50 protein-coding genes and 1 tRNA gene (2 of these 51 only partly in view) are annotated in these 57,151 nt (G+C 65.4%); 36 read left to right on the plus strand and 15 right to left on the minus strand.

Going from position 1 to position 57,151, the window contains the following annotated elements:
* The 6 genes in view from hyfB to B0E49_RS01595 are tightly spaced (at most 13 nt apart) and all read left to right on the plus strand, a layout consistent with a single transcriptional unit that may run on beyond the window.
* Positions 1-1,684: the 3' portion of a hydrogenase 4 subunit B gene (gene hyfB / locus B0E49_RS01570; RefSeq protein ID WP_077560218.1), read on the plus strand. The gene continues 341 nt to the left of window position 1, outside the view; only the last 1,684 of its 2,025 coding nucleotides appear in the window; the start codon falls outside the window, past its left edge; it ends in the stop codon at positions 1,682-1,684.
* Positions 1,685-1,691: 7 nt separating this feature from the next.
* Positions 1,692-2,639, plus strand: coding sequence for a respiratory chain complex I subunit 1 family protein (locus B0E49_RS01575; RefSeq protein ID WP_077560219.1), 948 nt, complete (start codon positions 1,692-1,694; stop codon positions 2,637-2,639).
* A 1-nt stretch (position 2,640) separates the two neighbouring features.
* A complete protein-coding gene (locus tag B0E49_RS01580; protein ID WP_077560220.1) occupies positions 2,641-3,300 on the plus strand; it encodes a formate hydrogenlyase in 660 nt (219 codons plus the stop codon).
* 13 nt (positions 3,301-3,313) lie between these two features.
* The gene (locus B0E49_RS01585; RefSeq protein ID WP_077560586.1) at positions 3,314-4,771 is read left to right on the plus strand and encodes a hydrogenase 4 subunit F; all 1,458 of its coding nucleotides are present in this window, start codon (positions 3,314-3,316) and stop codon (positions 4,769-4,771) included.
* A 4-nt stretch (positions 4,772-4,775) separates the two neighbouring features.
* Positions 4,776-6,326, plus strand: coding sequence for a hydrogenase large subunit (locus B0E49_RS01590; protein WP_077560221.1), 1,551 nt, complete (start codon positions 4,776-4,778; stop codon positions 6,324-6,326).
* Positions 6,326-6,856 carry an NADH-quinone oxidoreductase subunit B family protein gene (locus tag B0E49_RS01595; protein ID WP_077560222.1) on the plus strand — a complete coding sequence of 177 codons (531 nt, stop codon included), beginning with the start codon at positions 6,326-6,328 and terminating at the stop codon, positions 6,854-6,856. The genes B0E49_RS01590 and B0E49_RS01595 overlap by 1 nt, the downstream gene beginning before the upstream one ends.
* On the opposite strand, the gene metG is transcribed toward B0E49_RS01595, so the two are convergent.
* Positions 6,853-8,934, minus strand: coding sequence for a methionine--tRNA ligase (gene metG / locus B0E49_RS01600; protein WP_077560223.1), 2,082 nt, complete (start codon positions 8,932-8,934; stop codon positions 6,853-6,855). The two genes, B0E49_RS01595 and metG, sit on opposite strands and share 4 nt — an antisense overlap.
* A gap of 244 nt (positions 8,935-9,178) precedes the next feature.
* On the opposite strand from metG, the gene lon reads away from it, so the two are divergent.
* The 3 genes from lon to apbC all read left to right on the plus strand — a co-directional run bounded on the left by lon (position 9,179) and on the right by apbC (position 12,970).
* On the plus strand, positions 9,179-11,554 hold the full coding sequence (gene lon / locus B0E49_RS01605; protein ID WP_077560224.1) for an endopeptidase La: 2,376 nt from the start codon (positions 9,179-9,181) through the stop codon (positions 11,552-11,554).
* Between the two features lie 10 nt (positions 11,555-11,564).
* A complete protein-coding gene (locus tag B0E49_RS01610; protein WP_077560225.1) occupies positions 11,565-11,756 on the plus strand; it encodes a DUF2188 domain-containing protein in 192 nt (63 codons plus the stop codon).
* A 122-nt stretch (positions 11,757-11,878) separates the two neighbouring features.
* Positions 11,879-12,970 (plus strand): iron-sulfur cluster carrier protein ApbC, encoded by a 1,092-nt coding sequence (gene apbC / locus B0E49_RS01615; protein ID WP_077560226.1) that lies wholly within the window; start codon positions 11,879-11,881, stop codon positions 12,968-12,970.
* A gap of 81 nt (positions 12,971-13,051) precedes the next feature.
* Here the strand turns inward: apbC and B0E49_RS01620 are convergent, their stop codons facing one another.
* Together B0E49_RS01620 and B0E49_RS01625 are read right to left on the minus strand one after the other, a co-directional pair.
* Positions 13,052-14,680, minus strand: a complete 1,629-nt coding sequence (locus B0E49_RS01620; RefSeq protein WP_077560227.1) for a benzoate-CoA ligase family protein — start codon at positions 14,678-14,680, stop codon at positions 13,052-13,054.
* Positions 14,681-14,713: 33 nt separating this feature from the next.
* On the minus strand, positions 14,714-16,276 hold the full coding sequence (locus B0E49_RS01625) for a 3,4-dehydroadipyl-CoA semialdehyde dehydrogenase (protein WP_077560587.1): 1,563 nt from the start codon (positions 16,274-16,276) through the stop codon (positions 14,714-14,716).
* Between the two features lie 198 nt (positions 16,277-16,474).
* Here B0E49_RS01625 and B0E49_RS01630 point away from each other — a divergent pair, with 198 nt between their 5' ends.
* The 18 genes from B0E49_RS01630 (at position 16,475) to B0E49_RS01715 (ending at position 40,323) form a co-directional block, all read left to right on the plus strand.
* Positions 16,475-17,398: a helix-turn-helix transcriptional regulator gene (locus B0E49_RS01630; protein ID WP_077560228.1), complete on the plus strand. Its 924-nt coding sequence runs from the start codon at positions 16,475-16,477 to the stop codon at positions 17,396-17,398.
* A gap of 148 nt (positions 17,399-17,546) precedes the next feature.
* Positions 17,547-19,205 (plus strand): 2,3-epoxybenzoyl-CoA dihydrolase, encoded by a 1,659-nt coding sequence (gene boxC, locus B0E49_RS01635; RefSeq protein ID WP_077560229.1) that lies wholly within the window; start codon positions 17,547-17,549, stop codon positions 19,203-19,205.
* A 70-nt stretch (positions 19,206-19,275) separates the two neighbouring features.
* Positions 19,276-20,703 (plus strand): benzoyl-CoA 2,3-epoxidase subunit BoxB, encoded by a 1,428-nt coding sequence (boxB, locus tag B0E49_RS01640; protein WP_077560230.1) that lies wholly within the window; start codon positions 19,276-19,278, stop codon positions 20,701-20,703.
* A gap of 10 nt (positions 20,704-20,713) precedes the next feature.
* A complete protein-coding gene (boxA, locus tag B0E49_RS01645) occupies positions 20,714-21,991 on the plus strand; it encodes a benzoyl-CoA 2,3-epoxidase subunit BoxA (RefSeq protein ID WP_077560231.1) in 1,278 nt (425 codons plus the stop codon).
* A gap of 162 nt (positions 21,992-22,153) precedes the next feature.
* Positions 22,154-23,878, plus strand: a complete 1,725-nt coding sequence (locus B0E49_RS01650; protein ID WP_077560232.1) for an NADH-ubiquinone oxidoreductase-F iron-sulfur binding region domain-containing protein — start codon at positions 22,154-22,156, stop codon at positions 23,876-23,878.
* The gene (gene fdhF / locus B0E49_RS01655; RefSeq protein WP_077560233.1) at positions 23,875-26,808 is read left to right on the plus strand and encodes a formate dehydrogenase subunit alpha; all 2,934 of its coding nucleotides are present in this window, start codon (positions 23,875-23,877) and stop codon (positions 26,806-26,808) included. The genes B0E49_RS01650 and fdhF overlap by 4 nt, the downstream gene beginning before the upstream one ends.
* Positions 26,809-26,947: 139 nt before the next feature.
* The gene (locus B0E49_RS01660) at positions 26,948-27,514 is read left to right on the plus strand and encodes a DUF3305 domain-containing protein (RefSeq protein WP_077560234.1); all 567 of its coding nucleotides are present in this window, start codon (positions 26,948-26,950) and stop codon (positions 27,512-27,514) included.
* A complete protein-coding gene (locus B0E49_RS01665) occupies positions 27,511-28,188 on the plus strand; it encodes a DUF3306 domain-containing protein (RefSeq protein WP_077560235.1) in 678 nt (225 codons plus the stop codon). Before B0E49_RS01660 ends, B0E49_RS01665 begins: the two co-directional genes overlap by 4 nt.
* Positions 28,115-30,211 carry a 4Fe-4S binding protein gene (locus B0E49_RS01670; RefSeq protein ID WP_174571049.1) on the plus strand — a complete coding sequence of 699 codons (2,097 nt, stop codon included), beginning with the start codon at positions 28,115-28,117 and terminating at the stop codon, positions 30,209-30,211. The genes B0E49_RS01665 and B0E49_RS01670 overlap by 74 nt, the downstream gene beginning before the upstream one ends.
* The gene (locus B0E49_RS01675) at positions 30,208-30,837 is read left to right on the plus strand and encodes a TorD/DmsD family molecular chaperone (RefSeq protein WP_077560237.1); all 630 of its coding nucleotides are present in this window, start codon (positions 30,208-30,210) and stop codon (positions 30,835-30,837) included. The genes B0E49_RS01670 and B0E49_RS01675 overlap by 4 nt, the downstream gene beginning before the upstream one ends.
* Before the next feature lie 182 nt (positions 30,838-31,019).
* Positions 31,020-31,229: a formate dehydrogenase gene (locus B0E49_RS01680; RefSeq protein ID WP_077560238.1), complete on the plus strand. Its 210-nt coding sequence runs from the start codon at positions 31,020-31,022 to the stop codon at positions 31,227-31,229.
* Between the two features lie 24 nt (positions 31,230-31,253).
* Positions 31,254-34,214 (plus strand): formate dehydrogenase subunit alpha, encoded by a 2,961-nt coding sequence (locus tag B0E49_RS01685; RefSeq protein WP_077560239.1) that lies wholly within the window; start codon positions 31,254-31,256, stop codon positions 34,212-34,214.
* A gap of 67 nt (positions 34,215-34,281) precedes the next feature.
* Positions 34,282-34,905, plus strand: coding sequence for a formate dehydrogenase FDH3 subunit beta (gene fdh3B, locus B0E49_RS01690; protein ID WP_077560240.1), 624 nt, complete (start codon positions 34,282-34,284; stop codon positions 34,903-34,905).
* Entirely contained in the window at positions 34,902-35,126 is a 225-nt protein-coding gene (locus tag B0E49_RS01695) for a hypothetical protein (protein ID WP_077560241.1), read from the plus strand. The genes fdh3B and B0E49_RS01695 overlap by 4 nt, the downstream gene beginning before the upstream one ends.
* A 12-nt stretch (positions 35,127-35,138) precedes the next feature.
* Positions 35,139-36,332: a formate dehydrogenase subunit gamma gene (locus B0E49_RS01700; protein ID WP_077560242.1), complete on the plus strand. Its 1,194-nt coding sequence runs from the start codon at positions 35,139-35,141 to the stop codon at positions 36,330-36,332.
* 15 nt (positions 36,333-36,347) lie between these two features.
* The gene (locus tag B0E49_RS01705; protein WP_077560243.1) at positions 36,348-36,743 is read left to right on the plus strand and encodes a hypothetical protein; all 396 of its coding nucleotides are present in this window, start codon (positions 36,348-36,350) and stop codon (positions 36,741-36,743) included.
* Positions 36,744-36,806: 63 nt separating this feature from the next.
* Complete coding sequence (locus B0E49_RS01710) at positions 36,807-37,757, plus strand: formate dehydrogenase accessory sulfurtransferase FdhD (RefSeq protein ID WP_077560244.1); 951 nt, start codon at positions 36,807-36,809, stop codon at positions 37,755-37,757.
* Positions 37,758-37,794: 37 nt separating this feature from the next.
* Positions 37,795-40,323 carry an ABC transporter permease gene (locus B0E49_RS01715; RefSeq protein ID WP_077560245.1) on the plus strand — a complete coding sequence of 843 codons (2,529 nt, stop codon included), beginning with the start codon at positions 37,795-37,797 and terminating at the stop codon, positions 40,321-40,323.
* Between the two features lies 1 nt (position 40,324).
* Here the strand turns inward: B0E49_RS01715 and B0E49_RS20985 are convergent, their stop codons facing one another.
* The 3 genes from B0E49_RS20985 to radC all read right to left on the minus strand — a co-directional run bounded on the left by B0E49_RS20985 (position 40,325) and on the right by radC (position 42,111).
* On the minus strand, positions 40,325-40,498 hold the full coding sequence (locus B0E49_RS20985) for a hypothetical protein (RefSeq protein ID WP_174571050.1): 174 nt from the start codon (positions 40,496-40,498) through the stop codon (positions 40,325-40,327).
* Between the two features lie 282 nt (positions 40,499-40,780).
* A complete protein-coding gene (locus tag B0E49_RS01720) occupies positions 40,781-41,398 on the minus strand; it encodes a Smr/MutS family protein (protein WP_353647335.1) in 618 nt (205 codons plus the stop codon).
* A gap of 29 nt (positions 41,399-41,427) precedes the next feature.
* The gene (gene radC, locus B0E49_RS01725) at positions 41,428-42,111 is read right to left on the minus strand and encodes a RadC family protein (protein ID WP_077560247.1); all 684 of its coding nucleotides are present in this window, start codon (positions 42,109-42,111) and stop codon (positions 41,428-41,430) included.
* A gap of 110 nt (positions 42,112-42,221) precedes the next feature.
* Here radC and B0E49_RS01730 point away from each other — a divergent pair, with 110 nt between their 5' ends.
* The 3 genes from B0E49_RS01730 to B0E49_RS01740 are packed head-to-tail and all read left to right on the plus strand — an operon-like array spanning position 42,222 to position 44,635.
* Positions 42,222-42,695, plus strand: coding sequence for an FKBP-type peptidyl-prolyl cis-trans isomerase (locus B0E49_RS01730; RefSeq protein WP_077560248.1), 474 nt, complete (start codon positions 42,222-42,224; stop codon positions 42,693-42,695).
* Positions 42,692-43,657, plus strand: coding sequence for a 4-hydroxy-3-methylbut-2-enyl diphosphate reductase (ispH, locus tag B0E49_RS01735; RefSeq protein WP_077560249.1), 966 nt, complete (start codon positions 42,692-42,694; stop codon positions 43,655-43,657). The genes B0E49_RS01730 and ispH overlap by 4 nt, the downstream gene beginning before the upstream one ends.
* A 39-nt stretch (positions 43,658-43,696) precedes the next feature.
* Positions 43,697-44,635: a threonine/serine dehydratase gene (locus B0E49_RS01740; protein ID WP_077560250.1), complete on the plus strand. Its 939-nt coding sequence runs from the start codon at positions 43,697-43,699 to the stop codon at positions 44,633-44,635.
* Positions 44,636-44,690: 55 nt separating this feature from the next.
* On the opposite strand, the gene B0E49_RS01745 is transcribed toward B0E49_RS01740, so the two are convergent.
* Positions 44,691-45,119, minus strand: coding sequence for a VOC family protein (locus tag B0E49_RS01745; RefSeq protein WP_286137735.1), 429 nt, complete (start codon positions 45,117-45,119; stop codon positions 44,691-44,693).
* 94 nt (positions 45,120-45,213) lie between these two features.
* On the opposite strand from B0E49_RS01745, the gene serS reads away from it, so the two are divergent.
* The 3 genes from serS (at position 45,214) to B0E49_RS01760 (ending at position 48,071) form a co-directional block, all read left to right on the plus strand.
* Positions 45,214-46,521 (plus strand): serine--tRNA ligase, encoded by a 1,308-nt coding sequence (gene serS / locus B0E49_RS01750; RefSeq protein ID WP_077560251.1) that lies wholly within the window; start codon positions 45,214-45,216, stop codon positions 46,519-46,521.
* Positions 46,522-46,542: 21 nt separating this feature from the next.
* A tRNA-Ser gene (locus B0E49_RS01755) sits at positions 46,543-46,633 on the plus strand.
* Between the two features lie 277 nt (positions 46,634-46,910).
* Positions 46,911-48,071: a GGDEF domain-containing protein gene (locus tag B0E49_RS01760; RefSeq protein WP_168174980.1), complete on the plus strand. Its 1,161-nt coding sequence runs from the start codon at positions 46,911-46,913 to the stop codon at positions 48,069-48,071.
* Positions 48,072-48,087: 16 nt separating this feature from the next.
* Here B0E49_RS01760 and B0E49_RS01765 read toward each other — a convergent pair whose 3' ends face one another.
* The gene (locus B0E49_RS01765) at positions 48,088-48,528 is read right to left on the minus strand and encodes a CopD family copper resistance protein (RefSeq protein WP_077560253.1); all 441 of its coding nucleotides are present in this window, start codon (positions 48,526-48,528) and stop codon (positions 48,088-48,090) included.
* Between the two features lie 26 nt (positions 48,529-48,554).
* Entirely contained in the window at positions 48,555-48,959 is a 405-nt protein-coding gene (locus tag B0E49_RS01770; RefSeq protein WP_077560254.1) for a group III truncated hemoglobin, read from the minus strand.
* A gap of 232 nt (positions 48,960-49,191) precedes the next feature.
* Here B0E49_RS01770 and B0E49_RS01775 point away from each other — a divergent pair, with 232 nt between their 5' ends.
* On the plus strand, positions 49,192-49,962 hold the full coding sequence (locus B0E49_RS01775; RefSeq protein WP_077560255.1) for a slipin family protein: 771 nt from the start codon (positions 49,192-49,194) through the stop codon (positions 49,960-49,962).
* A gap of 66 nt (positions 49,963-50,028) precedes the next feature.
* Positions 50,029-51,426: a sensor histidine kinase gene (locus tag B0E49_RS01780; RefSeq protein ID WP_077560256.1), complete on the plus strand. Its 1,398-nt coding sequence runs from the start codon at positions 50,029-50,031 to the stop codon at positions 51,424-51,426.
* Here the strand turns inward: B0E49_RS01780 and B0E49_RS01785 are convergent.
* From B0E49_RS01785 to B0E49_RS01810, 6 genes are read right to left on the minus strand one after another with little or no spacing between them, the layout of a single operon-like run.
* The gene (locus B0E49_RS01785; RefSeq protein ID WP_077560257.1) at positions 51,405-51,998 is read right to left on the minus strand and encodes a response regulator transcription factor; all 594 of its coding nucleotides are present in this window, start codon (positions 51,996-51,998) and stop codon (positions 51,405-51,407) included. The genes B0E49_RS01780 and B0E49_RS01785 overlap by 22 nt on opposite strands.
* 52 nt (positions 51,999-52,050) lie before the next feature.
* The gene (locus B0E49_RS01790) at positions 52,051-53,352 is read right to left on the minus strand and encodes a tryptophan--tRNA ligase (RefSeq protein ID WP_077560258.1); all 1,302 of its coding nucleotides are present in this window, start codon (positions 53,350-53,352) and stop codon (positions 52,051-52,053) included.
* Positions 53,353-53,373: 21 nt separating this feature from the next.
* A complete protein-coding gene (locus tag B0E49_RS01795) occupies positions 53,374-54,045 on the minus strand; it encodes a site-2 protease family protein (RefSeq protein ID WP_077560259.1) in 672 nt (223 codons plus the stop codon).
* Between the two features lie 12 nt (positions 54,046-54,057).
* On the minus strand, positions 54,058-54,717 hold the full coding sequence (locus B0E49_RS01800) for an L-threonylcarbamoyladenylate synthase (protein WP_077560260.1): 660 nt from the start codon (positions 54,715-54,717) through the stop codon (positions 54,058-54,060).
* A gap of 26 nt (positions 54,718-54,743) precedes the next feature.
* Positions 54,744-55,649, minus strand: a complete 906-nt coding sequence (locus tag B0E49_RS01805; protein WP_077560261.1) for a DMT family transporter — start codon at positions 55,647-55,649, stop codon at positions 54,744-54,746.
* Complete coding sequence (locus B0E49_RS01810; RefSeq protein WP_077560262.1) at positions 55,646-56,500, minus strand: 3',5'-nucleoside bisphosphate phosphatase; 855 nt, start codon at positions 56,498-56,500, stop codon at positions 55,646-55,648. The genes B0E49_RS01805 and B0E49_RS01810 overlap by 4 nt, the downstream gene beginning before the upstream one ends.
* Positions 56,501-56,570: 70 nt before the next feature.
* On the opposite strand from B0E49_RS01810, the gene B0E49_RS01815 reads away from it, so the two are divergent.
* Positions 56,571-57,151 carry the 5' portion of a CHAD domain-containing protein gene (locus B0E49_RS01815; RefSeq protein ID WP_077560263.1) on the plus strand. 433 nt of this gene lie beyond the right edge of the window, so 581 of the gene's 1,014 nt are visible here — the first part of the coding sequence; the start codon lies at positions 56,571-56,573; its stop codon lies off the right edge, out of view.

Consider the following 57,151-nt stretch of genomic DNA (forward strand, 5'->3'; position numbering starts at 1 on the left):
CGAGGGCACGCCGCCGGGCCTGCTGTGTCTGGAGTATCACGTCTTCCTGGCCAGCATGGCGGGGGTTGTGCTGGCCGACGACGCCTACTCGTTCATGGTGATGTGGGAGACCATGGCGCTATCGTCGTTCTTCCTGGTGACGGCAAACCACCGCATCGCGGAGGTGCGCAGCGCCGGCTACCTGTATGTCGTGATGGCGCATATCGGGGCGCTCGGGGTCTTGCTGTGCTTCGGTGTGCTGCAGGCCAACACCGGCGACTACACGTTCGGCAACATGCGGGCCCAGGCGCTGACGCCGTTCTGGGCATCGGTCGGTTTCCTGCTGGCGGTGTTCGGCTTCGGTGCCAAGGCCGGCATCGTGCCACTGCACGTCTGGTTGCCCGAGGCGCACCCGGCCGCGCCGTCTCCCGTCTCGGCAATGATGAGCGGTGTCATGCTGAACACCGCCATCTATGGCCTGTTGCGCGTGTCGCTGGATCTGCTGCACCTGCATTTGTGGTGGTGGGGCGGGCTGCTGCTGGCCATTGGCCTGGCCACCGCAATGGTCGGTGTGGTGTTTGCCGCCGTGCAGACCGACATGAAGCGACTGCTGGCCTATTCGTCGATCGAGAACATGGGGCTGGTGTTCGTCGGCATGGGCCTGACGCTTATTTTCTCGGGCTACGGCATGAAACCGATGGCCGCGCTGGCCCTGACGGCCACGCTCTATCATGTCGCCAGCCACGCCTGCTTCAAGAGCCTGCTCTTCCTCGGCACCGGCAGCGTGCTGCACGCAACCTCGGAGAGAAATCTTGGCAAGCTCGGGGGCCTGATCAGAACCATGCCCTGGGTCGGCTGGCTCATGCTGCTCGGCGTACTGGCCAGTGCCGGCCTGCCGCCGCTCGGCGGTTTCGTGTCGGAGTGGCTGCTGTTGCAGAGCTTCCTGTTCACGCCCGGGCTGCCGGTGCCGCTGCTGACGATGCTCATCCCGGTGGTGGCCGCGCTGATCGCCCTGGTGGCGGCACTGGCTGGCTATACGATGGTCAAGTTCTTCGGCGTGATCTTCCTCGGCCAGCCGCGCGAGGACAAACTCGCTCACGCCCGTGATGCCGACAGCTGGGAGCGCGCAGGCATGGTCTGGCTGGTGCTCGGCTGCGTGGCCCTTGGCCTCCTGCCAGTACAGTTCATTCAACTAATCGACCCGGTGACGCAGCAGCTCGTCGCGTCGGGTCTCGGTGCCAAGGCGGCAGCCAGCGGCTGGCTGCTGGCGCCGAACAGTCTGGCGCAGGCAAGCTACGGTCCGGTGATTTTTCTGCTCGGCATCCTGGCGAGCTTTGCGCTCGCTTTCCTGCTCGTGCGCATGTTCTATCACGGGCGACTGCGCCGCGGCCTGCCCTGGGCCTGCGGTTTCCCGTGGGCGACTGCGCGCATGCAGGACACGGCCGAGGGCTTCGGCCAGCCGATCCGCCAGATCTTCGATCCCTTCTTCCGGATGCGGCGTGAGCTGCCGACCGCCCTCGACGAGCAGCCGCGCTACCGCGTCACGATCGAGGACCATTTCTGGTACTGGCTCTACGTGCCGATTGTTGATCTGACCAACTACCTCGCACGCCTGTTCGCCACGATGCAGCAAGGCCGCATCTCCGTCTACCTGCTATACAGCTTCGTGACCCTGGTTGCCACGTTACTGTTGGTAATGCAATGAGGCCGGCGTGAGCTTCACCGGATTCCTGTCGCAATTGATCGAGATCGTGATAGCGGTTGCGCTGGCGCCGCTGCTGACCGGCTGGGTCAACCAGTGTCACGCCTGGCTGCAGAACAAGTCGGCGCCCGCGTTGTGGCAACCGTACCGGATGCTGCACAAATTGTTCAACAAGGAATCCATGGTGGCCGACCACGCGTCGCGGTTGTTTCGCGCCGCGCCTTACGTGATGTTCGGCTGTATGGTCCTGGCTTGCGCCATCATCCCCACGTTGTCCACTGACCTGCCTTTGGCGCCGGCAGCTGACGCAATTGCGCTGGTCGGGCTGTTCGCCCTGGCACGCGTGTTTATCTCGCTGGCTGCCATGGACATCGGCACCGTCTTCGGCAGCATGGGTGCGCGCCGCGAGATGCTGATTGGCTTCCTGGCAGAACCGGCACTGTTGATGGTGCTGTTTTCGGCCTCGCTGATCTCCCAGTCAACCTCCCTCACCACCATTGTCGAGACGCTGGTTCACCGCGAGCTCACCATCTATCCCGGGCTGGCCTTCGCGGGCGTCGCCTTTACGATGGTGTCGCTGGCGGAGAACGCTCGCGTGCCGGTCGACAACCCGGCCACCCATCTCGAGTTGACGATGATCCATGAGGCGCTGATCCTGGAGTACTCGGGTCGCCATCTGGCGCTGCTCGAGTGGGCCGCCAGCCTGAAGCTGTTCGCCTACTCGTGCATTGGCCTGGCATTGTTCTTCCCCTGGGGTATCGCTGGCGCCCAGGCGCCTGTGTCCATGCTGCTGGCACTGCCCGCGCTGGTGCTCAAGCTCGCCATCGGCGGCTTCCTGCTGGCTTTGCTGGAGACACTGAGCGCGAAGATGCGTATTTTCCGCGTGCCGGAATTCCTCGGCACCGCCTTCCTGCTGGCGGTGATCGGCATGCTGGTGGAACTACTCCTGAGCCATTGAGATGAGCGTCCTGCTGACCCAGTTTGTCAACCTGCTCGGCGCCGTGCTCTTGATGCTCGCGTTCGCGATGATCTCGCAGCGCCGCATCCTGTCGCTGATCAATCTGTTCACGATGCAGGGCGCCACGCTGGCGCTGGTCACCGCCGTGGTCGGCTATGCAACGCATCAGCCCCACCTGTATCTGTCGGCCGGCCTGACCTTGTTGCTCAAGGTGCTGTTGATCCCCTACCTGCTGCACCGGATCATTGACCGTCTCGACATCCGTTGGGACGTCGAGACGCTGATCAACATCCCGACGACCCTGCTGATTGGCATCGGGGTGGTGATTTTTGCCTTCAACCTCGCGCTGCCAATTTCGCAGCTGTCGTCGGCGCTGGCCAGCGGCACGCTGGGCATTGCGCTGGCTTGCGTGCTGCTGTCGTTTCTGATGATGATCACGCGGGCCAAAGCGGTGCCGCAGGTCATCGGCTTCCTGGCGATGGAGAACGGCCTGTTCTTTGCGGCCACCTCCGCCACCTACGGCATGCCCATGGTGGTCGAACTTGGCATCGCGCTGGACGTGCTGATCGGCGTAGTCATCCTGGGGGTGTTCATGTTCCAGATTCGCGAGCAGTTCGACAGCCTGGATATCCGGCATCTTGAAAAACTGAAGGAAGATTGAGTTGAACTTCGAGTTGAACGCGCTGGCCTTCCTGCTCGGCACTCCGCTCGCCGGTGGCCTGGTGCTGGCCCTGGTCGGCCATCGCGACAACGCACGCGACGTCAATGTTGCCTTCAGTCTGGGCACCTTCGTCGCAGCCTGCGTACTGACGGCACAGATCATCAAAGGGGGCTCGATGCTGGTGTGGAACCAGGAGTTCTACATTGACCCCCTGAACGTTTTCCTGGTGGCGCTGACGGCGTTCGTCGGCTTGACCACCTCGATATTCTCGCGGCCCTATATGCAGGTGGAGCGCGACCACGGCAAGATGACGCCGCCGCGCATGCGCCTGTACCACAGCATGTACCAGATGTTCAGCTTCACGATGCTGCTGGCACTGACGACCAACAACATGGGCATCATCTGGGTCGCGATGGAGGCCGCCACGCTGACCACGGTGTTGCTGGTCAGCGTGTACCGTACAGCGGCCAGCCTGGAGGCCGCGTGGAAATACTTCATCCTGTGCGGCGTGGGTATTGCCCAGGCGCTATTTGGCACGGTGCTGCTTTACATGGCGGCCGAAAAGGTCATCGGCCCCGAAGGAGGAGCGCTGTTGTGGACCAGCCTCGACGCGGTGAAGGGCCAACTCAACCCGAATATCATCACCCTGGCTTTTGCCTTCCTGTTCATCGGTTACGGCACCAAAGTCGGTCTGGTGCCGCTGCACAACTGGTTGCCCGACGCGCACGCCGAGGGGCCGACGCCGGTGTCCGCCGTGCTGTCCGGCCTGTTGCTCAATGTCGCGCTCTATGCGATCCTGCGCTGCAAGGTTCTGACCGATGGCGCGCTACACGACAATCATCTGACCGGCCGGTTGATGATGGGCTTCGGCCTGCTGTCGGTGGTGGCGGCGGTGTTCTTCCTGGTCCGGCAGAAGGACGTCAAGCGCATGTTCGCCTATTCGTCCATTGAGCACATGGGGTTGATGACCTTTGCCTTCGGCCTGGGCGGACCGATTGCCAACTTCGCCGGATTGCTGCACATGACGGTACATTCGCTGATCAAGTCCGCCATCTTTTTTGCCGTCGGACATGCGGCGCAGAAGGCGGGCACGCAGATCATGGAAAACATCCGCGGCCTGCTCAAGGTCAGCCCGACGGTCGGCTGGGGCTTGATGCTCGGCTCGCTGGCCATCCTGGGCATGCCGCCATTCGGTGTCTTCGCCAGCGAGTTCCTGATTGTCACGACCACGATGCGCGAGCAGCCCTGGGCAACACCGTTCCTGCTGATCGCGCTCGGTGTCGCGTTCGCATCGATTTTCAGTCGCGTCCAGCCGATGGTGTTCGGCGACACCAACGTCAAACCCCTGGCGCATCCGCCGGCGCTGGTTCCGGTGTTCGTGCACCTGGGGCTTGGACTGATGCTGGGCCTGTACATCCCGCCCTATCTGAACGCGTGGTATCGCCAGGCGGCGGCCATGCTGGGAAACTAGCCGTATGGCATTGTCGGACCTGCAACTCGATCTGCGGCGCCTGCAGGCACCGTTGCCGATCTGGCACGGGGTGGTAGATCACGCCGCCTGGAGCGACGTGGCGCGCAGCATCGCCGACGCGGGCGGGCGGCTGGTCTCGGTCTGGGGTGTTGACCGCCGCACGGCCGGGCAGGCCATGGTGGCCTGTGCAGCCTATGCCACGGCTGAGGGGCTGGTCTGGGTTGAATTGCCGCTGGACGATGCGGCACGGAGTTTTCCGGATCTGGCGGCCGCGTTCCCGTGTGCGGGGCGGATGCAGCGCGCCATGGCTGACTTGCTGGGCCTGCATGCCGAGGGTAGCCATGACACCCGCCCCTGGCTGGACCATGGCCTGTGGCCGCCTGCACCGTTGTCAACGCCACACGAGGCCCGGCCACTGACCATCGATGCAGGCGCGCTGCCCGCCGACTATCCCTTTGTGCGCGTCGAAGGCGATGGGGTGCACGAGATTGCCGTTGGGCCGGTGCATGCCGGCATCATCGAGCCCGGTCACTGGCGCTTTTCGGTGGTCGGCGAGAAGGTGCTCCGGCTGGAAGCGCACCTGGGCTATGCGCACAAGGGGATCGAACGGCGTTTCACCGATCTGGCGCCGCAGGATGCTTTTCGGCTCGCCGGTCGCGTGTCGGGTGACTCGACGGTGGCTTACGCCTGGGCCTACTGCATGGCGCTCGAATCCGCGTGGCGCTGCGAGATCCCGGCGCGGGCGACCTGGCTGCGTGCGCTGATGCTGGAGCGCGAGCGCGTGGCGAACCACCTTGGCGACCTGGGCGGGATCGCCAACGATGCGGCACTGGGTTTCGGTCTGTCCCAGTTCTCGCGCCTGCGCGAAGACTGGCATCGGCTGTCCCGAGAGGTCTTCGGACATCGCTTCATGATGGACGCGGTGGTGCCGGGTGGCACGGCCACCGATCCGGCGCCGCCGCAGCTGATTCGAATCGCGCAACAATGCGATGCGATCGAGCGTGAAGTGAAAACCTTGCGGATTGCATATGACGAACATGCCGGCCTGCAAGATCGTTTTCTTGCTGCCGGGACCGTCACGCCGCAACGCGCGGCACAGCTGGGTTTGATTGGCCTGGCTGGCCGCGCCAGTGCGCAGGCGTTTGACCTGCGCTGCGACCATGCCTGGGCCCCCTACGATGGTCTCAAGGTGGCCATGGCGGCGCAGCATCAGGGCGATGTCGCTGCCCGCGTCGCCGTGCGTTTTGATGAAACGCTGGAATCGCTGCGCCTGATTCGAAGCATCTGCACAGGATTGCCGCAGGGCGCCACGCGCGCCGAACTCTCGGCTACTGGCGTTCCCGCATTCGGCATGGGCTGGGTGGAAGGCTGGCGCGGCGAAGTCCTGGTGGCCCTGGAGGTCGGGGCCGACGAGCGCATCGTGCGTTGCCACTGCCATGACCCATCGTGGCAGAACTGGCCAGCGCTTGAGCATGCCATCATGGGCAATATCGTCGCAGACTTTCCGCTCATCAATAAATCCTTCAACCTGAGTTATTCCGGACACGATCTCTGATGCGGCACATCCTCAAACAAATTGTCCGCACCGGCATCGTCACCGAACCGGCGCCCGGCGTTGACGACAGCGATCACGTCATCATCGAGCGCATGCACCGGGACATCCTCGACATCCTCGGCCAGGCGCTGACCATCCGGGTGGTCGATGCCGGGTCCTGCAACGGCTGTGAGCTGGAGATCAACGCACTCCACAACCCCTACTACAACATCGAGGGGCTGGGCATCAAGCTCGTTGCCAGCCCGCGCCATGCCGACATGCTGCTGGTGACCGGGCCGGTATCGCGCCACATGGAAGAGGCGCTGCGGCGTACCTATGACGCCACGCCGGCCCCGAAGCTGGTGATCGCGGTCGGCGACTGTGGCTGCACCGGCGGTATCTTTGGCGAGAGCTATGCCAGCCGTGGCAGGGTGGCGAACGTGATTCCGGTCGATGGGGCGGTGCCCGGTTGCCCGCCGCCGCCCATCGAAATCCTGCGCGGCATTCTCAGCGTCGTGCGGCAACGGCAGTCCAGGGCCGGCAAGCGCTAGCGCACGCGCATGCCGGGCTCGGCGCCCGGCCAGGGGTGCAGCACGTAAATGCCGGGCTGGGCTTTCTCGTCGGCATGGCTGGCGGCCAGCACCATGCCTTCGCTGACGCCGAACTTCATCTTGCGCGGCGCCAGATTCGCCACCATGACGGTGAACTGGCCGATCAGGTCTTCGGGCTGGTAGGCGCTGGCGATGCCGCTGAAGACGTTGCGGGTCTTTCCTTCGCCGACATCGAGCGTCAATCGCAGCAGCTTGGTCGAACCCGGCACCGCTTCGCAGTGGACGATTTTGGCGATGCGCAGGTCAATCTTTGCGAAGTCATCGATGGCTATGGTGGGTGCGATGCTCTCGCCGCCGGGTGCTATTGATTCAGTAGCTGGCTGCGCAGGTTCCGCAAGGGCTGGCACTTCAAACAGTGCCTCAAGCTGTTTGATGTCGACGCGCTGCATCAGATGCTTGTAATCGCCAATTACATGGCCGGCGCCCAGGGACTGGCTCGCGTCGGCAAACGACAGCGGCGCGACGTGCAGGAAGGCCTCCACGCTCGTAGCCAGCGCGGGCAGCACCGGCTTGAGGTAAATCGTGAGCAGGCGAAAGGCCTCGATGCAGGTAGTGCACACGTCTTGCAGGCGCGCGTCCATGCCCTCCTGCCGGGCCAGTTCCCAGGGCTTGTTCGTGTCCACGTATTCATTCACGCGATCGGCCAGCAGCATGGTCTCGCGCAGCGCCCGGGCGTAGTCGCGGTTCTCGAACAGGCTGGCGATGGCCTCGCTCTGCTGGCGAAGAAGGTCGAGCAGGCCTTCTCCATCCGGCGCGATGGCGCCGAGCCTGCCGCCAAAGCGTTTGGCGATGAAGCCGGCCGCGCGGCTGGCGATGTTGATGTACTTGCCGACCAGGTCGCTGTTCACGCGCGCCATGAAGTCGTCGGCATTGAAATCGATATCCTCGTTGCGCCCGTTCAGCTTGGCCGCGAGGTAGTAGCGCAGCCATTCGGGGTTCATGGAGAGGCTCAGGTATTTCAGCGGGTCCAGCCCGGTGCCGCGGCTCTTGCTCATTTTCTCGCCGTTGTTCACGGTCAGAAAGCCGTGCACAAAGATGTTGTCGGGTGTCTTGCGCCCGCTGAAATGCAGCATGGCCGGCCAGAACAGGGTGTGGAAGGTGACGATGTCCTTGCCGATAAAGTGGTACTGCTCAAGCAGCGGGTCGGCCATGTAGTCGTCATAGCTCTGGCCGCGCTTGTCCAGCAGATTCTTCAGCGAGGCCAGGTAGCCGATCGGCGCGTCCAGCCAGACGTAGAAATACTTGCCCGGCGCATCGGGAATCGCTATGCCGAAGTAGGGTGCGTCTCTAGAGATGTCCCAGTCGCCCAGGCCTTCGCTGGTGCTGCCGTCGGGATTGGTGCGCACGCTGAACCATTCCTTGACCTTGTTCGCCACCTCGGGCTGCAGCTTGCCGTCCTGCGTCCACTGCTCCAGAAAGGCCACGCAGCGCGGGTCGGACAGCTGGAAGAAGAAGTGCTCGGAGCTTTTCAGCACCGGCTTGGCACCCGACAGCGCCGAATAGGGGTTGATCAGGTCGGTCGGCGCATACACCGCGCCGCACACCTCGCAGTTGTCGCCGTACTGGTCCTTGGCGTGGCAATTCGGGCACTCGCCCTTGATGAAGCGGTCCGGCAGGAACATGTTCTTCTCCGGGTCGAAGAACTGCTCGACGATTTTTGTGCTGATCAGTCCGGCCTTTTTGAGGTCAAGATAAATCTGCTGCGCCAGCGCGTGGTTTTCCGGCCCGTCGGTCGAATGCCAGTTGTCGAAGGCAATGTGAAAGCCGTCCAGGTAGGGTTTGCGGCCCGCGGCGATGTCGGCCACGAACTGCTGCGGTGTCTTGCCGGCCTTCTCGGCCGCAATCATGATGGGCGCGCCGTGGGCGTCGTCGGCCCCCACAAAATTCACCTCGGCGCCCTGCATTCGCTGGAAACGCACCCAGATGTCGGCCTGGATGTACTCCATGATGTGGCCAATGTGGAAATTGCCGTTGGCATACGGCAGGGCGGTGGTGACGAACAATCGGCGCTGGGACATTGTGTGGCTTTGGCGAGGCTAGCCCGCGATTTTAAGGCGCGCAGCGGGCCGCTTTCCGCCAGGTGCCGATCCCGTGCCTTCAGGCGCCGGCAGCGCCGGTTTTGCCCACGCTTGACCCATATCAACAAGGCCTTGACGGGCCCGTATCGGCAAACGGGCTGCAAATTTATACTGAAACGAGTTGGCGGCTCGCAGGGTGCAATGGTCAGGGCTCCGGGACGCTTGCATCACTTGGTGAACACTCATGGACATCGAAAACAAAGACGCCCCGCTGGCCGCACTTCCCGAAGGCGTGATTGCCTTGGTGCCGATGCGCAATGTCGTGCTGTTTCCGCACGCACTGGTGCCCATCAGCGTCGGCCGCCCCAAATCGGTCGCGGCGCTCCAGCACGCAAAAAACACTGGCGCCATGCTGGGCATCGTGTTGCAGCGCGATGAGCGGGTCGAAGAGCCGGGGCGCGAGGCCTTGTTCGATGTCGGGACCACGGCCAAGGTGGTGCAGTACGTGGATTCGGACGAGCAGCTGCGCCATGCGCTGTGCCAGGGCTTGGGGCGTTTTCGCATTGAGGCGCTGGTGCAGGGCTATCCGTTCCTGGCGGCCCGGGTGCAGTTCATCCAGGAGCCAGCCGAGGTTTCCACGCAGGCTGAGGCGCTGGGCCTGCAGTTGCGCGAGCGGGCGGCCGAGATCCTCTCGCTGTTGCCGGGGGCGCCGGCCGAGCTGGCGCAGACGCTGCAAGCGGTGAAGTCACCGTCACACCTGGCGGACGTCGTGGCGAGCCTGCTGGACAGCGAGACCAGCGACAAGCAGATGCTGCTGGAAATGACCAACCCGGAAGAGCGGCTGCAAAAGCTGCTGCAGATGCTGACACACCGCATCGAAGTGCTACGGCTGTCGCAGGAAATAGGCGCGCGCACCAAGGAGCAGATCGATGATACCCAGCGCAAGCACATCCTGCGCGCGCAACTCAAGGCCATCCAGAAGGAACTGGGCGAGGAAGAAGGCAACAGCGAGGACGCGGCGCAGCTCGGCGAGCTGATCGCGAAGGCGGGCATGCCGGCCGAGGTGGAAGCCCAGGCACGCAAGGAACTGGCACGCCTGCAACGCACGCCCGATGCGTCCGGTGAGTACTCGATGCTGCGCACCTATCTGGAGTGGATGACCGAGCTGCCGTGGGCCGCGCCGGCCGCCAGTCCGATCGATCTGGCCGAGGCACGCCGCATCCTAGAGGCCGACCACTATGGGCTCGAGCCCATCAAGCAGCGCATCGTGGAGTATTTGGCGGTGCAGAAACTCAATCCGCAGGGGCGCGCGCCGATCCTGTGCTTTGTCGGGCCGCCGGGCGTGGGCAAGACCTCGCTGGGGCAAAGCATTGCGCGGGCGCTGGGGCGGCCGTTTGTGCGCGTGTCGCTGGGCGGCGTGCATGACGAAGCCGAAATACGCGGTCACCGCCGCACCTACATCGGCGCCATGCCGGGCATGATCGTGCAAAGCCTGCGCAAGGCCGGCGCGCGTCACTGCGTGATGATGCTGGACGAGATCGACAAACTGTCGCCCAGTGCGCACGGCGACCCTTCGGCGGCCTTGCTGGAGGTGCTGGACCCGGAGCAGAACTCGACGTTCCGGGACAACTACCTGGGCGTGCCGTTTGACCTGAGCCGCGTGGTGTTCGTGGCGACGGCCAATGTGATGGACCATGTGCCCGCGCCGATGCGCGACCGCATGGAGGTGATCGAACTGCCGGGCTACACCCAGGAGGAAAAGCTGCAGATCGCCCAGCGCTACCTGGTGCGGCGCCAGCGCGAGGCCAACGGCCTGCAGGCCGACCAGTGTGAGCTGACCCCCGAGGCCTTGCGGACCGTGGTGGCCGACTACACGCGGGAGGCCGGTGTGCGCCAGCTCGAGCGCGAGATCGGCCGCGTCATGCGCCACGCTGCCGTGCAGATCGCGGATGGCTCGAAAACGCAGGTACGCGTCGATGCGGGCGATCTGGATGCGATTCTCGGGCCGGCGAAGTTCGAGCATGAAACCGCTCTGCGCAGCAGCGTGCCGGGCGTGGCCACCGGGTTGGCCTGGACGCCGGTGGGCGGCGACATCCTGTTCATCGAGGCGAGCCGCATGGCGGGCAGCGGCCGGCTGATCCTGACCGGCCAGCTCGGCGATGTGATGAAGGAAAGCGCCCAGGCCGCGCTGACGCTGGTGAAATCGCTGGCCAGCACCCTGCGCATTCCGGCGGAAAGGTTCGAAGGCATCGATATTCATGTGCATGTGCCGGCCGGTGCGATTCCGAAGGACGGGCCGAGCGCCGGGGTGGCCATGTTCATTGCGCTGGCCTCGCTGTTTACCGACCACGCGGTGCACCATGACATGGCGATGACCGGCGAGATCAGCCTGCGCGGCCTGGTGCTGCCGGTGGGCGGCATCAAGGAAAAGGTGTTGGCCGCCCAGCGTGCCGGCGTGCGCACCGTGCTGCTGCCGCGCCGCAACGAGAAGGATTTGCGCGACGTGCCCGAGTCCACGCGCCAGGCGCTGACCTTTGTCTGGCTGGATCATGTCGATGACGCCATTCGTGCGGCGCTGGGCGACAGCGCCCGGTCGGGCGATGGCTTCGTGCTGGTGTGAGAGCCGTGCCATGCCCTGGACGATGCAGCGCTATCCGGTGTCGATGCGGCACCTGCCGGAGCTCACGCGCCTCAAGGCGATAGAGATTGCCAATGCGCTGCTGGGCGAGGGCATGGAGGAAGGGCGGGCCATCCGTATTGCCATCGCGAAAGCCAAGGAATGGGCCCGGCGCCACCCTGACCCGCTTGCGGGCGCCGATTGATCGGCCAGGTGGCTTGATCAGTTGGCTTAAACTTCTTCTCAAACCCAGGCCCGCCCGGCCTGCAATGACGGCCCTGGGGGCGTCGACATCCCCCTCATAGATTCAATTTGGAGATTTCCCAGATGGCAATAGAACAACAGGCGATTTTGACTGCGCTGCAAGAGGTGCTCGACCCCAACACCGGCAAGGATTTCGTCAGTACCAAAGCGCTGAAAAATCTGCAGGTCAGCGGCGATGACGTGTCGTTCGACGTGGAACTGGGTTATCCGGCGAAGAGCCAGATTCCGGACATGCGCCGGGCCTTGATCGCCGCCGCCCGGGGCGTGGCCGGAGTGCAGAATGTCTCGGTCAACATGACGGTCAAGGTTGAGGCGCACGCGGTGCAGCGCGGCGTGCAACTGCTGCCCAACGTGAAGAACATCGTCGCGGTGGCGTCGGGCAAGGGCGGCGTGGGCAAGAGCACCACGGCTGTGAACCTGGCGCTGGCACTGGCGGCCGAAGGCGCCAGCGTGGGCCTGCTCGACGCCGACATCTACGGCCCCAGCATTCCGATGATGATGGGCATCGAAGGCCGCCCCGAGAGCGAGGACGGCAAAACCATGGAGCCGATGGAGAACTACGGCGTGCAGGTCATGTCGATCGGTTTCCTGGTGAACCAGGACGAGGCCATGATCTGGCGCGGCCCGATGGCCACGCAGGCGCTGGAGCAGCTGCTGCGCCAGACCAACTGGAAGGACCTGGACTACCTGATCGTCGATCTGCCGCCCGGCACCGGCGACATCCAGCTCACGCTGTCCCAGCGCGTGCCCATGACGGGCGCCGTGATCGTCACCACGCCGCAGGACATCGCGCTGCTCGATGCCAAAAAAGGCATCAAGATGTTCGAGAAGGTCGGCGTGCCGATCCTCGGCATCGTGGAAAACATGGCGGTGCATGTATGCAGCAACTGCGGCCATGTCGAGCACATCTTTGGCGAAGGCGGCGGCAAGAAGATGGCGGGCGACTACGGCATGGCCTACCTGGGCGCACTGCCGCTGGACATGCAGATCCGGCTGCAGGTGGATGGCGGCAAGCCCACCGTGGTGGCCGATCCCGAGGGCGAGGTGGCCGGCATCTACAAGGCCGTGGCGCGCCAGGTGGCGGTGTCGATCGCGGCCAAGAACAAGGACTTCGCGTCCAAGTTCCCGTCGATCAAGATTTCCAAGAATACTTGAGCGTTTTAGGGCTGTAGCCCTTGCTGGTATTTGGCATGTAGCTATCGTTTTGATAGTATATGCCGCGTCGGGACGCCTGCCTCAAGGGCGCTTTGACTCCTGCTCGCGCAGCTTGAAGCGCTGGATCTTGCCGGTGGCGGTCTTGGGCAGCTCGGCCACGAATTCGATGAAGCGCGGGTACTTGTAAGGCGCCAGCCGGTCCTTCACGAACGCCTTCAGCTCGGCCTCGTTGGCCTGGACGCCGTCTTTCAGCACCACGAAGGCCTTGGTCTTGGTCAGGCCGTCGGCGTCGTTCACGCCGATCACCGCCGCCTCCAGCACGGCCGGGTGCTGCACCAGCGTGGCCTCCACCTCGAACGGTGACACATAGATGCCGCTCACCTTGAGCATGTCGTCGCTGCGTCCCGAATAGGTGTAGCTGCCGTCGGCATTGCGCACGTACTTGTCGCCGCTCTTGGTCCAGCCGCCCTGGAAGGTCTCGCGCGTCTTGCTGCGGTTGCCCCAGTACATCATGGCGCTGGACGGGCCCTGGATGTACAGGTCGCCAGGGTCGCAGGAGCCATCTGCATGCAGTGGCACGGGAAGGCCGTCTTCGCCGCGCAGCTCGATCTGATAGCCCGGCACCGGCCAGCCGGTGCTGCCATAGCGCACCTTGCCGGGCCGGTTCGACAGGAAAATGTGCAGCATCTCGGTGGAGCCGATGCCGTCCACGATGTCGACACCGAAGTGACGCTGGAAGCGCTCGCCGATTTCGGCCGGCAGCGCCTCGCCGGCAGACGACACCAGGCGCAGCGCGACGTCGCCGCGCGCCGGCAGCTGCGGGCTGGCCAGCATGCCGGCAAAGCCGGTGGGGGCGCCGTAGAACACCGTCGGCTTGACGCCGCCCACCTGGCCCAGCCAGCGCCTGAAGGTGGCCTCGGGCGTCGGCCGCTCCGCCATCAGGATCGTGGTGGCTCCCACGCTCAGCGGAAAGGTCAGCGCGTTGCCCAGGCCGTAGGCAAAGAACAGCTTGGCGGCCGAGAAGCAGACGTCGGACTCGACGAGGCCCAGCACGGCCTTGCCGTACAGCTCGGCTGTCCAGTAGGCGTTGGCGTGTGAATGCACCGTGCCCTTGGGCCGGCCGGTGGAGCCGGACGAATAAAGCCAGAAGCCGGGGTCGTCCGGCCCGGTGGCAGCGGGCCTGGCCAGCGGCGAGGGGGCCTGCACAAAGGCCTCGAACTCCACCTCGGACGGGTGCAGCGGCGCGACCGGGCGCGACACGATCACCTTGTGCACCTCGTGGTCGGACCGGGTCATGGCCGACACGAGCGCCGGCAGCAGCGCGCCCGACACCAGCACGGCCTGGGCGCGTGAGTGCTCCAGCATGTAGGCGTAGTCGTCGGCCGTCAGCAGCGAGTTCACCGCCACCGGCACCATGCCGGCGTACAGCGCGCCGAGAAAGCTCACCGGCCAGTCATTGCAGTCGTGCATCAGCAGCAGCACGCGCTCCTCGCGCTTGATGCCGAGCGCGCGCAGGCCGGCGGCCACGCGGCGCACGCGGTCCTCCAGTTGGCCGAAACTGAGCGAGCCCAGGTCGTCGACGAAGGCCGGTTTCGTGGCGCGCCCGCTATTGCAGGTCAGCAGGTGCTGGGCGAGATTGAAGCGCTCGCCGGGGGGCGCAACGGCCGGTGCGCCGGCCGGGGTCTGGGGGCTGGAGGAGGATGTGCTCATGCTGGTTTCCGATGCATTTTTAGGGGAACAGGTTCATGCGGTGCCGAGCCGCTTCAGCGCGGCGATACTGGCCTGGACGGCGCTGCGGCGGTGGTAGAAATTGAGCGCGCGCAGGCCGCCCAGTTCTTCGCCGCCACCGGCCCGGCCCGGCCCGCCATGCAGCGACATCGGCATCACATTGCCGTGGCCCGAATGCAGTGCGGCCACATCCGGCGAGATGGCGTGCACCCGGCCATGCGACGAGGCCAGCTCCAGCGCCGCATCGGCGATGAAGGCCGGGTCGTCGCCATACACCGAGGTCACCAGCGAGCCCTGGCCGCGGCGGATCAGGCCCAGCGCCTCGTCCAGCGACGCATACGGCATCAGCGTGGCCACCGGGCCGAACACTTCGACCTCGTGCAACACGCGCGCCGCGTCAGGGTGGCGCGTGCCGAGCAAGGTCGGGCCGACGCAGGCGGCGATGGCCGGGTCGGCATCGACCAGCGTGTGGCTGGCGCCGTCGTGCAGCACCTCGGCCTCGGTGCGCAATTGCGCCAGGCCGGCCTGCACCGCGCCCAGTTGTTCGCGGCTGACCAGCGAGCCCATGCGCACGCTGGCATTGCGCGGGTTGCCGACCGTCACGCCGGCGAGCTTGGCGCTGATGGCCTGGGCCGCCGCATCGTACAGCGCGGCGGGCACGAAGATGCGGCGGATGGCGGTGCACTTCTGGCCGGCCTTGACCGTCATCTCGCGCACCACTTCGCTCACCAGCAGTTTGAAGACTTCCGAGTCGGCGGCCGTGCCGGGGGCCAGCAGGGCCGAGTTCAGGCTGTCGGCCTCGATGTTGACGCGCACCGACTGGGCGGCGACGGCGCGGTGGCTGCGAATGACATGGGCGGTCTCGGCCGAGCCCGTGAACGAGAGCACGTCGAACGGCTGCAGCGCATCCATCAGCCCGTTCGATGAGCCGCACACCACCGACAGTGCGCCGGCCGGCAGCACGCCGGCGTCGATCACGTCCTGCACCATGCGCTGGGTCAGCCAGGCGGTCGCGGTGGCGGGTTTGATGATGACCGGCACGCCCGACAGCAGCGCCGGCGCGGCCTTTTCCCACAGACCCCAGGACGGGAAATTGAAGGCGTTGATGAACAGCGCCACGCCATGCGTCGGCACCATGATGTGCTGCGACTGGAAGGTCGGGTCCTTGGCCATGCGCGCGGCCGGGCCGTCGAGCATGAAGCGCACGTCGCCGAGCGCCTCCCCCTGTTTGGCGTAGTAGCCCAGGGTAAAGAGGCCGCCGTCGATGTCCACGGCCGAGTCCTTGGCGGTGGTGCCCGAGTTGGCGGTGGCGATTTCGTAATACGCATCGCGGTGGGACTGCAGCACCTGGGCGGTGGCCGCCAGCATCGCGGCCCGCTCGGCGTAGGTCATGGCGCGCAGCGCGCGGCCGCCCTGCTCGCGCGCAAAGGCAAAACCTTCGATCAAGTCCAGGCCGCCGTTGCTGACGCGGGCCAGTTCGGTACCGAGCACCGGGTCGCGCAGCAGCGCACCGGGGCCGCTGCCGGTTTGCCAGCGTCCGGCAAGGTAGTTGGGGAGTAGGGGAGAGGAGGTGTTCATGATGGAGATCAAGCAGTCGTTGAAAGTTAGAAAGTCCGGCTTGCAAGCCCTGAACTTCCCTGTATAAATGAACTATTGTGCGTGCAACGATAATATGCATTATTATGCATGTCAAGTGCCAATTTGATTTTCCGAGGGTTTTCCCTGCAATGGTTCGTCATGGAGTTGTAGCTCATGGGCGCAGATTTGACAGATTTGATGAATGTTGAGGCGCTGCCGCTGGCGGCGCAGCTCGAGGCACCCGGGGAAGAGGTGCGCAGCCCTTTTCTGGTCGCGCTGGGCGAGCGCGTGCGCACCTTGCGCTCGCGCCGCGGCATGACGCGCAAGGCCGTGGCGCGCGCGGCGGACGTGTCGGAACGGCATCTGGCGAATCTCGAATACGGCACCGGCAACGCCTCCATTCTGGTGCTGCTGCAGGTGTCGCAGGCGCTGCAGTGCTCGCTGGCGGAAATGCTGGGCGACATCACGACGTCGTCGCCCGAATGGCTGCTGATTCGCGAGTTGCTGGAGCGCCGCAGCGAGGCCGACCTGCGGCGCGCCCGCATGATGCTGGGCGAATTATTGGGTGCCGGCGGCGACAACGAACCCGCCCGCAAGGCGCGTATTGCGTTGATCGGGCTGCGCGGCGCCGGCAAGTCCACCCTGGGCCGGCGGCTGGCCGACGACCTGGGCTACGCCTTCATCGAGCTGAGTCGCGAGATTGAAAAATTCGCGGGCTGCGGCATCAGCGAGATTCACAACCTTTATGGTGCCCACGCCTACCGCCGCTACGAGCGCAGGGCGCTGGAAGAGGCGATCCAGATCTATCCCGAAGTGGTGATTGCCACGCCCGGCGGCCTGGTGTCGGACGCAGCCAACTTCAACCTGATGCTCACGCACTGCTACACCGTTTGGCTGCAGGCCGCACCGGCCGACCATATGGCGCGCGTGGCGGCGCAAGGCGACCTGCGGCCCATGGCGGCAAGCAGGGAGGCGATGGAGGACCTCAAGCGGATTCTGGTGGGGCGCTCGGCCTTTTATTCCAAGGCCGATCTGACCTTCAACACCAGCCTGCGTCCGCTCGAGGAGAGTTTCGAGGCACTGCGCACGCAAGTGCGCAGCGGCTTGGCGCTGGCGCCATGACAGCCAGGGGGCGCATCACAGAAGAATAAATGTAACATGCATAAAAATGCATTTGACATTGAAATTTATATGAATTATTATTCATGTGTGCTGCACCTTGGTGCATTCATCTGAACGCCCTTCTTCAACGATTCCCGCAGGAGCAAACATGGCCGAAATGACGCCCGTGGTTTACCAGACCACCCCTTCCCAGTACAAACACCTGAAGCTGAGCTTCGAGGGCCAGGTGGCGACCCTGTCCATCGATATCGCGGAAGACGGCGGCATTCGCCCCGGCTACAAGCTCAAGCTCAATTCCTACGACCTGGGGGTGGACATCGAGCTGTACGACGCACTCAACCGCATCCGCTTCGAGCACCCCGAAGTGGGCGCGGTGGTCGTGACCAGCCTGAAGGACCGGATTTTCTGCTCGGGTGCCAACATCTTCATGCTGGGCCTGTCCAGCCATGCCTGGAAGGTCAACTTCTGCAAGTTCACCAACGAAACCCGCAACGGCATCGAAGACTCGAGCAAACATTCCGGACTGAAGTTTGTGGCCGCTCTCAACGGCGCCTGTGCCGGCGGCGGCTACGAGCTGGCGCTGGCCTGCGACGACATCGTGCTGGTGGACGACCGTTCCTCCACCGTGTCGCTGCCCGAAGTGCCGCTGCTGGGTGTGCTGCCCGGCACCGGCGGCCTGACGCGTGTGACCGACAAGCGCCACGTGCGCCACGACCTGGCCGATATTTTCTGCACCACCTCGGAAGGGGTGCGCGGCCAGAAAGCCATCGACTGGCGCCTGGTCGACGCGATTGCCAAGCCGCAGCAGTTTGCACAGGTGGTGAGCGAGCGCGCCGCCAGGCTGGCGGCCACGAGCGACCGCCCGGCCGGCGCCAAGGGCGTGGCGCTGACCCCGCTGGCGTGCAGCAAGACGGCCGATGCCCTGGCCTACAGTTTTGTCAGCGTGGACATAGCCCGCGCCAACCGCACCGCTACCTTCACCGTGAAGGCTCCGGCGGCGGCACAACCCACGGACATTGCCGGCATCGAAGCCCTCGGCGCCGCCTGGTGGCCGCTGCAAATGGCGCGCGAACTCGACGACGCCATCCTGCACATGCGCACCAACGAACTCGACATCGGCAGCTGGATTCTCAAGACCGCGGGCGATGCCAAAGCGGTGCTGGCCTGCGACGCGACGATGCTGGCGCACAAGGACCACTGGCTGGTGCGCGAAACGATTGGTCTGCTGCGCCGCACGCTGGCGCGCCTGGACGTGTCCTCGCGCAGCCTGTTTGCGCTGATCGAATCCGGCTCCTGCTTTGCCGGCACGCTGGCCGAGCTGGCCTTCTGCGCCGACCGCACCTACATGCTGACGCTGCCCGACGATGCCGACAAGGCGCCGGCGCTGGTGCTGAACGAATTCAACTTCGGCTTTTACCCCATGGTCAACGACCAGTCGCGCCTGGCGCGCCGCTTCTACGAAGAAACGGCGCCGATGGAAGCGGCACGCGGTGCGGCCGGCAAGGCGCTCGACGCCGATGCGGCGCAGGCGCTGGGCCTGGTGACCGCGGCGCTGGACGACATCGACTGGGCCGATGAGATCCGCATGGTGATCGAGTCGCGCGCCGCCATGTCGCCCGACGCCCTCACGGGCCTGGAGGCCAACCTGCGCTTTTGCCAGAAGGAAAACATGGCGACCCGCATTTTCGGGCGCCTGACGGCCTGGCAGAACTGGATCTTCAACCGCCCGAACGCGGTTGGCGAAAAGGGCGCGCTCAAGGTCTACGGCAAGGGCGAAAAGGCCGCCTTCGACCTGAACCGCGTCTGACGCCCCGCACGTCCCCATACGTTTTCGCAGAACCCACTTTCACCCACAGACCAACTCCCGGAGATCCGTCATGTCCACGATCAACTACAGCGAAAAAATCCCGAACAACGTCAACCTCGGCGAAGACCGCACCCTGCAGCGTGCGCTCGAGCAGTGGCAGCCCAACTTCATCCAGTGGTGGGACGACGTCGGTCCGGACGGCTCGACCAACTTCGACGTGTACCTGCGCACCGCGGTCAGCGTCGATCCCAACGGCTGGGCCCAGTTCGGCCACGTCAAGATGCGCGATTACCGCTGGGGCATCTTCCTGAACCCGGGCGACGCGGAGCGCAAGGTCCACTTTGGCGATCATGCCGGGGAGGCGGCCTGGCAGGACGTGCCCGGCGAGCACCGCGCCAACCTGCGCCGCATCATCGTGACGCAGGGCGACACCGAGCCGGCTTCGGTCGAGCAGCAGCGCCACCTGGGCCTGACCTGCCCGAGCCAGTATGACCTGCGCAACCTGTTCCAGGTGAATGTGGAAGAAGGCCGGCACCTGTGGGCCATGGTCTACCTGCTGCACAAGTACTTCGGCCGCGACGGCCGCGACGAGGCCGATGCGTTGCTGCAGCGCACCTCGGGTGACGCCAACAACCCGCGCATCCTGGGGGCCTTCAACGAGCAGACGCCCGACTGGCTGGCCTTCTTCATGTTCACCTACTTCACCGACCGCGACGGCAAGTTCCAGCTGTCGGCGCTGGCCGAGAGCGCCTTCGACCCGCTGGCGCGCACCACCAAGTTCATGCTTACCGAGGAGGCGCACCACATGTTCGTGGGCGAGAGCGGCGTCTCGCGCGTGGTGGCCCGCACCGCGCAGGTGATGAACGAGCTCAAGACCGACGATGCGGCCAAGATTCGCGCGGCCGGTGCCATCGACCTCGGAACGATCCAGCGCTACCTGAATTTCCACTACAGCGTGACCATCGACCTGTTCGGTGCCGACCAGTCCAGCAATGCCGCTACCTTCTACAGCTCGGGCCTGAAGGGCCGCTACGAGGAAGGCAAGCGCGGCGACGACCACGTGCTCAAGGGCCAGACCTACAAGGTGCTCGAAGTGCAGAACGGCCAGCTGGTCGAGAAGGACGTGCCGATGCTGAACGCGCTCAACGAAGTGCTGCGCGACGACTTCATCAAGGACTCGGTGGCCGGTGTCGGCCGCTGGAACAGGGTGCTGGAGAAAGCCGGCATCCCGACCCGGCTGGTGGTGCCGCACAAGGCCTTCAACCGCCAGATTGGCGCGCTCGCGGGCATCAAGATGTCGCCCGAAGGCCGCGTGGTGAGCGAGACGGAGTGGGCCGCGAAGAAGAATGAGTGGCTGCCCTCCGCCGACGACTTCGCGTTCGTGGCCTCGCTGATGGGCCGCGTGGTCGATCCCGGCAAGTTCGCGGGCTGGATCGCGCCGCCGGTGATGGGCATCAACCGCCAGCCGGTTGACTTCGAATACGTCCGCTTCGGCTGAAAGGTCTGTCATGGACATGGCCGTTGACGCGCGCGCGATCAGGCAACACCTGATCGACCCGGAAATCTGCATCCGCTGCAACACCTGCGAATCGGTGTGCCCAACGGGAGCGATCACGCATGATGACCGCAACTATGTCGTGAACGCCGATATCTGCAACCTGTGCATGGCATGCATCTCGCCGTGCCCGACCGGCTCGATCGACAACTGGCGCATCATGCCGCTGGCGCGCGCCTATTCGATCGAGGAGCAGCTGACCTGGGACGAGTTGCCGCCCGAGCTCACCCCCGAGCAGCTCGCCGCCGAGGGCGTGAGCGTGATCGACGAGGCGGCGCTGGAGGCGCCAGCAGCCCCGGCCCTGCCCGCGGCGGTTAGCGGCGAGGCGCCGTTCAACTCGGCCGCGTTCGGCGCCGCGGTGCCGCCCTGGTCGGCGGCGCACGCCTACACCAACCTGTACGGTCCCAAGCAGGCGACCACGGCCACGGTGGTCGGCAACTTCAACTGCACCGAGGCCGGCTTCGCCAACGAGACCCACCACGTGGTGCTCGACTTCGGGGCCATGCCGTTCCCGGTGCTGGAGGGCCAGTCGGTCGGCATCGTGCCGCCCGGGGTGGACGCCAGCGGCCGCGCGCACACGGCGCGCCAGTACTCGATCGCGAGCCCGCGCAATGGCGAGCGGCCCGGCTACAACAACATCTCGCTGACCGTCAAGCGCGTCACCGAAGACCACCAGGGCCGGCCGGTGCGCGGTGTCGCGTCCAATTACATCTGCGACCTCAAGGTCGGCGACCAAGTGCAGGTGATCGGCCCGTTCGGCACCTCGTTCCTGATGCCGAATCACCCGAAGTCGAATGTCGTGATGATCTGCACCGGCACCGGCAGCGCGCCAATGCGCGCGATGACCGAGTGGCGGCGCCGTTTGCGCAAGAGTGGCAAGTTCGAAGGTGGCAAGCTGATGCTGTTCTTCGGTGCGCGCACCCAGCAGGAGCTGCCTTACTTCGGCCCGCTGCAGAGTCTGCCCAAGGACTTTATCGACATCAACTTCGCGTTCTCGCGCGCGGCGGGGAGTCCCAAACGCTACGTGCAGGACCGCATGCGCGAACGCGCGCTGGACCTGGCCGCGCTGCTGCAGGACCCCAACACCTACCTCTATGTCTGCGGGCTCAAGAGCATGGAAGAGGGCGTGGTGCTGGCGCTGCGCGACGTAGCGCAGGAGGCCGGCCTGTCGTGGGAGACGTTGGGCGCAGCGCTCAAGCGTGAAGGACGCCTGCACCTCGAGACGTATTGAGCCACCACGCTGGCCGCTGCGGCCCGGCCCTGCACTGCGTTCGCGCGCCGCGGGCGTCGTGTAAAGCTCATCGAATTCTTCCCGGGCCGCCGGGTCTGCGCTGCGGCGCGCCCCGTAGCAAAATTGGGGATTCGTGGCACTGAAAGGGCAGGGAGAGCGTCAATGAATCATCAGGATGACAAGAGCGAGGTCGCGGTGCTGGCCTCCGCCGACGAGTTGCGCGCGAGCATCCGCCGTCGCGGCCAGCTCAAGGGCCGGCAGGCCGATGAGGCCGCCGTGGCCGAGGTGCGCGCCCTGATCGGGCCCGCGCCGCATTCGCGCGACCTGCTGATCGAGCACCTGCACCGCATCAACGACGCGTTCCGCGGCCTGCACGAGCGCCATCTGGTGGCGCTGGCGCGCGAGATGAACCTGCCGATGGCCGAGGTCTACGAGGTCGCCAGCTTCTACCACCACTTCGAGGTCCTGAAGGACGACGCGCAGCCGGCGCTGCTCACGGTGCGCGTCTGCGACAGCCTGAGCTGCCAGCTCGCCGGCGCCGCCAATCTGTTGGAAAAACTGCCGGCGCTCCTGGGTCCGGGCGTGCGCGTGATCCCCGCGCCGTGCATCGGCCGCTGCGAACAGGCGCCGGCCGTGGCCGTGGGGCAGCACGCGCTCGCCAGGGCCAGCGTCGAGACTGTGATTGAGGCATCAAATCAGGCGCTAGCCCATACCAGATATCCGCCATCAGCTATCGACTTTGTAGCATACGGCGACTACCGCGCGCAGGGCGGCTATAGTCTCGCCGCAGCGCTGGCCGGCGGCCAGCGGGACGCCGACGCGGTCATCACGGCGCTGGAAGACGCCGGCCTGCGCGGCCTGGGCGGCGCGGGATTTCCGGCCGGGCGCAAGTGGCGCATCGTGCGCGAGCAACCCGCGCCGCGCCTGATGGCTGTCAACATCGACGAGGGCGAGCCCGGCACCTTCAAGGACCGCGTCTACCTGGAGCGCGACCCGCACCGCTTCCTGGAAGGCCTGTTGATCGCGGCGCAGGTGGTCGGCATCGAGACCTGCTACGTCTACCTGCGCGACGAATACCACGATGCGCGCCGCATGCTGGCCGCCGAGATCGCCAAGCTGCAGGCGAATCCGCCCTGCGCGCTGCCGCGCATCGAACTGCGGCGCGGCGCCGGCGCCTACATCTGCGGCGAGGAGTCGGCCATGCTCGAGAGCATCGAGGGCAAACGCGGCGAGCCGCGCATGCGCCCGCCTCACATCGCGCAGGTCGGGCTGTTCGGCCGGCCCACGCTGGAGCACAACTTTGAGACCCTGTACTGGGTGCGCGACATTGTCGAAAAAGGGCCCCAGTGGTTCAGCGGCTTCGGGCGCCACGGCCGCAAGGGACTGCGCTCCTTCAGCGTGAGCGGACGTGTGAAGCAGCCCGGCGTCAAGCTGGCGCCGGCCGGCATCACGGTGCAGGAGCTGATCGACGAATACTGCGGCGGCATGGCGGACGGGCACCAGTTGTACGCCTACCTGCCTGGCGGCGCTTCGGGCGGCATCCTGCCGGCGCGGCTGAACCAGATTCCGCTGGACTTCGACACGCTGCAGCCCTACGACTGCTTCATCGGCTCGGCCGCCGTCATCATTTTGAGCCAGCACGACCGCGCGCGCGATGCCGCGCTCAGCATGATGCGATTTTTTGCCGACGAGAGCTGTGGCCAGTGCACGCCGTGCCGCGTCGGCACGGTCAAGGCCGCCCAGCTGATGCAGACCCCGGTGTGGGACACGAGCACGCTGGAAGACCTGAGCCAGGTCATGGTCGATGCCTCGATCTGCGGCCTGGGGCAGGCGGCGCCGAATCCGATTCGCTGCGTGCAGAAATATTTTCCCGAGGAGATCAAATGAGCACGCCCGCACTGGTGGCCATCCAGGACCGCCCATCCGCGCAGCCCACGATCGACTTTGTGCTCGACGGCCAGCCCGTCACCGCCTTCGAGGGCGAGTCCATCCTCCGGGCCGCCGAACGCCACGGCGTGGAGATCCCGCGTCTGTGCTATTCGGCCGGCCTGCGCGCCGACGGCAACTGCCGCGCCTGCGTGGTCGAGATCCAGGGCGAGCGCACGCTGGCCCCGAGCTGCTGCCGCAGCGTCGCCGCCGGAATGGAGGTCAAGGCCGTCAGCGAACGCGCCCTCAAGAGCCAGAAGATGGTGCTGGAGATGCTGCTGTCCGACATGCCGGAGCAGGGCTACAAGTGGAATGACAGCGTTCGCCCCGGGACGGTCGCAGGCGTCGAGCAGGCTTCAGCAGAACATGGCACGGTGGGCCAGCATGGCGAACTCAGCCAGTGGGCTGCGCAGATGAACGTGACGGTGCGCCCCGCTTTGAAGGCCCTGCGCCGCACGCAGCCCGCCGCCGATATGTCGCACCCCGCCATGGCCGTCAACCTCGATGCCTGCATCCAGTGCACGCGTTGCGTGCGCGCCTGCCGCGAGATCCAGGTCAACGACGTGATTGGCTACGCGCTGCGCGGCTCGCAGAGCCAGATTGTGTTCGATCTGGGCGACGCTATGGGCGACAGCACCTGTGTCGGGTGCGGCGAATGCGTGCAGGCCTGCCCGACCGGAGCCCTTAGCCCGAAGACGCAGATTGGCTCGCAGGCGGTGGACAAAAAGGTTGACTCGGTCTGCCCGTTCTGCGGCGTCGGCTGCCTGCTGACCTACAACGTCAAGGACAACACCATCGTCAGCGTGGACGGGCGCGATGGCCCGGCGAACCACGGCCGCCTGTGCGTCAAGGGCCGCTTTGGTTTTGACTACGCGCACCATGAGCAGCGCCTGACCACGCCGCTGATCCGCAAGCCCGGCGTGCCCAAGGACCCGGCCGCGCTGACCGGCCGCTCCGGCGACTGGCGCGCCGTATTCCGCGAAGCGAGCTGGGACGAAGCCCTGAGCCTGGCGGCCGGCAAGCTCAAGGACCTGCGCGACGGTCATGGCAAGAAGGCGCTGGCCGGCTTCGGCTCGGCCAAGGGCAGCAACGAGGAGGCCTACCTGTTCCAGAAGCTGGTGCGCACCGGCTTTGGCAGCAACAACGTGGACCACTGCACGCGCCTGTGCCACGCCTCCAGCGTCGCGGCCCTGCTCGAAGGAGTCGGTTCCGGCGCGGTCAGCAATCAGGTGAGCGATGTGGCCCATGCCGGGCTGATTCTGGTGATCGGCTCGAATCCGACGGCGAACCATCCGGTGGCGGCCACCTGGATGAAGAATGCGGCCAGGAACGGCACCAAAATCGTGCTGGCCGACCCGCGCGTCACCGACATTGGCAAGCATGCCTGGCGCACCCTGCAGTTCAAGGCCGATACCGACGTGGCGATGCTCAACGCGCTGATCCACACGGTGATCGAGGAGGGGCTGGTGGACGAGGAGTTCATCCGCACGCGCGCCAGCAATTTCGAGGCTTTGCGGGATAACGTCAAGGGCTACAGCCCGGAGGCGATGGCGCCGATCTGCGGCGTTCCCGCGCAGACCCTGCGCGAGGTCGCGCGCGAATATGCGAGGCCGAGCGGCGCCAGGAAGGGCGCCATGATCCTGTGGGGCATGGGCATCAGCCAGCACGTGCACGGCACCGACAACGCGCGCTGCCTGATCGCCCTGGCCAGCGTCACCGGCCAGATCGGCAAGCCCGGCACGGGCCTGCATCCGCTGCGCGGCCAGAACAACGTGCAGGGCGCCAGCGACGCGGGCCTGATCCCGATGATGTTCCCCAACTACCAGCTGGTTTCCGACCGGGCGGCGCACCAGTGGTTCGAGAACTTCTGGGGGCAGCCGCTGGACGACCAGCCCGGCTATACGGTGGTGGAAATCATGCACAAGGTGCTGGCCCCCGAGAGCGATCCGCACAAGATTCGCGGCATGTACATCATGGGCGAGAACCCTGCCATGAGCGACCCGGACCTGAACCACGCGCGCCATGCGCTGGCCAGTCTTGAGCACCTGGTGGTACAGGATATTTTTATGACCGAGACAGCCTGGCTGGCCGATGTGGTGCTGCCCGCCACCGCCTGGCCCGAGAAGACCGGCACCGTCAGCAACACCGACCGCATGGTGCAGCTCGGCCGGCAGGCGATCGAGCCGCCGGGCGACGCCAGGCCCGACCTGTGGATCATCCAGCAGATCGCCGACCGCATGGGGCTGCCCTGGAATTACCCTGGCGAGCACAGCGGCGTGGCGGCAGTCTATGAAGAAATGCGCCAGGCCATGCACGCAGCAATCGGCGGCATCACCTGGGAGCGGCTGCAGCGCGAATCGAGCGTGACCTATCCGTGCCTCGACGCCGACGACCCGGGTCAACCCACGGTGTTCATCGACCGCTTCGACACGCCCGATGGCCGGGTCAAACTGGTGCCCGCCGACATCATCCCGGCCAACGAGCGGCCCGATGCCGACTACCCGTTTGTGCTGATCACCGGCCGGCAGCTGGAGCACTGGCACACCGGCAGCATGACGCGCCGCGCCAGCGTGCTGGACGCGATCGAGCCGATGGCGACCGCCTCGATGTGCGCGGCCGATCTGGCGGCGCTCGGCCTGCAGGCGGGAGACGTGATCACCGTGCAATCGCGGCGCGGCGCGGTGGCCATCCATGTGCGGCGCGACGACGGTACGCCCCAGGGTGCCGTGTTCATTCCATTCGCCTACTACGAGGCGGCGGCCAACCTGATGACCAACGCGGCGCTGGACCCGGTCGGGAAAATCCCCGAATTCAAATACTGCGCGGTGGCGGTTCGCCGTGGTGGGGACGTTGCTGCCGTTACTGGTTACGGGACCGGCGCGCTGGCTTGATCGCCGAGCCCTAAGCCCCCACGCTTGTCACTGCGTGTGCTGCGCTGCCCCCCGCGGGGGCCGAACTTGCTCGGGGCGGCCCTGCGCGGCGTTCACCTCCCGCGGGTGGGGCGATTGCGATCCGGTACAGTGCGCTGTCATGAGTGTCGCCCGCCCCACCGTTGAAGTTGCCGTTGTCATGCGCAGGGAGCGCATCGAAGGCGCCATGAGCCGCTGGCAGACGTGGCGCTGGGTGCTGGACGATGTGCTCGCGCAGGAGCCCGGTTTTGGCCAGGCGCCCCGCCTGCTTTATAAAAACGATAGCGAAGAGCGCTGGCTGCATCCGGGCTACAAGGTCGAATTGTTTACAGATGATGCCGAGGGCTACTACCTGAACGGCACCACAGGGGCCCCCTGCTGGTTTGTGCTGTGGCGCATGGAAGAGACGCCCGCCATTGCCGACGAGCCGATCGCCAGGCCCGAAGTGGTGACGCTGAGCTACCACGATGCGGGCCGCTGGCTGGACGCGCAGGAAAACGTGGAGCAGGTGCCGGCGCCCAAGCCGGTGATCGAGTGGATGATGGCCTTTGTGCAGGAGCATTACGTGCAGGAACCGAAACGCCGCAAGCGGCCCGAGAGCTTCAGGACATTGACCGACCGTTTCGGCAACCCGGCCTCGGTCACGACGGAAAAGAAGCGCGGCGGCGGTCAGGAGGGCGCGTCATGACCGATGGTTTTCTGGGCCGCTGGTCGCGCCGCAAGGCGGACGCGCGCGAAGGCAAGCCCCTGCCTGAGCCGGCGGCGCCGCTAGCACCGGAGTCGCCGCCGGCGCCGTCCGCGGATGATCCCGCTACGATGGCCGGGCTCGAGGCCACACCGGCGGTGGCGCCCGATGTCTCGGTGCCGCCGCAATCGCCGCCGTTGTCGCTGGATGATGTGAAGACCCTCACACCGACATCCAACTTCACGCCGTTCATGGAGTCCGGGGTGACCCCCGAGGTCCGGAACGCCGCGATGAAGAAGCTCTTTGCCGACCCGCACTACAACGTGATGGACCGGCTCGACACCTACATCGACGACTACTCGCAGCCCGATCCGATCCCTGCGGCCATGCTGCGGCAAATGGTCGGCGCCAAATTCCTCAACCTGTTCGGCGGCGAAGAGAATCAGGACACAACAGTGCGGGATGATGCGGATAACCCCACGGTCCAATCCGTGGCACAGTTTGGTGGAACCACCGATCAACCGACTGAAGAGGACCCCAGCCAGCCTGCACCTGTCCAGACCCTGGCGTCTGCGCCGGCGCACGAGCCAAGCCCCCCAGACCATGCCGACACTCATTTGCGATTGCAACCAGACGATGCCGCTGGCGTCGAAGACCCTCGGCGCGGCGCTTCATGAAGAGCTGACGCTTCACTCCACCTTGTGCCGCCGCGAGGCGGGCGCGTTCCAGAAGGCCATTCAGAGCGGCGAAGATGTGGTGGTGGCCTGCACCCAGGAAAAGCGCCTGTTCGCGGAACTGGGCGAACAGACCGAAGGGGCGAGTTCCGTCATCCGCTTCGTCAACATCCGCGAGACCGGCGGCTGGAGCCGCGACGGCGCCAGCGCCATGCCCAAAATCGCGGCCCAACTGGCGGCCGCGCACCTGCCCGAGCCCGAGCCGGTTCCCACAGTCACCTTCAAGAGCGCGGGGCGTGTGCTCATCATCGGCCCGCTCGACGCGGCCGAGCAGGCCGCCAGCCTGCTTGGCGACGTGCTGAATGTGACCCTGTTTACGCAGGGCGCGGGTCGCTCGGGCGGCGCGCAGGAGCGCCGCTACCCGGTGCTGAGCGGGCGCATTGACAGCTTGAGCGGCTGGCTCGGCGCGTTTGAACTCCAATGGCTGCAGAGCAACCCGATCGACCTGGACCTGTGCACGCGCTGCAATGCCTGCCTGGTCGCGTGCCCGGAACAGGCCATCGGTCTGGACTATCAGATTGATAGCGAGGTGTGCAAATCCCACCGGGACTGCGTGAAGGTTTGCCAGGTGGCCGGGGCCATCGACTTCAGCCGCAAGCCCGAGGCCTTGAGCGAAACCTTCGACCTGGTGCTCGATCTGCGCGATCGGGGCGCGACCCCGACCTTTACCCAGCATGCGCTGCCGCAGGGTTATTTCCGCCTGGCGCCGACCCTGGATGACTTGCCGGCCCTGCTCAAGCTGCGTGAGCTGGTCGGCGAATTCGAGAAGCCGAAGTTTTTCAATTACAAGCAAAAGCTGTGCGCGCACAGCCGCAACGAAACCCTGGGCTGCAACGCCTGCATCGAAGTCTGTTCGGCGCTGGCCATTACGAGCGACAAATCGCGCCAGCAGATCAAGGTCAACCCGAATCTGTGCGTGGGCTGCGGTGCCTGCACCACCGTGTGCCCGACCGGCGCCATCACCTACGCCTACCCGCGCGCCAGCGATCAGGGCGTCAAATTCAAGACGCTGCTGTCCACCTACGCCAAGGCCGGTGGCAAGGACCCCGTGCTGTTGTTGCACAGCCAGGAACGGGGGCAGGCGCTGGTCGAGCAGTTGGGGCGCGCCGCGCAGCTCAAAAAGGCGCACGGGGTGCCGGCCAACGTGATTCCGGTCGCGCTGTGGCACACCATCAGTGTGGGGCTGGACGTGTGGCTCAGCGCCATCGCGTTCGGTGCGGCGCAGGTAGTGGTCCTCACGACCCATGAAGAAGCGCCCCAGTATCTGGAGGGGTTGAAGGCGCAGATGGCCGTGGCGCAAACCATCCTGAACGGCATGGGCTACAGCGGCACCCACCTGAAGCTGCTGCATGCCGGTACGCCGGCAGAGCTTGACGCGGCGTTGCAGGCACTGGCCCGGACCCGCCAGCAGCTGCCGAAGGTGGCGGCGCGGTTTGCGGTGGCGCAGGAAAAGCGCAGCACGCTGGAGCTGGCGCTCGACCACCTGCTGGCACACGCGCCGCAGCCACCCGAGTCGATCGCGTTGCCGGCAAAGGGCTCGCCGTTCGGCTCGGTGCAAGTCAACAAGGACAGCTGCACCCTGTGCCTGAGCTGCGTCAGCGCCTGTCCGGCCAGCGCGCTGCAGGACAACCCGGAGTTGCCGCAACTGCGCTTCATCGAGAAGAATTGCGTGCAATGCGGCCTGTGCGTCACGACCTGTCCCGAGAATGCCATCACCCTGCAGCCGCGCCTGCTCTTGAGCCCGCAGCGCAAGGAGGCACGCGTGCTCAACGAGACCCGGCCCTACGCCTGCGTGCGCTGTGGCAAGCCGTTTGGCACGCTCAAGGCGATTGAGGCGATGCTGGGCAAGCTCTCGGGCCATTCCATGTTCCAGGGGGCGGCACTGCAGCGGCTCAAGATGTGCGGCGACTGCCGGGTGATCGACATTTACTCGGCCGAGAACGAATCAAAGATCACCGACCTATGAGCCAGTCCCTTCCTCTTGAAATCAGCCCCGGTTCGGCGCTCGACGAAGAAACCGCCCGGGCCGAAGTGTATGGCCTGCTGGCGCAGCTCCTTTACGTGCCGCCCGAGCCCCCATTGCTGGCGCAGCTGCGCGTGGCCGCGACCGAAACGCCGGCCGCGGGCGCTTTTCTCGAAGAGCCGTGGCGCGATCTCGTGGCGGTGGCGCGCAGCATGAGGGACGTGGCGATCCACAACGAATACGACGCCCTGTTCGGGGGCGTCGGCAAGCCCGAGGTCTATGTCTTCGGGTCGCACTACCTCAGCGGTTTTTTGAACGAGAAGCCGCTGGCGGCCTTGCGCGGCGACCTGGCCCGGCTGGGGCTCGCGCGTGACGAGGCCATGCCGGAGACCGAAGACCACATTGCCTATGTCTGCGAGGTGATGCGCTACCTGATCGCGGGGGACGATGTGGCGGTGGCCAATCTGACGCAGCAGCGGCAGTTCTTCGGCGACCACCTGCAGCCGTGGGCCACGCCTTTGTGCGACGCCATCGCGGCGCATCCCAAGGCAAGGTTCTATGCGGTTCTGTCGGCGTTCATGCGCGCTTTTTTCAGCGTCGAATCGCAAGGCTTCGACATGCTGCCGTGAGGCGCAAGCGCCGTGGGCCCCGCGGGCAACCGCGCAGTCTATGGCGCTTTCATGATGAAGTCCAGCCGCAAGCGGGTTTTCGTATGGGCGTTTCTACTAGGTTGTTAAAAACAATATGCATAGTTACATTTGTTGGTACTATGAAAGCAATTGCATAGCCACGCACCTTGAGGAGACAAAGCATGAGTCAGCCTGAGAGCAACAAGCTATCGCGTCGTATCCTGTTTGCCGGTGCGGGCACTGCCGGCGCTGTCGCTGCAGTGGCGAGTTTGATACCTGCGGCCCACAAGACCCAGGCCTTGCCGGTCCAGCCCAAGGCGGCGCCGGCCAAAGGCGGCGGCTACAGCCTGACGGACCACGTCAAGCGCTATTACAAAACCACCCTCGTTTAACGCTCGTCCGTTCTGGAGAGTTCCATGTTGCTGACCAAGAAGCAGAGCGCCGCGCCCGGCGCCGCCAGTTCCCCTTTTGTGCACAGCCTGCGCCGCGGTTTGTCGCAGGCGTTGCCCACCATGGACCGTCGCGGGTTTCTGCGCCGCTCGGGGCTTGGCGTGGGCGTGGGCATTGCCGCTACCGAGCTGGTCCTCGTGAGGAGAGCCCGCGCGGCAGAGGGCTCGGCCGGCGTGGATGCGAGCAAGATCCAGGTTAAACGTACCGTCTGCACGCACTGCTCCGTGGGCTGCGCGGTCGATGCGGTGGTAGAAAACGGCGTTTGGGTGCGTCAGAATCCGGTGTTCGATTCCCCCATCAATCTGGGTTCTCATTGTGCCAAGGGCGCCGCGCTGCGCGAGCACGGGCATGGCGAATACCGCTTGCGCTACCCCATGAAGCTGGTGAATGGCAAATACGAGCGCATCAGCTGGGACACGGCACTCAGCGAGATCAGCGCGAAGATGCTGGATTTGCGCAAGGCCAGCGGCCAGGACTCCGTCTACTGGATCGGTTCCTCCAAACACAATAACGAGCAGTCCTATCTGCTGCGCAAGTTTGTCAGCCTGTGGGGCAGCAACAACTGCGACCACCAGGCCCGCATCTGCCACTCGACCACGGTCGCCGGCGTCGCCAACACCTGGGGCTACGGGGCGATGACCAATTCGTACAACGACATGCAAAACAGCAAGTGCGCGTTGTATATCGGCTCGAATGCTGCCGAGGCGCATCCCGTGAGCATGATGCACATGCTGCACGCGAAAGAAAACGGCTGCAAGATGATCGTGGTGGATCCGCGCTTTACCCGCACGGCCGCCAAGGCGGACGAGTACGTGCGCATCCGGTCCGGCTCCGACATCCCGTTTCTGTTCGGCGTGCTGTACCACATCTTCAAGAACGGATGGGAAGACCAGAAGTACCTCAACGACCGTGTCTACGGCATGGACCAGGTGAAGGCAGACGTGCTCGCCAAGTGGACGCCCGACAAGGTGTTTGAGGCCTGTGGCGTCAAAGAAGAGCAGATGCTGCGTGTCGCGACCATGATGAGCGAGAACCGGCCCAGCACCCTGGTGTGGTGCATGGGCCAGACCCAGCACAGCATTGGCAACGCCATGGTGCGCGCCTCGTGCATCGTGCAGCTGGCTCTGGGCAACGTCGGCAAATCGGGCGGCGGCGCGAATATTTTCCGCGGCCATGACAATGTGCAGGGTGCGACCGACATCGGCCCCAATCCTGATTCCCTGCCCGGGTATTACGGCATCACGGAGGGCTCATGGAAGCACTTTGCCAAAGCCTGGGACGTGGACTACGAGTGGATCAAGGGCCGCTTTGCATCGACCGCCATGATGACCAAGCCCGGCATCACGGTATCGCGCTGGATTGACGGGGTGCTCGAGAAAAACGAGTTGATCGACCAGGACGCGAATTTGCGCGGCGTCGTGTTCTGGGGACACTCGCCCAACTCCCAGACGCGTGGCCTGGAAATGAAGCGCGCCATGGACAAGCTCGATTTGCTGGTGGTGGTGGATCCATATCCGTCGGCGACGGCGGCGATGGCGGCCATGCCGGGCCGGGCCGAGGACTTGAATCCCAATCGTGCGGTGTATTTGCTGCCGGCGGCGACCCAGTTCGAGACCAGTGGCTCGGTCACGGCTTCCAACCGCTCGCTGCAGTGGCGCGAAAAAGTGATCGAGCCGCTGTGGGAGTCCCGCAGTGACCACATGATCATGCACCAGTTCGCCGAGAAACTGGGTTTTGCCAAGGAGCTGTCGAAGAACTACAAGATGCAGAAGGTCAGGGGCATGGAGGAGCCTGTGCCGGAAGACATCCTGCGCGAAATCAACCGGTCCTGCTGGAGCATCGGTTACACCGGCCAGAGCCCCGAGCGGCTCAAGGCCCACATGCGCAACATGAATGTGTTCGACGTGAAAACGCTCAAGGCCAGGACTGGCAAGGACAAGGAAACCGGCTACGACCTGACGGGCGACTATTTTGGCCTGCCCTGGCCCTGCTTTGGCACGCCCGAACTCAAGCACCCGGGCACGCCCAACCTGTACGACACGTCCAAGCACGTGATGGATGGCGGCGGCAACTTCCGCGCCAACTTTGGGGTGGAGCGCAATGGCGTCAATCTGCTGGCCGAGGACGGCTCGCACTCCCTGGGCGCCGACATCACGACCGGTTACCCTGAATTCGACCATGTGCTGCTGAAGAAGCTGGGCTGGTGGAGCGAACTCACCGATGCGGAGAGGGCCGCGGCCGAGGGCAAGAACTGGAAGACCGACCCTTCCGGCGGCATCATCCGGGTCACCATGAAAAATCATGGCTGCTATCCGTTCGGCAACGCCAAGGCGCGGGCGCTGGTGTGGAACTTCCCGGATGCGATACCACAGCACCGCGAGCCGATCTACAGCACGCGCCCGGACCTGGTGGCCCAGTACCCCACGCATGACGACAAGAAGGCCTTCTGGCGGATGCCGACGCTGTTCAAGACCTTGCAGGACAAGAACGTGGCCGACAAGGTCGCTGAAAAGTTCCCGCTCATCATGACGTCCGGCCGGCTGGTGGAGTACGAGGGCGGCGGCGAAGAGACGCGCTCGAACCCGTGGCTGGCCGAACTGCAGCAGGAGATGTTTGCCGAGATCAACCCGAAGGTGGCCGCCGACAAGGGCGTGCGCCATGGCGAGCGCATCTGGGTCAGCACTCCGACCGGTGCCAGGTTGAACGTGCAGGCGCACGTGACCGAGAGCGTTGGCCCCGACACGGTGTTTTTGCCGTTCCACTTTTCGGGGCATTGGCAGGGGGCAGACATGCTTGCCTACTACCCCAGCGGGGCGCATCCGGTGGTGCGAGGCGAGGCGGCCAACACGGGCACCACGTATGGCTACGACAGCGTGACCATGATGCAGGAAACCAAGACGACGATCTGCAACGTCGAGAAGGCATGAAAACTTGCGGGACAGGCCAGGAATTGCGAAGCGATTCTGCTCTGTCCTCAACTGATTAGGAGACCCCATGGCACGCATGAAATTTGTTTGTGACGCCGAGCGCTGCATCGAGTGCAACGGCTGCGTGACGGCCTGCAAGAACGAGCATGAGGTTCCGTGGGGCGTGAACCGCCGCCGCGTGGTGACGCTCAATGATGGCGTCCCCGGTGAAAAATCCATCTCGGTGGCCTGCATGCACTGCAGCGACGCACCCTGTATGGCGGTGTGTCCCGTGAACTGCTTCTACCATACCGACGAAGGTCTGGTGCTGCACGACAAGGACGTATGCATCGGTTGCGGCTACTGCTCCTATGCCTGCCCGTTTGGGGCGCCGCAGTTTCCCTCGCAAGGCACCTTCGGCGTGCGCGGCAAGATGGACAAATGCACCTTCTGCGCCGGCGGGCCGGAAGCCAACGGCAGCCAGGCCGAGTTTGAGAAATACGGCCGCAACCGGCTGGCCGAGGGCAAGCTGCCGATCTGCGCCGAGATGTGCTCGACCAAGGCGCTGCTGGCCGGTGACGGCGATGTGGTGGCCGACATCTTCCGCAATCGCGTGGTCAAGCGCGGCAAGGGCGCCGAGGTCTGGGGCTGGGGCACGGCTTATGGTTCGAAACAGGCGGGCCAGCCACCTGCCGCAGGAGGCAAGTCATGATGCGCCCACTGATCCTGATCGCGACCGTGCTGGTCCTGGCGGCCTGCGGTGAAAAGCCGCAAACGCTGGGCAGCGGGGTCAAACTGGATGCACCGGCCTACACCGGGCCTGCCAGTCCGTTCACCGCAGCGGGCTGGACGCCAGGTGACAAGACCAGTTGGGAGCAGGCGCTCAAGGTGCGCACACAAAATGGCCAGAACGAGTACAACAAGGTCAACTGATCAGGAGTCCCTATGCTTCGGTCACTCATTGCTACTATTTTTATAGCGATTGGCGCGTGGGGCACGGTGTCGGCGCAGGAGCCGCCCAAGGCCGGGGCCGCGGCGCCGATTACTCCGCCCGCCGGGGCTGCGCCAGCGGCGGCGGCCGCATTGGGGGGCGTGCAGAGCGCCAACATCTTCGAGGTCAAGCCTGATGCGAGCGCCGATCCCGACTACGCAAAGCAGACCAATGCCGAGCGCGCCAGAGTCCAGCCGGGCAACAACGCGCCCATGTGGCGACAGGTGGCCGCGGGCGCCACGGGCACCAGCAGCCTGCCCAGGAGCGAGGCGCCCGAAGCGGGCAACCTGATCCAGCCGTTTGTGCAGTATCCCGGTTCGCGCCTGACCAATGCCGGCGAGGCCTGGCGCCAGGTTCGCAACAACTGGATCATTCCTTACGGCGGCGCACTGGTGCTGATCGTGGCGGGCGCCATCGCGCTGTTTTATTGGCGCCGTGGCGCCATGCGGCTGCACGGTGCCGAGACCGGCCACAAGATCGAGCGCTTCACCGCCTTCGAGCGGTCAGCGCATTGGGCGAATGCCATCGCGTTCAGCATCCTGGCGATTTCGGGTCTCGTCATGGCGTTCGGCAAGTTTTTCATGCAGCCGGTGATTGGCACGACGCTGTTCGGCTGGCTGGCGTACGCCTTGAAGACGCTGCACAACTTCGCCGGGCCGGTTTTTGCCGTGTCGCTGGTGGTCGTGTTCTGCACCTTCCTGCGTGACAACTGGCCGCGCAAGGAAGACATGACGTGGTTGCGCAAGGGCGGCGGCCTGCTGTCGGGCAACGAGCCCGCGTCGCACCGCTTCAATGCGGGTGAAAAAATCGTTTTCTGGGGCGGCGTTTTCTTCCTCGGCCTGGTCGTGGTGTCGTCCGGCTTCGTGCTGGACAGGGTGCTGCCCGGTCTGGTTTATGTGCGTGGCACCATGCAGATCGCCCACATGGTGCATGCGGTCGCGACCGTGCTGATGATCGTCATGTTCATGGGCCATATCTACATGGGCACCGTCGGCATGCAGGGCGCCTACAAAGCCATGAAGACGGGTTACGTGGACGAGACCTGGGCCAGGGAGCACCACGAGCTCTGGTACGACGACGTGAAGGCCGGCAAGATTGCGGCGCAGCGCGATGCGCCTGCACCGTCCGGCCAGGCCGTGCAGGTGTAATCGAGGCAACACATCATGAAGCAACTTTTGATCGCCAGCCTGGTTTTCGTTGCGTGTAGCGCGGCGCTTGCCAAATTGCCGACACCCGTCTTGAGCGACGAAGCCAAGGCGAAAGCGTTGGAGGCCGCCGCCAAGACGGCCTGGAGCAGCAAGGTGGATGGCTACCTGCTTTGCAAGTCCCAGGACAAGGTGGCGGCAGACTATTTCGCAGCAGCCAAGGCTGCTGGCAAGCAGGTCGGCCCGGCGGTGGCCACGCCGGCTTGCACCGACCCTGGCCCATTTGCGTACACGCCGCCAGAAGCGACCAAACCGCTCGAGGCCGCGGGCGCCCATTCGCCGCCGGCCACCGCGGCCAGTCCGTCCAGCGGCAAGCAGCCCGACGCAACTGGCAATCCTGCCAAAAAGCCCTGAGAGGTCATTCCCACCAAAAGGCCGGCCCGTGAGGTGCCGGTTTTTTTGTTGTAGTCTTGTGTCATGCCCCAGCCCATCCTGATGCCCTATCTGACCCAGGCGCGCGCGCCGCTGACGCGTGAGATCGAGGTCGTCAACGAGCACGGCGAACGTGACACCATCTCGATTCCCGCCGAACGCGCGCTCACGGTGTATGTGGACAACCGCGAGCTTGTCACACTCATGACGCTGGGGGCGCACCCTGAACTGCTGGTGCTCGGGTTTCTGCGCAACCAGCGGCTGGTCAGGAGCGTTGAAGAGGTCCATTCCATCACGGTGGACTGGGACGTCGGCGCGGCGGCAGTCAAGACCCGCTCCGGCATCGAACGCCTCGAAGAGCGCACGGCCAAACGCGTGGTCACCACCGGTTGCGGGCAGGGCAGTGTGTTTGGCGGCTTGATGGATGAAATCGACACGATCCGGCTGCCGCCCGCGGTGCTGACGCAGGCACAGCTCTACGGCATCGTCAACGCCATCCGAGTCCAGGAAAGCACCTACAAGTCGGCCGGTTCGGTGCACGGCTGTGCGCTGTTCGGGGTGAAAGACGGCGAGCCGGAGATGCTGATTTTTGTCGAGGATGTGGGCCGCCACAACGCCATCGATACGATCGCCGGCTGGATGTGGCTGCAGGAAAACGATGTCCCCACGCTGGCTGCCGCGCGTGCTGCGCTGCCCCCCGGGGAGGCTCATTTTTCTGGGGGCGACCCGCCGGAAAATTGCGGCCCCGCCTTTGACTTGGTGTTCTACACCACGGGCCGTCTCACCAGCGAGATGGTCATCAAATCCGCGCAGATGGGCGTGTCCATCGTGGTCTCGCGCAGCGGCATCACCCAGATGGGCCACGAGGTGGCGCAGCGGCTGGCGCTGTGCACCATTGGCCGCGCTACCAACAAACATTTCATCTGCTACAGCGCGCCCGAACGCCTGCAGCTGCAGCCCGAACTGGCCGGTTTGAACCTGCGCGCCATGGCGTGAAAATAGCGTGATTGGGCCCGGTGGGCAATTCCCTTTTATGAATTCCTCTTTTCTTCGCCTGGGCTGGCGCACGCTGTGGCGCGATGTGCGTGCCGGCGAGTTGCGCCTGCTGATCGTGGCCGTCACGCTGGCGGTGGGCGCCCTGACGGCGGTGGGCTTCTTTGCCGACCGGCTGCAGGGCGGGCTGCAGCGCGATGCGCGCCAGCTGCTGGGCGGCGACGCGGTGATTTCCAGCGACAACCCGACGCCCCAACGCTTCATCGACCAGGCGCGCGCGCTCGGGCTGCAGACCGCGAGCACGCTGGGCTTTCCGACCATGGGCCGCGCCGCCGATGCACAGGGCAGCGCCAGCAAGCTGGTGGCGCTCAAGGCCGTGGGCGCCGGCTATCCCCTGCGCGGCAGCCTCAGCGTGGCGACGCAGCCCGATGCGCCCGGGCACAACACCCGCGACATTCCCGCACCCGGCGAAGTCTGGGTTGACGCGTCGCTGCTCGATGCCCTGAGCCTCAAGATGGGCGATGCGCTGCTGCTGGGCGACGCGACGCTGCACATCAGCCGCATCATCGTGATCGAGCCGGATCGCGGCGCCGGGTTCATGAGCTTTGCGCCGCGCGTCATGCTGAACCAGGCGGATCTGGCGGCCACGCGGCTGATCCAGCCCGCCAGCCGCGTGAACTACCGCTTCGCCGTGGCGGGATCCGACCGGCAGGTCAAGGCGTTTGTGCAGTGGGCCACGCTGCAGGTCAAAAACCCCGATGACGCGACGATGCGCGGCGTGCGCGTGGAGTCGCTGGAAAGCGGACGCCCTGCGATGCAGCAGACACTGGATCGTGCGCAGAAATTCCTGAATCTGGTGGCCCTGCTGGCGGCCTTGCTGAGCGCCGTGGCGGTCGCGCTGACGGCGCGCGGCTTTGCGGCCAGCCATCTGGACGATTGCGCCATGCTGCGCGTGCTCGGCCAGAGCCAGCGCACCATTGCCTGGAGCTACACCTTCGAATTTGCACTGGTGGGCCTGTTTGCCAGTGCCGCCGGCGTTGTGCTCGGTTATGCCGTGCATTACGGGTTCGTGCTGCTACTGGCGGGGCTCATCGAGGTGGCGCTGCCGGCGGCCAGTCTGTGGCCCGTGGGCTTGGGCCTGGGCATGGGCTTGACCTTGATGCTGGCCTTTGGCTTGCCGCCGGTGCTGCAGCTGGCGCAGGTGCCGCCGCTGCGCGTGATTCGCCGCGATGTCGGCAACCTCAAGCCCGCCTCGCTGGCCGTGCTGGCGCTGGGGGTGATCGGCTTTGCGGCGCTGCTGCTGGCTGCCAGCAGCGACCTGACGCTGGGCCTGATTGCGGTGGGCGGCTTCGCAGCCGCCGTGCTGGTGTTTGCGGCCTTGAGCTGGCTCGCCGTCAAGCTGCTGCGCCGGGGTGTGAACGAGGCCACCGCGCCGCGCTGGCTGGTGCTGGCCACGCGCCAGATCTCGGCACGCCCGGCCTATGCGGTGGTGCAGGTCAGCGCGTTGGCGGTCGGCCTGCTGGCGCTGGTGCTGCTGGTGCTGCTGCGCACCGACCTTATCAACGGCTGGCGCCAGGCCACGCCGCCCGATGCGCCGAACCGTTTCGTCATCAACGTCATGCCCGAACAAAGCGCATCGTTCCAGCAGGCGCTGCACGCGGCAGGGGTACAAAAGTTTGACTGGTACCCGATGATTCGCGGACGGCTGGTGGCCATCAACGGCAAAAGCGTCACGCCCGGCGACTATGCCGACGACCGCGCCAGGCGCCTGGTGGACCGCGAATTCAACCTGTCCCACAGCGCGGTGCAGCCACCCTACAACCAGATTGTGGCCGGACGCTGGACGCCCGAACAAAAGGGCGCCATCAGCGTGGAGGAGGGTATCGCCAAAACCCTGAACCTGGCGCTGGGCGATGTGCTGCGCTTCGATGTTGGCGGCGTGCAGATCGACGCCAGGATCAGTTCGCTGCGCAAGGTGGACTGGGGCTCAATGCGGGCCAACTTCTTTGCCATGTACCCGGTCAGCACGATGCCGGATGTGCCCACGACCTACATGGGCGCGTTCAAGGCGCCCGACACACGCGGCTTTGACAACAACCTGGTGCGTGCCTTCCCGAACATCACCAGCGTCGATATGACCAGCACCATCGCGCAGGTGCAGCGCGTGCTGGACCAGGTGATCCGTGCGGTGGAATTTTTGTTCGGCTTCACGCTCGCTGCGGGCCTGGTCGTGCTGTTTGCTGCCATCAGCGCGACGCGCGAGGAGCGCGCCCGGGAATTCGCCATCATGCGTGCGGTCGGCGCGCAGGCCAGCCTGCTGCGCCAGGTGCAGCGCGCCGAGCTTGTGGGCGTCGGTTTGCTCGCCGGATTTCTGGCCAGCGTGGTGGCCATGGGAGTCGGCTGGGCACTGGCCCGGTATGTGTTTGGGTTTGAATGGGCGCCTTCGCTCTGGGTGCCTGTCATCGGTGCTATTGCGGGCGCTGTGCTCGCACTGGGCGCGGGCTGGTGGGGTCTGCGCGAGGTGCTGCGCCGGCCCGTGATGGAGACCCTGCGCCGCGCCGCACAGTGAGCTACCACGCGAGTTCCATCAGGAGCCGCCCGCCGCAGACCTCACCGGTGCCCGCCGCCGCCGCCGTGTCCACCACCACCACCATGGCCACCGCCACCATGGCCGCCACCACCGTGACCACCGCCGCGGCCTCCCCCGCGGCCACCTCTGAAGCCACCACCGCCGTAATAGCCAAAGCCGAAGAAAGGCCCGCCTCCGATATACAGCGGGTCGTAGTAGTACGGGTAATACGAGGGGTAGGAATATGGGTAGTAGTACGGCGCCGTGTAAACGGGTTGGCCATTGGCGTCGGTGCCATAGGCATACGGGCCGGCTGGCGGCCCATAGACCGCGCATCCGCCCAGGGCGGACACGAGGGTCAGCGAAAAGGTCAGGCGCTTCGCCGCGCCTTTCAGTGTTGGGTTCATAGTCATTAGAGAGAGGGTACGTCTGCGCAGTTCAGTGAAATGGGCGCCTGTTACACCTTGGCCGCCGATGAAGGCTTCAGTAACACCACCAGCGCGCCGGCGCCGTCCTGTGCGGGCCTGGCCTGCACGAACGCCAGCACTTCGTTTTTCTGCACCAGCCAGCTGTGCACCCGGGACTTGAGCACCGGCGTCTTGCCCGGCGAGCCCAGTCCCTTGCCGTGCACCACGCGCACGCAGCGCAGGCCCTGCTGGCAGGCTTCGCGGATGAAGGCCGCGAGCGCCTCGCGCGCGGCGTCGGTGCGCAGGCCGTGCAGGTCGATGTCGCGCTGGATGCGCCACTCGCCCTTGCGCAGCTTGCGCGTCACCTCCAGGCCGATGCCGGGGCGGCGAAAGCTCAGGTGCTCGTCGGTATCGAGCAGGGTGCTGGCGTCGAATTCGTCGCTCAGCGCCTCGCGCAACGCCGCCTGCTCGTCGCGCTGGCGGTGCAGGGCGACAGGCGGGGGTTGCTCCGGATTCAATAGCACTCTGCACCCGTCGGATATGGGCGTGACGCTTCCAACGGCCCGAACAAACAGTTCCTTCTCGAGTTTGGCACGGTGCTCGGCCGCAACCCGGGCGGCTTCCTGCGCCAGCGCCAAAGCGTGCCTGTCGGCGATCTTTTTTTGCACGCCCCCCAGGTCCTGCAACGAGCGCAGCTTCACAGCAAACCCCGCTCGGCCATGGACAGCGCCTGCCCCGTGCCCACGATCACATGGTCCAGCACGCGCACGTCGACCAGGGCGAGCGCGGCCTTGAGCGTCTGCGTCAGCGCCTCGTCGGCGCGTGAAGGCTCGACGGTGCCGCTGGGGTGGTTGTGCGCCAGCACCACGGCGGCCGCCTGGTGGTGCAGCGCGCGCAGCACGACCTCGCGCGGGTACACGCTGGTTTGTGTGAGGCTGCCGCGAAACAGCTCTTCCAGCGCCAGCAGCCGGTTTTGCGCGTCCAGAAACAGCACCGCGAAGACTTCGTGCGGCCGCGCCGCCAGGTGCAATTGCAGGTAGTGCTTGACGGCGTCGGGTGAAGCAAAACCTTCGCGCTCCCGGAGCTGCTGCGCCAGCGCGCGCCGCGCCAGCTCCAGCACGGCGACCAGTTCGGCCCGCTTGGCCGGGCCCAAGCCCTTGATGCGTTTTAGGTCATCAGCGCTGGTATGCAGCAGCCCGGCAATGCCGTCGAAGCCCGTCTTGACCTCCAGCAGTTCCTGCGCCAGTTGCAGCACCCCCTTGCCGGGGATGCCGGTGCGCAGCAGCAGCGCCAGCAGTTCGGCGTCGCTCAGGGCGCCGGGGCCGCGCGCCAGCAGTTTCTCGCGCGGGCGGGCGTCCGGAGGAAGGTCTTTGAGGGCCATGGCAGATTTAGATGAGCCGGTCGCCCCGAGCCCGCCGAAGGGACTTCGACGGGTTCAGCTTGCGCGGCGGTGGAGGTTTCTACAATAGAGGCCAGTTTATCGAGATATCCATGACTCAAGCGACGCAAGCTCCAGCCCAGGTTCAGCCGGGCTCTTTCCTGACCCTGCATTACCGCCTGGCCGGCCCGGCGGGCGACATCATCAACACCTTCCACGACAAGCCGGCCACGCTCTCGCTGGGCACCGGCGAGCTCTCACCCGCCATGGAACAGCGCCTGCTCGGGCTGCACGAGGGCGTGCGCACGGCCTTTGACATTCCCGCCGGCGAGGCCTTTGGCGAGCGCAATCCCGCCATGGTGCAGTGGGTGGCGCGCAAGCTGCTGCTGGAAATGGGCGACCCCGACGCGCAGTACCAGGTCGGCGACGTGGTGGAATTCCCCGCGCCGGACGGCAGGGGCCACTACGCCGGTGCGGTGCAGCAAGTGCGCAACGACGAGAACGGCGACTCGGTGCTGTTCGACTTCAACCACCCGCTGGCGGGCCAGCCGGTGACGTTTGAAGTGCAGCTGATTGGCGTGCTATGAAACCGACGGCCCAGGAAATCGTGCTGGCCGAGCCGCGCGGCTTTTGCGCCGGCGTGGACCGCGCCATCGAGATCGTGGAGCGCGCGCTGGAAAAGTTCGGCCGCCCGATCTATGTGCGCCACGAGATCGTGCACAACACCTATGTGGTGAACGACCTCAAATCCCGCGGTGCTATCTTTATTGAAGCGCTGGACGAAGTCCCCGCGGGGGCTACGCTGGTTTTTTCTGCACATGGCGTGAGCCGCGCGATCCAGGATGAAGCCAAGGCGCGCGGCTTCCAGATTTTTGATGCGACCTGCCCGCTGGTGACCAAGGTGCATGTCGAAGTGGCCAAGCTGGCCCGCGAGGGCTTCGAGTTCATCATGATCGGCCACAAGGGCCACCCCGAGGTCGAGGGCACCATGGGCCAGCTCGATGGCGGCATCCACCTGGTGGAAGATGTGGCTGACGTCGCGGGCGTGCGGCCGGCGCAAACCGACAAGCTCGCGGTGGTCACGCAAACCACGCTGAGCGTGGACGATGCGGCGCAAATCATGGCGGCGGTGAAGGCGCGTTTTCCGAACGTGCGCCAGCCCAAACAGCAGGACATCTGCTACGCCACGCAGAACCGGCAGGACGCGGTCAAGATCATGAGCCCGCAGGTCGATGTGGTGATCGTGGTCGGCAGTCCCACCAGCTCCAACAGCAACCGCCTGCGCGAAGTGGCACACAAGCTGGGCACGCCGAGCTACATGGTGGACAACGCCGACGAGCTCAAGCCGGAATGGCTGGCGGGCAGGGCGCGTGTCGGCTTGACGGCCGGCGCCTCGGCGCCCGAAATTCTGGTGCAGCAAGTCATCGAACGCATCAAGGCGCTCGGGGGCGCGTCGGTGCGCCGCATGGAAGGCATCCAGGAGACGGTCAAGTTTCCGCTGCCCAAGGGCATGAGGCTGGATGAGAAGACGCCCGGGCGTGCGCCGTGATGGCCACGCGGACCACACAGGGACACCGCGAAAGCTGCCATGGACAGCTCTGAAATTGATAGCGTATGGCGAAGGCTGAACAAGGGCTACAGCCACTTTTTACGTCAAACTCCGATCGTCAAACTGCCCGGCGCGGCCTTGGGCGTCGCCGGCGCCGAGGTCTGGCTCAAGCTCGAGCACCTGCAGGTAGGCGGCAGCTTCAAGGCGCGCGGCATGCTGAACCGGCTGCTGGCGAATCCGATTCCAGACAGTGGCGTGATCGTGGCGTCCGGCGGCAATGCCGGCATTGCCACCGCGGCGGCGGCCCGCGCGCTGGGTGTTCCCTGCGAGGTGTTTGTGCCCGCCGTCTGCCCCGAGGCCAAACGCGCCCGGCTGCGCGCACTGGGCGCGCAGGTGGTGGTGGCGGGTGCGGTGTACAGCGAGGCACTGGAGGCCTGCCTGGCCCGCCAGCAAGCGACCGGCGCCCTGCTGACCCATGCCTACGACCAGCCGGAGGTGGTGGCGGGCGCAGGCACGCTGGCCTGTGAGATCGAACAGCAGGCGGGTCTGCCCGACGCGGTGCTGGTGAGCGTGGGCGGCGGCGGGCTGATCGCCGGCGTCGCGGCCTGGTTCGGGCAGCGCGCCCGCGTGGTGGCGCTCGAGCCCGAACTGGCGCCCACGCTATTCCAGGCCCGCGCCGCCGGCCAGCCAGTGGATGTGGCGGTGAGCGGCATCGCCGCCGATTCGCTCGGTGCCCGGCGCATTGGCGCCATTGCATGGGACGTGACGCAGCGCCAAGTCAAAGACGCCCTGTTGCTGCCCGATGAGGCGATTCGCACCGCGCAGCAATGGCTCTGGAGCGAGTTGCGGCTGGCCGTGGAGCCTGCCGCGGCACTCGGTGTGGCGGCGCTGCAAACCGGCGCCTATGTGCCGTGCGAAGGCGAGAAGGTCTGCCTGATCCTGTGCGGCGCCAACATGGATCCGGCCAGCCTGGGCTAACGGCCCCCCACGCTTGCCGCTGCATGTACTGCGCTGCGGCCGGCTCGGGCACTCGTCAGGGCGTGGCGGCGGTACCCATTTCGCAGTTGACCATCCAGCCGACGCCGAACTTGTCGACCAGCATGCCGAAGTGCGCGCCCCAGAAGGTGGTCGCAAACGGCATGGTGATCATGCCGCCGGTGGCCAGGGCCTTGAACACGTGTTCGCCGCGCACTGGATCCCCGGGCAGATTCACCGCCATGTAATACCCCGCATGGCCGCCGAACGGCTGCCCCGGCGTGCGGTCGCTGGCCATGAACCGGTGCCCATCCGCCTCGAACTTGGCGTGCATCACCTTGTCCAGCCACGCGGCAGGCAACTGATCTTCCATCGGCGAGCCCCGGAAACGGCGCAGTTCGGCCACCTGGCCGCCCAGGCAGTGCTGGTAGAAGGTCAGCGCTGCTTCGCAGTTGCCGTCAAAGAAAAGATAGGGTTCGATCCGCATGTGTTGTCCGGGATGGCGCGTTCTGTGCACCGATGCTAGTTCCGGATTCTGTCAGTGAAAAAGGCGGTTTACCCGCTCCCACTAAAATTACCCCATGCTAGATATCACTTTGTTACGAAAAGACCTCAACTCGGTCGTCGGTCGGCTCGAGACGCGAAAAAAGCCGCAGACCTTCCTGGATGTCACTGCCTTCAAGACGCTGGAGGCCGAACGCAAGACCCTGCAAACCCGCACCGAGGAGCTGCAGGCCCAGCGCAACAGTTTGAGCAAGCAGATCGGCCAGCTCAAGGCGAAAGGCGAAAGCACGGATGCCGTGATGGCGCAGGTGGCGGCCCTCAAGGCCGAGCTCGACGCCTCGGCCACGCGGCTCGACACGCTCCAGGCCGAGTTGCAGGCACTGCTGCTCGCCGTGCCCAATTTGCCGCACGAAAGCGTGCCGGTAGGGGCGGACGAGACCGGCAATGTGGAGGTGCGCCGCTGGGGCACGCCGCGCGCCATGGACTTCGCAGTCCGGGACCATGTGGACGTGGGTCAGCCGTTCGGGCTGGACTTTGCCATGGGCACCAAGCTGACCGGCGCGCGCTTCACCTTCATGAAGGGTCCGATCGCGCGGCTGCACCGGGCGCTCGCCGCCTTCATGCTCGACGTGCAAACGCAGGAGCACGGCTACACCGAGTGCTACGTGCCGTACATCGTGAATGCCGACAGCCTGCGCGGCACCGGCCAGTTGCCCAAGTTCGAAGAGGATTTGTTTGCCGCCAAAAAAGGCGGGCAGGAGGGCGATACGACGGACAGCACCGCGCTCTACCTCATCCCGACCAGCGAAGTGCCGCTGACCAATGTGGTGCGCGATGAAGTCGTGGCCGAGGCCGATCTGCCGATCAAGCTCACGGCCCACACCCCGTGCTTTCGCTCCGAGGCCGGCAGCGCCGGGCGCGACACGCGCGGCATGATCCGCCAGCACCAGTTCGACAAGGTCGAGATGGTGCAGATCGTGCACCCCGAGAAAAGCTACGAGGCGCTGGAAGCCATGACCGGCCACGCCGAGGCCATCCTGCAGAAACTCGGCCTGCCGTACCGCGTGGTGGCGCTGTGCACGGGCGACATGGGTTTTGGCGCGGCCAAGACCTACGACCTCGAGGTCTGGCTGCCGGCGCAGAACACCTACCGCGAGATCAGCTCGGTCTCCAACTGCGAGGCCTTCCAGGCGCGCCGCCTGCAGGCGCGCTTCAAGAACGCGCAGGGCAAGAACGAACTGGTGCACACCCTCAACGGTTCCGGCCTGGCCGTGGGCCGCACGCTGGTCGCTGTTCTGGAGAACTACCAGAATGCCGACGGATCGGTCACCGTGCCCGAAGCGCTGCGTTCCTACCTGGGTGGGCTGGAGCTTCTGCGGTCCTGATAAACTACAGGGCTCGACACAGGAGAGATGGCAGAGTGGTCGAATGCGCCGGACTCGAAATCCGGTATAGCCTTATGGGTTATCCAGGGTTCGAATCCCTGTCTCTCCGCCACAGACAACAGGCTTTTGCTATTGAAAAAATAGCGATGGCCGTTTTCTTTGATGACGCCCGCCGGCACACCGGGCCAACACGGAATGTGGCAAAAGCGCCACGGCCCGCGGGATCTGCAATAGCCCATTAGATTTAATAAGCCACGGCATGTGGGTTGTAGTGCCCGTCGCAGGTGAACTTTCATGGTTTGACGCGACATGTCTTGGTAGAGTTGGCTGAATCAGGCAGGACGGCCGGTCAAAGTAACCGGCAACAAGGGCGTTTACACGGAGTTCGCTTGAAAACAGGGTTTACGGACGAGGCCGGTGGAGATCTCACACAGCCCCCGGTCTTGACCAGCAGGAAGATTCGCTCGCTGCAGGGCAATGTGCCACGCCATATCGGCTGGATCGAGCCATGGATAGGCGGCTCGGTCGCGTGCGCCACCGCCCTGACGGCCCTGATCGGGCATGGACAGGCACCGATGTTGTGGCTGTTTGCGGCCCTCGCGGCCCTGCACGCCGGGTGGAGCTGGCGCAGGCCGGCGCGCCGGCAGACCGAGCTGCTGCTGCGCGCCGCCCTTTTGATGGCGCTGGGTTTCCTGACACTGATCCAGATCGAGACCCATCAAGAGCGCGCGGCCAATGTCAACTGGGTCGTCGTGCCGCTGATCCTCTATGCGATCCTGCTCAAGCCCCGCCTCGTCTGGGGCCTGCTGGGGTTCTGCCTCGGCCTTTACCTGCTGATCATTTACTGGTTCCATCCCGTGGCCACGCCCGAGTTCCTGTTTCTGCGCGCAGGATTCGTCTTCATCTTTTCGGCCGCCGCCACCCACATGGGCGAAGTGATGCGCAGAACCGACGAATTGCTGGAGGAGCGCCGGGTGGACACCAGCAGTGGCCTGCTCAACGAGTACGGTTTCATGGACCATGGCGCCGAACTTTGGCGTCATTGCCGCCAGAAGCGCGTTCCTGCCACGCTGGTATTCCTGGATGTTCCCGACCTGCTGAAGATCAGGGAGGTCTATCACGCTGGAGCCACCGGCATGGTGGAGGCCATTGTCCTGCAAGCGGTCGACGCACTGGATGTCGGCAAGCATGTGCTGGCGCGCCTGAGCATGTGGCGCTTTGCCCTCTTGATGCCCGGCACCACGCATGAGCAGGCACTGAAGCTGGTGGGGGAGAGGCTGGGCCACCCGCCCTTGATCAAGATCGATGAAGGCCCACTGGATGTGACCTTCCTGGTGGATGTGCGTGCAGTGGAAAACCGGCGCCAGGACATGGCGTTTGCAGACTTTTACAAGACCGAACTGGCCGTGCTCGATGCGCAGGTAGAGCGTGCGCGTGCGGTTGGATCCAACCCCGTGGCGTCGGAAAAATTCATCCCTGACCGGTCTGCCGGCAAGACGTCCGGGCAGGGCGCCGTGCCGCTGCCGGTGACGATTCCCATGGATTTTTGAGCCCCGCGGGACTTGCTCACCAGTGGAGGTAGAACATGCCCTTGGCCAGCAGCACGATGGCGATCATGTGGAAAAAAACGCTCAGGTGAATGAAGCGCGAGCGCCTGGCATGCATCGTGCCGCGCTTGATCGAAACCATGGCCGTGATGAAGTGCCCCAGCACGCTGAGTGCGAGCACGATTTTCAAAGTCAGCAACAGGCTGAAACTGCTGTCCAGCGGATGCGCCAGCGCCGCCCGGTGCTGCCAGGCCATGCTGATGCCGGCGCCGTAAAGCACCAGCAGCACCCAGGGCATGAGGCGGCGCGCGCGGTTGCCGATGGCGCGCTCCACCTGGCGCATCACGTCCAGGGGCAGATGCTTGCGCACGCCCTCCAGGATCAGCACTTCGAAGAAAACCGTGCCCACGAAGATCAACGCCGCGAACAGATGCAGGGTCAGGAAAATGGGGTAGCTCATGGTGTCGTCTTTTGTGACAGCGCGGCTCAGCCCTGGGCCAGCCGCCCCGGCATCTGGTCGGGGTCGTGGCTCAGCTGGTAGCCGTACCAGAAGCTCTGGGCGATGCGCCGGGCCATCGCGTCGGCGCGCTCGCGCATGGCTTCGTTGCCCAGCGCCTGGGTGGTGTCGTGGAACAGCGCCAGCCAGCGCTGGAACAGGCCCGCGTTCAAGCCAGGCAGGGCAATGTGGGCGGGCATGGGCGCGCCCGAGAAGCGCATGGTGCCGCGCAAAATCGCGGACCAGAAGTCCACCAGCTTGGCCAGGTGCTGATCCCAGTCGGCAACGTGGCGATTGAAGATCGGGCCCAACAGATCGTCCTGGCGCACCTTGGCGTAGAACCCGTGGACCAGGCGAGTGACTTCTTCTTCGGTGCAGAGATCAGCCGTGACCATGGAATCCTTTCATGCGTGTGGCGCCTAGGTTCAAGCGGCAGACAATTATAAGATATATTAAAAATAAAGATTATGAGTTATCACCCCGGCGGCAAGGTCGGGCATCCGGGGTTTTTCAATCCCATGCCCGCCCAGGCGCCATCGCCGGGCGGGCGGCGCCAATACGTCAATCCAACTATGCTGCAGTCGCAAGGGCGGATCGGCGGGATCCACCATCGAAAGGAGGCACAAAATGATCTCGGCTTTTCCCTGGTTCTGGGTGATCATCCTTCTGCTGGTGCTGGCCTTTTTGTCGTCCTCGTTCCGGATTTTTCGCGAGTACGAGCGCGGTGTCATCTTCAACCTGGGGCGCTTCTGGAAGGTCAAGGGCCCCGGGCTGGTTCTCATCATCCCGGGGATCCAGCAGGTGGTGCGGGTGGACTTGCGCACGGTGGTGCTGGAAGTGCCGTCCCAGGACGTGATTTCGCGCGACAACGTCTCGGTCAAAGTCAACGCCGTGGTCTATCTGCGCGTGACCGACGCGCAGAAGGCCGTGATCGAGGTGGTCGATTACCTCGACGCCACCAGCCAGCTGGCGCAGACCATGCTGCGCTCGGTGCTGGGCAAGCACCAGCTCGACGAGATGCTGGCCGAGCGCGAGACGCTGAACCTGGACATCCAGCAGGCGCTCGATGCGCAAACGGGCTCCTGGGGCATCAAGGTCTCGAATGTCGAGATCAAGCAGGTCGACCTGACCGAGTCCATGATCCGGGCCATTGCGCGGCAGGCCGAGGCCGAGCGCGAGCGGCGTGCCAAGGTCATTCATGCCGAGGGCGAGCTGCAGGCGTCCGAAAAACTGTTCCAGGCCGCGAAGGTGCTGGCGCAGGAGCCGCAGGCCATCTTGCTGCGCTACCTGGAGACGCTGACCGTGATCGGCGCGGACAAGAACACGACGGTCGTGTTCCCGTTGCCCATGGACCTGGTCGCGCCGCTGCTCAAGAAAATCGCGCCATCGGGGGACTGACGTGCCGCCCCATCTGGCTGCTGGTGCGGCGGGCTTGCGCCGCTGGGGGCGCGATAGACTGCGGGCATGAAGCCCGAAACGCCGACGCCTGCCTGTCCCTCTTCCGAATCCGACTGGATCGACGCCGAGCTCATTCGCAACCTCATGCGCACGGCGCCGGGCACGCAGATCACGGCAGCCCTGATCATTCCGGTGATGTTTGCCGTGTTGCAAGAAAGTGCAGTGCCCATGGCCGGCTTGGGTCTGTGGACGCTGGCCATGTTGATGTTTTCGGTGCTGCGGTTCTGGGTCATGCGCCACTACACCCTGCACGTGGCGCATGCCGGCACCGACGCCCAACTGAAGTTCATGGCGCGCTATGGCTGGACCTGGCCCCTGGGCGCCTGCATGTGGGCCTCGGTGGGGCTGCTGTTTTTCGACAAGACGCCGCTGGCGACCCAGTTTCTGGGTTGGCTGATCATTGTCGGGATCGGAACCTTCGCGGTCACCAGTCTGTCGAACTCGATCAAGACGCTGCGCTCCTATGTGAGCGCCCTGGTACTGACCTGCGCGGGCGTCATTTTGTGGCGCATCGCGGTGGATCTGCGCTTCGAGGCGGCTGCCTTTTACTATTGGCTTTTGCTTCTGGTCGGAATTCACTGGCTGCTGCTGCTGCGGGCCGGTCAGGGCCTGTACGAGACGCATCGCAGCTACGTCGAGCTGCAGTACCGCAACGGCCAGTTGATCGATTCCTTGACCCAGCAAACCCAGGCCGCGCTGGAAGCGGTGGCGATTAAAAACCGGTTTCTGGCGAACGCCGCGCACGACATCCGCCAGCCCGTGCATGCGCTGGGACTCTACGCGGACTGGCTCAATAACGAGCCCGAACTCGTGGCCGAAATCGCGCCCCGGATCGTCGAGTCCACCAAGGCGGTGAATGCCCTGTTCGACTCCCTGTTCGACCTGGCAAAACTGGATTCGGGCAAAACCCGCCTTCATGTCGAAGCCGTGGATGTAGTCCTGCTGCTCAAGGAGATGGAGTTGCAGTACCGTCCGCTGGCACAAACCCGGGGGTTGGCGTTGCGGGTGAGCAGCGTGCCGGGGCTGGCACTGGTGCAGTCGGACCGGATTTTGCTGCGGCGAATTGTCGGCAACCTGCTGGGCAATGCCCTGAAATACACCGAGAGCGGCGGCGTGCTGGTGGCGGCGCGGCGCGCGGGGCAAGGCGTACGCATTGAAGTGTGGGACACGGGCATCGGCATTGAGAGCCAGTACCACGCAGAAGTTTTCCGCGAGTTCTACAAGGTACCGAATCACCCGGGCACCGACGATGGCTTTGGCCTGGGGCTGGCGATTGTGGCGCGTCTGGCGCAGCGGCTCGGCCACAGCCTGTCCATGAACTCGCAACCCGGGCGCGGCAGCGTGTTCAAGCTGACCCTGCAGGGCCCGGATGCCGCCCTGGCTCAGCCGTTCAACATGCCGTGAGTACGCGCGAAATGCACGGCCTGCGTGCGGCTTTTGACGCCCAGGCGCCGGAACAGCCGCCACAGGTGCACCTTGACCGTGTGTTCGCTGATGCCCAGCTCGTCCGCGATCTCACGGTTGCTCAGGCCCCGGTCCAGCATGATGATCAACTGTTTTTGCCGTCTGGAGAGCTTGTTGTCCGTCGTGCCGGAGTCTTCGAAGGTGCTGTCCGGCGTCAGCAGGGCATGCAGCGCGGAGCCAATCTCGTTGGCCCCTGATGACTTTTCGATGTAGACGTCGGCGCCGGCTTCGATGCACTGATCTTCGAATTCATCGGCCGGGGAGGCCGACAGCACCGCCAGCGCCGCCGCCGGGTAGCGTTTTTTGAGCTCGATGATGCCCGACATGCCGATGGTGTCCGGCAGCTTGAGGTCGAGACAGAAAAGTTCGGGCGCGCCATGCTGGCGGATCGCCTCTTCCACACCGCCGAGGCGGTTGAGCTCGACCACATTGGCGCCCGCGCGGTACCGGCGCAGCAGCATCACGACTGCTTCGCGCATCAGGGGGTGGTCATCGATGACGTACAGGCTCATGGGAGGAACTCTCTGGAACGTTGCAACTATTTAACTCTAAAGGATACCTGTTTCAGGCCGGGGCCTCGGCCAGCTGCTGCAACGCTGCCACGATGTCAACGGGGGAGACGCCTTCTGCGGCCTGCAGTCCCGCATTGGCATCGGCCAGCGCCGCGCTGCCCTGCTGGCGCAGTTGTGCAATGGCCTGCGCCGCCTCTTTGGGCGAGTCGAAACCGGCGCTTTGCAGCAGCAGGCGGCCACGCGCATCCACCAGCTTGAAATAAAAGCGCCCGTCGCGCTCGCGGTATTGCTTGAAGGCCGGCAAGGCCGATTTGGCGGTTTTTGCCACTACGGCGCCAGCCTGCGTGCGCAGGTCGCGCAGTCCCACCGCCTCGCGCAACCGCGCCATGGCCGGCCCGGAGAGTTTGCGCGCCTTGGCGGCACCGGCATGCAGGATGTCCTCGATCCGGTCCGGGTGATCGATCAGCGACTGGTAGGCCTCGCGCATCGGGGCAATTTCCCGGTCGATGCGCTCGAACAGCAGCTGCTTGGCATCGCCCCAGGCGATGCCGTCGGCGTAGGCCTGGCGCAGCGCGGCGGTTTCCGTGGGGCTGGCAAAGGCCTGGTAAATCTGGAACAGCGCCGAGCCTTCCGTGTCCTTGGGCTGGCCCGGTGTGCGCGAGTCGGTCAGCACGCCGGCAATCAGTTTGCGCAGCTGCTCGCGCGGCGCAAACAGCGCAATGGTGTTGTCGTAGCTCTTGCTCATCTTGCGGCCATCGAGCCCCGGCAGCGTCGCCACCGACTCCTCGATGGCGGCCTCGGGCAGCACGAAATGCTCGCCATACAGGTGGTTGAAGCTCGCGGCCATGTCGCGCGCCATCTCGATGTGCTGGATCTGGTCGCGCCCCACCGGCACTTTGTGTGCATTGAACATCAGGATGTCGGCCCCCATCAGCACGGGGTACATGAACAGGCCGGCGGTCACGCCGTCGTCGGCATCGCGCCCGCCGGCCGCGTTGTGGTCGACCGCGGCCTTGTAGGCATGCGCCCGGTTCAGCAGGCCCTTGCCGGTCACGCAGGTCAGCAGCCAGGTCAGTTCGGGGATTTCCGGAATATCGGACTGGCGATAGAAGGTGACGCGCTCGGGGTCCAGTCCCGCGGCCAGCCAGGAGGCGGCGATCTCCAGCGTGGAGCGCTGCACCCGCGCCGGCTCGCCGACCTTGATCAGCGCGTGGTAGTCGGCCAGAAAATAAAAGCTCTCGGTGCCAGCGGCCAGGCTGGCCTGGACCGCGGGGCGAATGGCGCCCACGTAGTTGCCCAGGTGCGGGGTACCCGAGGTGGTGATGCCGGTCAGAACGCGAAGGGGCTGGATCATGAGGAGAGAGGTCGTGTCGGGTTAACGGACCAGGGCCGCCAGCGGCGACAGCACGAGGTCGATCAGGTCGTAGGTCAGGCCCATCAGGGGCAGCAGCCAGTAAGTGCTGACCACGCCGGCCAGCACCAGCGCCATGACGATGAAAAATCCCCAGGGCTCGATACGCGACACCAGCACTGCCTGCCGGTGTGGCAGCAGCCCCACCAGGACGCGGCCGCCGTCCAGCGGCGGCAGCGGGAACAGGTTGAAGACAAACATCACCACATTGACCAGAATGCCGCCCTGGCACATCTTCAGAAAAAACGGCTCCGTCACGCCCGCGCCGAGCAGCAGGTAAAAAACGATGCCCCACAAGAGCGCCTGCAGCAGGTTCACCGCAGGACCTGCCAGCGCCACCCAGACCATGTCGCGCTTGGGATTGCGCAGCGCGCCGAAGTTCACCGGCACCGGCTTGGCGTAGCCGAACAGAAAGGCGCCGGAGGTGGCGAAGTACAGCAGCAGCGGGATCAGGATCGTGCCCATCAGGTCGACGTGTTTGATGGGGTTGAGCGTCACGCGGCCCAGCGCCCAGGCCGTGTTGTCGCCGAAATGGCGCGCGGCGTAGCCATGCGCGGCCTCGTGCACGGTGATGGCGAACAGCACTGGCAGCGCGTACAGGGCAATCGTCTGGATGAGGCCGGAGTAGTTGTTCACGGCGTGATTGTCTCAGAGCGCGCCGGCCAGATCGGCCGACAAGCCGAGCCGGGCCGGATCGCCGCCGCCCAGGCGCACCAGCACCGGCTCGCCGCCCGTGCCCATGCCCGTCAGGTCGATCACGGTGGTGGGGCGCGAGGCGCAGGCGCCGGCGTCGATCACGCCCGCAATCTCGCGCTCGAAGCGGCTGCGGATGACCTGTGCGTCGTTGAGCGGCTCGGTCTCCCCGGGTGCTATTAAAGTCGTAGCTAGCAACGGGCCACTGTGAAGGGCGAGAAGCTCCCGCAGCACCTTGTGCGTGGTCACGCGCAGGCCGATCGTCTTGCGCTGCGGGTGGCTCAGGCGGCGCGGCACCTCCTTGCTGGCTTCCAGGATGAAGGTGTAGGCGCCCGGCGTGGCCAGTTTGAGCAAGCGGAACTGCTTGTTGTCGACCCGGGCGTAGGTGGCCAGCTCGCTCAGGTCGCGGCACATCAGGGTCAGGTGGTGCTTGTCGTCCACGCCGCGGATGCGCCGCAGGTGATCCGCCGCCGTCTTGTCATCGAGGTGGCACACCAGCGCGTAGCTGGAGTCGGTCGGCACCGCCACGATGCCGCCGCGCTCGAGCAGCGCCGCCGCCTGCTTGAGCAGGCGCACCTGCGGGTTGACGGGGTGAACTTCGAAGTATTGGGCCATGGTGCAGTCAATGTCAGGGCAAAAGCTCAGGATTCCACAGGCCGGATATTAATGGGATCGTGCGCGCGGCCTTCCAGCCGTGTCAGCCAGGCCCCGGCCGCGCCGCACAGCACGATCATCGCGATGCCCATTACCGACCACTGGTCGGGCACATGCGAGAACACCAGCCAGCCGCACAGCATGGCAAAGCCGATCTGGACGTACAAAAAAGGCGTCAGCGTGGCCGCGGGCGCGCGCATATAGGCCAGGATCAGCAGGAAATGGCCGACCGTGCCGAGCAGCCCCATCAGCGCCAGCCAGCCCCACAGGCTCCACGATGCCAGCGGGGTCCAGACGAACGGCAGCGCCAGCGAGGCCAGCAGCGTGCCGACCCAGCCGGTGTAGAAATGCATGGTGACCGGGTCTTCGGTGCGGGCGAGCCGGCTGGTCAGCACCTGGAACCACGCATTGCTGACGACCAGGCCCAGCGGCAGCAGCAAGGTCCAGCCAAAGGCCTGCCCGCCCGGGCGCACGATCACCAGCGTGCCGGCAAAACCGCCCGCCACCAGCAGCCAGCGCAGCGGCGACACCCGCTCGCGCAGCACACGGGCCGCCAGCAGCGTGATGACCAGCGGCGTGATCATGACCAGGGCAGTGAACTCGCCCACCGGCATGTACTTCACGCTGTAAAACGCGAACAGGCTGGTTGCCAGCAGCAGCACGCCGCGCAGAAACTGGAATTTGGGGTGTGCGGTACGCAGCAGCGCCAGCCCGCGTGTGGGCAGCACCACGACCGTGGTGGCCAGCGCCTGGAACAGGTAGCGCAGCCACATGGCCATGAGCGCCGGCACGCTGAAGCTGATGTATTTGGTGGTGGTGTCCAGCATGGCAAAGCCGGCCGCGGCGGCCACGACCAGCCAGATGCCCGCCTGGGCGCTCGGCTGGCGGCTCACTGGATGCGGTCTGTCAGCAGGTCCCACACGGGCGTGAGTTCGCCCGGCAGGTAGGGCAGGGTGCCCAGGTCGATCCGGCTCTCGTCCGGACTGTGGAAATCGCTGCCGCGTGAGGCGGCCAGGCCAAATTCCCGGGCCATGCCCGCGTACTCGACGTATTCGGCCGCCGTGTGGCTGCCTGTCACCACCTCCACCGCGCGCCCGCCGTGGGCCTTGAATTCGGTGAACAGCGCGTATTCTTCGTTGGCCGTGAAGTTATAGCGGCCCGGGTGCGCGATGACGGCCACCCCGCCGCATTGCGTGATCCACTTGACCGCATCGGCCAGGCTGGCCCAGCGGTGCGGCACAAAGCCTGGCTTGCCCTCGGTCAGGTATTTGCGAAACACCTCGTGCGTGTCGTGGCAGGCGCCGGTCTCGACAAGAAAGCGGGCAAAGTGCGTGCGCGAAATCAGCTCGGGATTGCCGACGAATTTCAGGGCGCCCTCGTACGCGCCCGGGATGCCGACCCTGGCCAGTCCTTCGGCCATCTCCAGCGCCCGCTGGCCGCGTCCGCCGCGCGTGCGCTGCAGGCCCTGCGCCATGCGTGGGTCTTCGGCATCGAAACCGAGCCCGACGATGTGCACGGTCTCGCCCGCAAACGTGACTGAAATCTCGGTGCCGGTGAGGTACTTCATGCCGTTGGCCCGCGCTGCCGCCAAGGCGCGCTGCTGGCCGCCAATCTCGTCATGGTCGGTCAGCGCCCACAACTCGACGCCATTGGCGCTGGCGCGCGCGGCCAGTTGTTCCGGGGTCAGGGTGCCGTCGGAGACGACGGAATGGCAGTGGAGATCGGCGTTGAGAATGGAGGACACGGACCGATTTTAGGCCCTATGGCCAGTTCTTGCGGCCTTGTCGGACAATGAGCCAACGTGAGTCAACGCCATGACGAAACCGCCTACCCATCGCGAAACCCACCGCGAGACAGAGCTCAAGCTGGCGCTCCCCGCGCGCCGGGTGCCGGCGTTCGAGCGCGCCGCACCGGTGCCGGTCGCGCCCGTGCGGCTGCCCGGCGAGGCGTCGGTCGAGGACGGCTTTGTCGCCCTGTGCACGGCCTGTCTCGCGCAGTTCCAGGCCAACCTGCCGGGGGTGCTGGAGGACGAGGACATCGAGTATGTGCACCAGGCGCGCGTGGCATTGCAGCGCCTGCGCGTGGCGCTGCGCCTGTACCGCGGCCTGTGTCCGCTGCCGCCAGGTGAATTGCTCGCGGGCCTGCGCGCGCTGGCCGGCGCCCTGGGTCCCGTGCGTGACTGGGATGTGCTGTGCTGCGTGACCCTGCCGGAGATTGCGCCCGCGTTGGACCACCCGCCCGCGTGGCGGCAGTTGATGCGGGTGGTGCAAGCACGCCGCCGCGCGGCGCGCCAGGCGATGCAGGGTGCAATCGTGCAGGCCGGTCCCGCCGCGTGGCTGCGGGCGTTTCACCGCTGGCTCGCGCAGCGGGCCTGGCGCAGCGAGCCGGCGCGCCA

This window comes from Polaromonas sp. C04, from assembly GCF_002002705.1.
Taxonomy (GTDB): Bacteria; Pseudomonadota; Gammaproteobacteria; order Burkholderiales; family Burkholderiaceae_C; genus Rhodoferax_A.

Excerpts from the sequence above, each read along its gene's own strand:
- B0E49_RS01580 (WP_077560220.1), top strand. The coding sequence starts at position 2,641 with ATGAGCGTCCTGCTGACCCAGTTTGTCAACCTGCTCGGCGCCGTGCTC.
- B0E49_RS01590 (WP_077560221.1), top strand. The coding sequence starts at position 4,776 with ATGGCATTGTCGGACCTGCAACTCGATCTGCGGCGCCTGCAGGCACCG.
- B0E49_RS01595 (WP_077560222.1), top strand. The coding sequence starts at position 6,326 with ATGCGGCACATCCTCAAACAAATTGTCCGCACCGGCATCGTCACCGAA.
- metG (WP_077560223.1), bottom strand. The coding sequence starts at position 8,934 with ATGTCCCAGCGCCGATTGTTCGTCACCACCGCCCTGCCGTATGCCAAC.
- lon (WP_077560224.1), top strand. The coding sequence starts at position 9,179 with ATGGACATCGAAAACAAAGACGCCCCGCTGGCCGCACTTCCCGAAGGC.
- B0E49_RS01610 (WP_077560225.1), top strand. The coding sequence starts at position 11,565 with ATGCCCTGGACGATGCAGCGCTATCCGGTGTCGATGCGGCACCTGCCG.
- apbC (WP_077560226.1), top strand. The coding sequence starts at position 11,879 with ATGGCAATAGAACAACAGGCGATTTTGACTGCGCTGCAAGAGGTGCTC.
- B0E49_RS01620 (WP_077560227.1), bottom strand. The coding sequence starts at position 14,680 with ATGAGCACATCCTCCTCCAGCCCCCAGACCCCGGCCGGCGCACCGGCC.
- B0E49_RS01625 (WP_077560587.1), bottom strand. The coding sequence starts at position 16,276 with ATGAACACCTCCTCTCCCCTACTCCCCAACTACCTTGCCGGACGCTGG.
- B0E49_RS01630 (WP_077560228.1), top strand. The coding sequence starts at position 16,475 with ATGAATGTTGAGGCGCTGCCGCTGGCGGCGCAGCTCGAGGCACCCGGG.
- boxC (WP_077560229.1), top strand. The coding sequence starts at position 17,547 with ATGGCCGAAATGACGCCCGTGGTTTACCAGACCACCCCTTCCCAGTAC.
- boxB (WP_077560230.1), top strand. The coding sequence starts at position 19,276 with ATGTCCACGATCAACTACAGCGAAAAAATCCCGAACAACGTCAACCTC.
- boxA (WP_077560231.1), top strand. The coding sequence starts at position 20,714 with ATGGACATGGCCGTTGACGCGCGCGCGATCAGGCAACACCTGATCGAC.
- B0E49_RS01650 (WP_077560232.1), top strand. The coding sequence starts at position 22,154 with ATGAATCATCAGGATGACAAGAGCGAGGTCGCGGTGCTGGCCTCCGCC.
- fdhF (WP_077560233.1), top strand. The coding sequence starts at position 23,875 with ATGAGCACGCCCGCACTGGTGGCCATCCAGGACCGCCCATCCGCGCAG.
- B0E49_RS01660 (WP_077560234.1), top strand. The coding sequence starts at position 26,948 with ATGAGTGTCGCCCGCCCCACCGTTGAAGTTGCCGTTGTCATGCGCAGG.
- B0E49_RS01665 (WP_077560235.1), top strand. The coding sequence starts at position 27,511 with ATGACCGATGGTTTTCTGGGCCGCTGGTCGCGCCGCAAGGCGGACGCG.
- B0E49_RS01670 (WP_174571049.1), top strand. The coding sequence starts at position 28,115 with ATGCCGACACTCATTTGCGATTGCAACCAGACGATGCCGCTGGCGTCG.
- B0E49_RS01675 (WP_077560237.1), top strand. The coding sequence starts at position 30,208 with ATGAGCCAGTCCCTTCCTCTTGAAATCAGCCCCGGTTCGGCGCTCGAC.
- B0E49_RS01680 (WP_077560238.1), top strand. The coding sequence starts at position 31,020 with ATGAGTCAGCCTGAGAGCAACAAGCTATCGCGTCGTATCCTGTTTGCC.
- B0E49_RS01685 (WP_077560239.1), top strand. The coding sequence starts at position 31,254 with ATGTTGCTGACCAAGAAGCAGAGCGCCGCGCCCGGCGCCGCCAGTTCC.
- fdh3B (WP_077560240.1), top strand. The coding sequence starts at position 34,282 with ATGGCACGCATGAAATTTGTTTGTGACGCCGAGCGCTGCATCGAGTGC.
- B0E49_RS01695 (WP_077560241.1), top strand. The coding sequence starts at position 34,902 with ATGATGCGCCCACTGATCCTGATCGCGACCGTGCTGGTCCTGGCGGCC.
- B0E49_RS01700 (WP_077560242.1), top strand. The coding sequence starts at position 35,139 with ATGCTTCGGTCACTCATTGCTACTATTTTTATAGCGATTGGCGCGTGG.
- B0E49_RS01705 (WP_077560243.1), top strand. The coding sequence starts at position 36,348 with ATGAAGCAACTTTTGATCGCCAGCCTGGTTTTCGTTGCGTGTAGCGCG.
- B0E49_RS01710 (WP_077560244.1), top strand. The coding sequence starts at position 36,807 with ATGCCCCAGCCCATCCTGATGCCCTATCTGACCCAGGCGCGCGCGCCG.
- B0E49_RS01715 (WP_077560245.1), top strand. The coding sequence starts at position 37,795 with ATGAATTCCTCTTTTCTTCGCCTGGGCTGGCGCACGCTGTGGCGCGAT.
- radC (WP_077560247.1), bottom strand. The coding sequence starts at position 42,111 with ATGGCCCTCAAAGACCTTCCTCCGGACGCCCGCCCGCGCGAGAAACTG.
- B0E49_RS01730 (WP_077560248.1), top strand. The coding sequence starts at position 42,222 with ATGACTCAAGCGACGCAAGCTCCAGCCCAGGTTCAGCCGGGCTCTTTC.
- ispH (WP_077560249.1), top strand. The coding sequence starts at position 42,692 with ATGAAACCGACGGCCCAGGAAATCGTGCTGGCCGAGCCGCGCGGCTTT.
- B0E49_RS01740 (WP_077560250.1), top strand. The coding sequence starts at position 43,697 with ATGGACAGCTCTGAAATTGATAGCGTATGGCGAAGGCTGAACAAGGGC.
- B0E49_RS01745 (WP_286137735.1), bottom strand. The coding sequence starts at position 45,119 with ATGCGGATCGAACCCTATCTTTTCTTTGACGGCAACTGCGAAGCAGCG.
- serS (WP_077560251.1), top strand. The coding sequence starts at position 45,214 with ATGCTAGATATCACTTTGTTACGAAAAGACCTCAACTCGGTCGTCGGT.
- B0E49_RS01765 (WP_077560253.1), bottom strand. The coding sequence starts at position 48,528 with ATGAGCTACCCCATTTTCCTGACCCTGCATCTGTTCGCGGCGTTGATC.
- B0E49_RS01770 (WP_077560254.1), bottom strand. The coding sequence starts at position 48,959 with ATGGTCACGGCTGATCTCTGCACCGAAGAAGAAGTCACTCGCCTGGTC.
- B0E49_RS01775 (WP_077560255.1), top strand. The coding sequence starts at position 49,192 with ATGATCTCGGCTTTTCCCTGGTTCTGGGTGATCATCCTTCTGCTGGTG.
- B0E49_RS01780 (WP_077560256.1), top strand. The coding sequence starts at position 50,029 with ATGAAGCCCGAAACGCCGACGCCTGCCTGTCCCTCTTCCGAATCCGAC.
- B0E49_RS01785 (WP_077560257.1), bottom strand. The coding sequence starts at position 51,998 with ATGAGCCTGTACGTCATCGATGACCACCCCCTGATGCGCGAAGCAGTC.
- B0E49_RS01790 (WP_077560258.1), bottom strand. The coding sequence starts at position 53,352 with ATGATCCAGCCCCTTCGCGTTCTGACCGGCATCACCACCTCGGGTACC.
- B0E49_RS01800 (WP_077560260.1), bottom strand. The coding sequence starts at position 54,717 with ATGGCCCAATACTTCGAAGTTCACCCCGTCAACCCGCAGGTGCGCCTG.